Source organism: Mesorhizobium sp. M4B.F.Ca.ET.058.02.1.1 (assembly GCF_003952505.1).
Classification (GTDB): domain Bacteria; phylum Pseudomonadota; class Alphaproteobacteria; order Rhizobiales; family Rhizobiaceae; genus Mesorhizobium.
Map to the genome: position 1 here is coordinate 729,105 of NZ_CP034450.1, position 54,689 is coordinate 783,793.

Annotated in this window: 57 protein-coding genes, 1 tRNA gene and 1 pseudogene (2 of these 59 cut by a window edge); 25 read left to right on the plus strand and 34 right to left on the minus strand. The window is 63.3% G+C overall.

Annotated elements, in window-relative coordinates; genetic code table 11:
• The 4 genes from secG to EJ073_RS03640 form a co-directional block, all read left to right on the plus strand.
• A protein-coding gene (gene secG / locus EJ073_RS03625; protein ID WP_126054484.1) for a preprotein translocase subunit SecG crosses the window boundary here: on the plus strand, positions 1-129 show its end. The gene continues 375 nt to the left of window position 1, outside the view; 129 of the gene's 504 nt are visible here — the last part of the coding sequence; its start codon lies off the left edge, out of view; the stop codon is at positions 127-129.
• A 212-nt stretch (positions 130-341) separates the two neighbouring features.
• Positions 342-1,460 (plus strand): L,D-transpeptidase, encoded by a 1,119-nt coding sequence (locus EJ073_RS03630; protein WP_126054485.1) that lies wholly within the window; start codon positions 342-344, stop codon positions 1,458-1,460.
• Positions 1,461-1,611: 151 nt separating this feature from the next.
• On the plus strand, positions 1,612-3,249 hold the full coding sequence (locus EJ073_RS03635) for a CTP synthase (protein WP_126054486.1): 1,638 nt from the start codon (positions 1,612-1,614) through the stop codon (positions 3,247-3,249).
• Positions 3,250-3,260: 11 nt separating this feature from the next.
• Positions 3,261-3,806 carry a DUF1697 domain-containing protein gene (locus EJ073_RS03640; protein WP_126054487.1) on the plus strand — a complete coding sequence of 182 codons (546 nt, stop codon included), beginning with the start codon at positions 3,261-3,263 and terminating at the stop codon, positions 3,804-3,806.
• A 34-nt stretch (positions 3,807-3,840) separates the two neighbouring features.
• Here EJ073_RS03640 and EJ073_RS03645 read toward each other — a convergent pair whose 3' ends face one another.
• On the minus strand, positions 3,841-5,298 hold the full coding sequence (locus EJ073_RS03645) for an NCS1 family nucleobase:cation symporter-1 (RefSeq protein ID WP_126054488.1): 1,458 nt from the start codon (positions 5,296-5,298) through the stop codon (positions 3,841-3,843).
• Between the two features lie 345 nt (positions 5,299-5,643).
• Here EJ073_RS03645 and EJ073_RS03650 point away from each other — a divergent pair, with 345 nt between their 5' ends.
• The gene (locus EJ073_RS03650) at positions 5,644-5,946 is read left to right on the plus strand and encodes a DUF982 domain-containing protein (RefSeq protein WP_126054489.1); all 303 of its coding nucleotides are present in this window, start codon (positions 5,644-5,646) and stop codon (positions 5,944-5,946) included.
• A gap of 260 nt (positions 5,947-6,206) precedes the next feature.
• Here EJ073_RS03650 and EJ073_RS03655 read toward each other — a convergent pair whose 3' ends face one another.
• The 4 genes from EJ073_RS03655 to EJ073_RS03670 form a co-directional block, all read right to left on the minus strand.
• Positions 6,207-6,950, minus strand: a complete 744-nt coding sequence (locus tag EJ073_RS03655; protein WP_245455462.1) for a hypothetical protein — start codon at positions 6,948-6,950, stop codon at positions 6,207-6,209.
• A 192-nt stretch (positions 6,951-7,142) separates the two neighbouring features.
• A complete protein-coding gene (locus EJ073_RS03660) occupies positions 7,143-7,373 on the minus strand; it encodes a hypothetical protein (protein WP_245455463.1) in 231 nt (76 codons plus the stop codon).
• Between the two features lie 102 nt (positions 7,374-7,475).
• A complete protein-coding gene (locus tag EJ073_RS03665) occupies positions 7,476-7,685 on the minus strand; it encodes a hypothetical protein (RefSeq protein WP_126054490.1) in 210 nt (69 codons plus the stop codon).
• Positions 7,678-7,950 (minus strand): hypothetical protein, encoded by a 273-nt coding sequence (locus EJ073_RS03670; protein ID WP_190233821.1) that lies wholly within the window; start codon positions 7,948-7,950, stop codon positions 7,678-7,680. Before EJ073_RS03670 ends, EJ073_RS03665 begins: the two co-directional genes overlap by 8 nt.
• Positions 7,951-8,184: 234 nt before the next feature.
• Between EJ073_RS03670 and dusA the strand changes: the two genes are divergently transcribed.
• Complete coding sequence (gene dusA, locus EJ073_RS03675; RefSeq protein ID WP_126054492.1) at positions 8,185-9,180, plus strand: tRNA dihydrouridine(20/20a) synthase DusA; 996 nt, start codon at positions 8,185-8,187, stop codon at positions 9,178-9,180.
• A 6-nt stretch (positions 9,181-9,186) separates the two neighbouring features.
• Here dusA and EJ073_RS03680 read toward each other — a convergent pair whose 3' ends face one another.
• On the minus strand, positions 9,187-9,891 hold the full coding sequence (locus EJ073_RS03680) for a TIGR02281 family clan AA aspartic protease (protein WP_126054493.1): 705 nt from the start codon (positions 9,889-9,891) through the stop codon (positions 9,187-9,189).
• A 13-nt stretch (positions 9,892-9,904) separates the two neighbouring features.
• The gene (locus tag EJ073_RS03685) at positions 9,905-10,138 is read right to left on the minus strand and encodes a DUF1289 domain-containing protein (RefSeq protein ID WP_126054494.1); all 234 of its coding nucleotides are present in this window, start codon (positions 10,136-10,138) and stop codon (positions 9,905-9,907) included.
• 162 nt (positions 10,139-10,300) lie between these two features.
• Between EJ073_RS03685 and EJ073_RS03690 the strand changes: the two genes are divergently transcribed.
• Positions 10,301-11,299: a nicotinate-nucleotide--dimethylbenzimidazole phosphoribosyltransferase gene (locus EJ073_RS03690; protein WP_126054495.1), complete on the plus strand. Its 999-nt coding sequence runs from the start codon at positions 10,301-10,303 to the stop codon at positions 11,297-11,299.
• A 1-nt stretch (position 11,300) separates the two neighbouring features.
• Here the strand turns inward: EJ073_RS03690 and EJ073_RS03695 are convergent, their stop codons facing one another.
• Complete coding sequence (locus tag EJ073_RS03695; protein ID WP_126054496.1) at positions 11,301-12,821, minus strand: ATP-binding protein; 1,521 nt, start codon at positions 12,819-12,821, stop codon at positions 11,301-11,303.
• 75 nt (positions 12,822-12,896) lie between these two features.
• On the opposite strand from EJ073_RS03695, the gene EJ073_RS03700 reads away from it, so the two are divergent.
• From EJ073_RS03700 to EJ073_RS03715, 4 genes and pseudogenes are all read left to right on the plus strand, one after another.
• Positions 12,897-13,520, plus strand: a complete 624-nt coding sequence (locus tag EJ073_RS03700; RefSeq protein ID WP_126054497.1) for a thermonuclease family protein — start codon at positions 12,897-12,899, stop codon at positions 13,518-13,520.
• Between the two features lie 30 nt (positions 13,521-13,550).
• On the plus strand, positions 13,551-14,162 hold the full coding sequence (locus EJ073_RS03705; RefSeq protein WP_126054498.1) for a glutathione S-transferase: 612 nt from the start codon (positions 13,551-13,553) through the stop codon (positions 14,160-14,162).
• Positions 14,102-14,787 (plus strand): annotated as a pseudogene (locus EJ073_RS03710) (uracil-DNA glycosylase family protein). The gene EJ073_RS03705 and the pseudogene EJ073_RS03710 overlap by 61 nt, the downstream one beginning before the upstream one ends.
• Positions 14,788-14,932: 145 nt before the next feature.
• Complete coding sequence (locus EJ073_RS03715) at positions 14,933-15,424, plus strand: Lrp/AsnC family transcriptional regulator (RefSeq protein ID WP_126054500.1); 492 nt, start codon at positions 14,933-14,935, stop codon at positions 15,422-15,424.
• A gap of 52 nt (positions 15,425-15,476) precedes the next feature.
• Here the strand turns inward: EJ073_RS03715 and EJ073_RS03720 are convergent, their stop codons facing one another.
• From EJ073_RS03720 to moaA, 13 genes are all read right to left on the minus strand, one after another.
• A complete protein-coding gene (locus EJ073_RS03720) occupies positions 15,477-16,046 on the minus strand; it encodes a DUF3299 domain-containing protein (RefSeq protein WP_126054501.1) in 570 nt (189 codons plus the stop codon).
• A 46-nt stretch (positions 16,047-16,092) separates the two neighbouring features.
• Positions 16,093-16,671, minus strand: a complete 579-nt coding sequence (locus tag EJ073_RS03725) for a GNAT family N-acetyltransferase (RefSeq protein WP_126054502.1) — start codon at positions 16,669-16,671, stop codon at positions 16,093-16,095.
• Complete coding sequence (locus EJ073_RS03730) at positions 16,631-17,335, minus strand: DNA alkylation repair protein (protein WP_126054503.1); 705 nt, start codon at positions 17,333-17,335, stop codon at positions 16,631-16,633. The genes EJ073_RS03725 and EJ073_RS03730 overlap by 41 nt, the downstream gene beginning before the upstream one ends.
• 7 nt (positions 17,336-17,342) lie before the next feature.
• The gene (locus tag EJ073_RS03735; protein WP_126054504.1) at positions 17,343-18,212 is read right to left on the minus strand and encodes an NAD(P)-dependent oxidoreductase; all 870 of its coding nucleotides are present in this window, start codon (positions 18,210-18,212) and stop codon (positions 17,343-17,345) included.
• Between the two features lie 113 nt (positions 18,213-18,325).
• Positions 18,326-19,156 (minus strand): ABC transporter permease, encoded by an 831-nt coding sequence (locus tag EJ073_RS03740; RefSeq protein ID WP_126054505.1) that lies wholly within the window; start codon positions 19,154-19,156, stop codon positions 18,326-18,328.
• A complete protein-coding gene (locus EJ073_RS03745; RefSeq protein WP_126054506.1) occupies positions 19,153-19,866 on the minus strand; it encodes an ABC transporter permease in 714 nt (237 codons plus the stop codon). The genes EJ073_RS03740 and EJ073_RS03745 overlap by 4 nt, the downstream gene beginning before the upstream one ends.
• Positions 19,867-19,988: 122 nt before the next feature.
• Positions 19,989-20,771, minus strand: coding sequence for an ABC transporter substrate-binding protein (locus EJ073_RS03750; RefSeq protein ID WP_126054507.1), 783 nt, complete (start codon positions 20,769-20,771; stop codon positions 19,989-19,991).
• A gap of 211 nt (positions 20,772-20,982) precedes the next feature.
• Positions 20,983-21,492: a molybdopterin-guanine dinucleotide biosynthesis protein B gene (gene mobB, locus EJ073_RS03755; protein WP_126054508.1), complete on the minus strand. Its 510-nt coding sequence runs from the start codon at positions 21,490-21,492 to the stop codon at positions 20,983-20,985.
• On the minus strand, positions 21,489-22,115 hold the full coding sequence (mobA, locus tag EJ073_RS03760) for a molybdenum cofactor guanylyltransferase MobA (RefSeq protein ID WP_126054509.1): 627 nt from the start codon (positions 22,113-22,115) through the stop codon (positions 21,489-21,491). The genes mobB and mobA overlap by 4 nt, the downstream gene beginning before the upstream one ends.
• 56 nt (positions 22,116-22,171) lie before the next feature.
• Positions 22,172-23,092 (minus strand): DMT family transporter, encoded by a 921-nt coding sequence (locus tag EJ073_RS03765; protein WP_126054510.1) that lies wholly within the window; start codon positions 23,090-23,092, stop codon positions 22,172-22,174.
• A gap of 120 nt (positions 23,093-23,212) precedes the next feature.
• Entirely contained in the window at positions 23,213-23,569 is a 357-nt protein-coding gene (locus EJ073_RS03770; RefSeq protein ID WP_126054511.1) for a hypothetical protein, read from the minus strand.
• 121 nt (positions 23,570-23,690) lie between these two features.
• Positions 23,691-24,164, minus strand: coding sequence for a hypothetical protein (locus EJ073_RS03775; protein ID WP_126054512.1), 474 nt, complete (start codon positions 24,162-24,164; stop codon positions 23,691-23,693).
• A gap of 54 nt (positions 24,165-24,218) precedes the next feature.
• Complete coding sequence (moaA, locus tag EJ073_RS03780) at positions 24,219-25,214, minus strand: GTP 3',8-cyclase MoaA (RefSeq protein ID WP_126054513.1); 996 nt, start codon at positions 25,212-25,214, stop codon at positions 24,219-24,221.
• Between the two features lie 210 nt (positions 25,215-25,424).
• Between moaA and EJ073_RS03785 the strand changes: the two genes are divergently transcribed.
• The gene (locus EJ073_RS03785; RefSeq protein ID WP_126054514.1) at positions 25,425-25,778 is read left to right on the plus strand and encodes a DUF971 domain-containing protein; all 354 of its coding nucleotides are present in this window, start codon (positions 25,425-25,427) and stop codon (positions 25,776-25,778) included.
• A gap of 73 nt (positions 25,779-25,851) precedes the next feature.
• Positions 25,852-26,463: a pyridoxamine 5'-phosphate oxidase family protein gene (locus EJ073_RS03790; RefSeq protein ID WP_126054515.1), complete on the plus strand. Its 612-nt coding sequence runs from the start codon at positions 25,852-25,854 to the stop codon at positions 26,461-26,463.
• A gap of 134 nt (positions 26,464-26,597) precedes the next feature.
• Here the strand turns inward: EJ073_RS03790 and EJ073_RS03795 are convergent, their stop codons facing one another.
• Positions 26,598-27,050 (minus strand): MarR family transcriptional regulator, encoded by a 453-nt coding sequence (locus tag EJ073_RS03795; RefSeq protein WP_126054516.1) that lies wholly within the window; start codon positions 27,048-27,050, stop codon positions 26,598-26,600.
• 47 nt (positions 27,051-27,097) lie between these two features.
• On the opposite strand from EJ073_RS03795, the gene EJ073_RS03800 reads away from it, so the two are divergent.
• On the plus strand, positions 27,098-28,009 hold the full coding sequence (locus tag EJ073_RS03800) for an alpha/beta hydrolase (protein ID WP_126054517.1): 912 nt from the start codon (positions 27,098-27,100) through the stop codon (positions 28,007-28,009).
• Between the two features lie 7 nt (positions 28,010-28,016).
• On the opposite strand, the gene EJ073_RS03805 is transcribed toward EJ073_RS03800, so the two are convergent.
• Positions 28,017-28,418 (minus strand): rhodanese-like domain-containing protein, encoded by a 402-nt coding sequence (locus EJ073_RS03805; RefSeq protein ID WP_126054518.1) that lies wholly within the window; start codon positions 28,416-28,418, stop codon positions 28,017-28,019.
• 402 nt (positions 28,419-28,820) lie between these two features.
• Here EJ073_RS03805 and EJ073_RS03810 point away from each other — a divergent pair, with 402 nt between their 5' ends.
• Positions 28,821-30,692, plus strand: a complete 1,872-nt coding sequence (locus EJ073_RS03810) for a murein L,D-transpeptidase (RefSeq protein ID WP_126054519.1) — start codon at positions 28,821-28,823, stop codon at positions 30,690-30,692.
• A 1-nt stretch (position 30,693) separates the two neighbouring features.
• On the opposite strand, the gene EJ073_RS03815 is transcribed toward EJ073_RS03810, so the two are convergent.
• Together EJ073_RS03815 and EJ073_RS03820 are read right to left on the minus strand one after the other, a co-directional pair.
• Positions 30,694-31,131: a hypothetical protein gene (locus tag EJ073_RS03815; protein WP_189347859.1), complete on the minus strand. Its 438-nt coding sequence runs from the start codon at positions 31,129-31,131 to the stop codon at positions 30,694-30,696.
• 187 nt (positions 31,132-31,318) lie between these two features.
• A complete protein-coding gene (locus tag EJ073_RS03820) occupies positions 31,319-31,585 on the minus strand; it encodes a PepSY domain-containing protein (protein WP_126054521.1) in 267 nt (88 codons plus the stop codon).
• Between the two features lie 420 nt (positions 31,586-32,005).
• Between EJ073_RS03820 and EJ073_RS03825 the strand changes: the two genes are divergently transcribed.
• Positions 32,006-33,784 carry an adenylate/guanylate cyclase domain-containing protein gene (locus EJ073_RS03825; RefSeq protein ID WP_126054522.1) on the plus strand — a complete coding sequence of 593 codons (1,779 nt, stop codon included), beginning with the start codon at positions 32,006-32,008 and terminating at the stop codon, positions 33,782-33,784.
• 128 nt (positions 33,785-33,912) lie between these two features.
• Positions 33,913-38,166, plus strand: coding sequence for a cytochrome P450 (locus EJ073_RS03830; protein ID WP_126054523.1), 4,254 nt, complete (start codon positions 33,913-33,915; stop codon positions 38,164-38,166).
• A 29-nt stretch (positions 38,167-38,195) separates the two neighbouring features.
• Here EJ073_RS03830 and EJ073_RS03835 read toward each other — a convergent pair whose 3' ends face one another.
• The 3 genes from EJ073_RS03835 to EJ073_RS03845 all read right to left on the minus strand — a co-directional run bounded on the left by EJ073_RS03835 (position 38,196) and on the right by EJ073_RS03845 (position 39,931).
• Positions 38,196-38,882, minus strand: coding sequence for a Crp/Fnr family transcriptional regulator (locus EJ073_RS03835; protein WP_126054524.1), 687 nt, complete (start codon positions 38,880-38,882; stop codon positions 38,196-38,198).
• 163 nt (positions 38,883-39,045) lie between these two features.
• Positions 39,046-39,120, minus strand: a tRNA-Val gene (locus EJ073_RS03840).
• A 130-nt stretch (positions 39,121-39,250) separates the two neighbouring features.
• Positions 39,251-39,931 (minus strand): phosphoglycolate phosphatase, encoded by a 681-nt coding sequence (locus EJ073_RS03845; protein ID WP_126054525.1) that lies wholly within the window; start codon positions 39,929-39,931, stop codon positions 39,251-39,253.
• Positions 39,932-40,103: 172 nt separating this feature from the next.
• Between EJ073_RS03845 and rpiA the strand changes: the two genes are divergently transcribed.
• The 3 genes from rpiA to gor all read left to right on the plus strand — a co-directional run bounded on the left by rpiA (position 40,104) and on the right by gor (position 42,932).
• On the plus strand, positions 40,104-40,835 hold the full coding sequence (gene rpiA / locus EJ073_RS03850; RefSeq protein ID WP_126054526.1) for a ribose-5-phosphate isomerase RpiA: 732 nt from the start codon (positions 40,104-40,106) through the stop codon (positions 40,833-40,835).
• Complete coding sequence (locus EJ073_RS03855; RefSeq protein WP_126054527.1) at positions 40,822-41,424, plus strand: DUF2059 domain-containing protein; 603 nt, start codon at positions 40,822-40,824, stop codon at positions 41,422-41,424. The genes rpiA and EJ073_RS03855 overlap by 14 nt, the downstream gene beginning before the upstream one ends.
• A 119-nt stretch (positions 41,425-41,543) precedes the next feature.
• Complete coding sequence (gor, locus tag EJ073_RS03860; protein ID WP_126054528.1) at positions 41,544-42,932, plus strand: glutathione-disulfide reductase; 1,389 nt, start codon at positions 41,544-41,546, stop codon at positions 42,930-42,932.
• 43 nt (positions 42,933-42,975) lie between these two features.
• On the opposite strand, the gene mgtE is transcribed toward gor, so the two are convergent.
• A complete protein-coding gene (gene mgtE / locus EJ073_RS03865) occupies positions 42,976-44,340 on the minus strand; it encodes a magnesium transporter (RefSeq protein ID WP_126054529.1) in 1,365 nt (454 codons plus the stop codon).
• A gap of 294 nt (positions 44,341-44,634) precedes the next feature.
• Positions 44,635-46,521, minus strand: a complete 1,887-nt coding sequence (locus tag EJ073_RS03870; protein WP_190233822.1) for an ABC transporter ATP-binding protein/permease — start codon at positions 46,519-46,521, stop codon at positions 44,635-44,637.
• A gap of 588 nt (positions 46,522-47,109) precedes the next feature.
• Between EJ073_RS03870 and EJ073_RS03875 the strand changes: the two genes are divergently transcribed.
• Complete coding sequence (locus EJ073_RS03875) at positions 47,110-47,544, plus strand: hypothetical protein (RefSeq protein WP_126054531.1); 435 nt, start codon at positions 47,110-47,112, stop codon at positions 47,542-47,544.
• 127 nt (positions 47,545-47,671) lie between these two features.
• On the opposite strand, the gene EJ073_RS03880 is transcribed toward EJ073_RS03875, so the two are convergent.
• The gene (locus EJ073_RS03880) at positions 47,672-48,355 is read right to left on the minus strand and encodes a DsbA family protein (RefSeq protein ID WP_126054532.1); all 684 of its coding nucleotides are present in this window, start codon (positions 48,353-48,355) and stop codon (positions 47,672-47,674) included.
• 23 nt (positions 48,356-48,378) lie between these two features.
• Positions 48,379-50,199 (minus strand): extracellular solute-binding protein, encoded by a 1,821-nt coding sequence (locus EJ073_RS03885; RefSeq protein ID WP_126054533.1) that lies wholly within the window; start codon positions 50,197-50,199, stop codon positions 48,379-48,381.
• Between the two features lie 279 nt (positions 50,200-50,478).
• On the opposite strand from EJ073_RS03885, the gene EJ073_RS03890 reads away from it, so the two are divergent.
• Positions 50,479-51,105, plus strand: a complete 627-nt coding sequence (locus EJ073_RS03890; protein WP_126054534.1) for an invasion associated locus B family protein — start codon at positions 50,479-50,481, stop codon at positions 51,103-51,105.
• Between the two features lie 69 nt (positions 51,106-51,174).
• On the opposite strand, the gene hspQ is transcribed toward EJ073_RS03890, so the two are convergent.
• Entirely contained in the window at positions 51,175-51,498 is a 324-nt protein-coding gene (hspQ, locus tag EJ073_RS03895; protein ID WP_128346819.1) for a heat shock protein HspQ, read from the minus strand.
• Positions 51,499-51,720: 222 nt separating this feature from the next.
• Positions 51,721-52,932: a UbiH/UbiF family hydroxylase gene (locus tag EJ073_RS03900; RefSeq protein ID WP_126054536.1), complete on the minus strand. Its 1,212-nt coding sequence runs from the start codon at positions 52,930-52,932 to the stop codon at positions 51,721-51,723.
• 102 nt (positions 52,933-53,034) lie between these two features.
• Here EJ073_RS03900 and EJ073_RS03905 point away from each other — a divergent pair, with 102 nt between their 5' ends.
• The 3 genes in view from EJ073_RS03905 to pcsA are tightly spaced (at most 15 nt apart) and all read left to right on the plus strand, a layout consistent with a single transcriptional unit that may run on beyond the window.
• Positions 53,035-53,931, plus strand: coding sequence for a DUF2182 domain-containing protein (locus EJ073_RS03905; protein ID WP_126054537.1), 897 nt, complete (start codon positions 53,035-53,037; stop codon positions 53,929-53,931).
• A gap of 15 nt (positions 53,932-53,946) precedes the next feature.
• A complete protein-coding gene (locus EJ073_RS03910; protein ID WP_126054538.1) occupies positions 53,947-54,561 on the plus strand; it encodes a DUF1326 domain-containing protein in 615 nt (204 codons plus the stop codon).
• Positions 54,558-54,689: the start of a phosphatidylcholine synthase gene (pcsA, locus tag EJ073_RS03915; protein WP_126054539.1), read on the plus strand. It continues 699 nt past the right edge of the window; only the first 132 of its 831 coding nucleotides appear in the window; its start codon is at positions 54,558-54,560; the stop codon falls past the right edge of the window. Before EJ073_RS03910 ends, pcsA begins: the two co-directional genes overlap by 4 nt.

Below are 54,689 nucleotides of genomic sequence, written 5' to 3' on the forward strand. Positions count from 1 at the left end.
GCGACGCCGCCCTCATCGGGCAACGGCGCCGCGACGACAGCGCCTGCGCCGGCACCAGCGAATCCGGCCACCCCGCCGGCAGCCAACGGCGTCACCTTGCCGGTCACACCGCAGGTTCCGAACCAATAGCCCGGCAAGCTTATCGGGCCGCGATCTGTTGTCGTTTGATCACAGTCGCGGCAAATGCCGCACATTCACGAAGATTCAACCGGGCGTAGCCTGACGGCGCGCTTGAGGCGTCGTGGCCTGATCGATTATACATTGCGCGCGGCACTTTCGGCGTCCTTGGGGGCGCCGGGCGACGCCGTGGCAACAAAGCATTACACGATCGGATCTTCGCCATGCAGCTTCGCAGCTTCATTTTCATGGGATTCTTTGCCGTGCTCGGCATGAGTTCCGCAGCCTTCGCCGGCACGCCGGCAAACATGGCCGCATCGCCATCAGTCGAGATAACCGGCGCCATCAATGTCGCCGTCAAAAGCGACGCAACGCAGCTGAAGCTTCTCAAGAAGAAGAAAAACCCGACTCCGGCCGATCTCGCCCAGATCAGCAAGCTCGAGGACAAGATCGCGGCCGACAAGGAAGCCGCCAGGACCAAGGCGCTCGAAGCCCGCAAGCTGGCGATGCGCGACGCAGCCAAGGCCAAGGCCGACGCGGCCCGTCAGGAATGGCTTGCAAAGAAGGGCCAGTCCGCCGCCGAGACGAAGGTGGCCGACGCCAAGCCCGGCAAGAAAACTGTCAAGATCATCGAGCCGATCGCGCCGGTCGAACCGATCCAGTCGGCCGAGCCGATCCCGGCCGAGGCGATGAATGTCGCGCTGACCGGCAACAATGGCGAGCTGCGCAGCGAGGCGCCCGGCCAGAAGCAGAGCAGCCGTGGCCTGTTCGCAGGACTGTTCGGCGGCTCATCGTCGTCATCGATCAGCTATCTGCCCGAGACGCGTGCCCTCGATTCGGCTCTCGCCAAGAAGGACGCCAAGAAGCCGTTCAAGGTGAAGCCGGAATTCGTGCCGCAGGACGTCACTTTCACCGGCTATGAGCCGGGCACGATCGTCATCGACACCAGCGCCCGGCGTCTCTACCTCGTCGAATCAGCCTTCACGGCGCGCCGTTATGCGATTGCCGTCGGCCGCGAAGGCCTGCAGTTCAAGGGCACGGTCGCTGTCGGCGACAAGCAGGAATGGCCGCGCTGGATCCCGACGCTCGACATGCAGAAGCGTGAACCGAAGCACTACGGCCAGTACAAGGACGGCATGCCCGGTGGCGGCGAGAACCCGCTCGGCGCGCGCGCTATCTATCTCTATGACGGCAAGAAGGACACGCACCTGCGCATCCACGGCACCATCGCGCCGCAGTCGATCGGAACCAGCGCCTCCAACGGCTGCTTCCGCATGATCAACGAGCACGTCATGGACCTCTACAGCCGGGTCAAGGTCGGCACCAAGGTCGTTATCATCTGAGGCTTTTGCCATCATGCCGAAAGGGCCGGCTCAGCCGGCCCTTTTGTTTTGACTGAAACTATTCCTTGCCCTTCGGGGCTTCGCGCCTTCTTGGGAAAAAGCCTTCGCGGCGGTTTTTTCTCTGGCGGAATCAATCCGGCCGCGTTAAGCGATGACTCCCATGGCGCGATATGTATTCATCACTGGCGGCGTGGTTTCCTCACTCGGAAAAGGCATCGCCGCGGCAGCTCTTGGGGCTCTCCTGCAAGCGCGGGGTTATCGCGCGCGCATCAAAAAGCTCGATCCCTACCTCAATGTCGACCCCGGCACGATGTCGCCGTACCAGCATGGCGAGGTGTTCGTCACCGATGACGGCGCCGAAACCGACCTCGACCTTGGCCATTATGAGCGCTTCACCGGCCGCTCGGCAAACCAGCAGGACAACATCACCACCGGCCGCATCTACAAGAACATCATCGAGCGGGAGCGGCGCGGCGACTATCTCGGCGCCACGGTTCAGGTCATTCCGCATGTCACCGACGAGATCAAGCATTTCGTCCTCGACGGCAATGACGACTACGATTTCGTGCTGTGCGAGATCGGCGGCACGGTCGGCGACATCGAGGCCATGCCGTTCCTCGAGGCGATCCGCCAACTCGGCAACGACCTGCCGCGCAACAACGCGGTCTATGTGCATCTGACCCTGATGCCCTACATACCGACCGCCGGCGAATTGAAGACCAAGCCGACGCAGCACTCGGTCAAGGAGTTGCGCGGCATCGGCATCGCGCCCGACATTCTTTTGGTGCGCGCCGACCGGCCTATCCCCAAGGAAGAGCGCCGCAAGCTGTCGCTGTTCTGCAATGTGCGCGAAAGCGCCGTCATCCAGGCGCTCGACGTGCCGCACATCTACGACGTGCCGATGGCCTATCACAAGGAGGGGCTGGATTCGGAAGTGCTCGCCGCCTTCGGCATTGATCCGGCGCCGAAGCCGCGCATGGAGCCGTGGCAGGCGCTCTCCAATCGCATCCACAATCCGGAAGGCGAAGTGACCATCGCCATCGTTGGCAAGTACACCGGCCTCAAGGATGCCTATAAGTCATTGATCGAGGCGCTGTCGCATGGCGGCCTCGCCAACCGCGTCAAGGTCAAGCTCGACTGGATTGAGAGCGAGATCTTCGAGAAGGAAGACCCGATTCCGTGGCTGGAAAAGGTGCATGGCATTCTGGTTCCCGGCGGCTTCGGCGAGCGCGGCTCGGAAGGCAAGATCCTGGCGGCGAAATTCGCCCGCGAGCGCAAGGTGCCTTACTTCGGCATTTGCTTCGGGATGCAGATGGCCTGCATCGAGGCGGCACGCTCGCTGGCCGGCGTCGAGCATGCGTCGTCGACCGAGTTCGGTCCGAGCGACGAACCGGTGGTCGGCCTGATGACCGAATGGCTGAAGGGCAACATGCTGGAGAAGCGCAGGGCCAGCGGCGATCTCGGCGGCACCATGCGGCTCGGTGCCTATCAAGCCGAGTTGGCCAAGGGGTCGAAGATCGCCCAGATCTACGGCGACACCCAGATTTCAGAGCGCCACCGCCATCGTTACGAGGTCAATATCGACTACAAGGAACGGCTGGAGGAATGTGGCCTGGTCTTCGCCGGCATGTCGCCCGATGGCGTGCTGCCGGAGACGGTCGAATACCCCGACCATCCCTGGTTCATCGGCGTGCAGTACCACCCGGAGCTGAAAAGCCGGCCGCTCGACCCGCACCCGTTGTTTGCCAGCTTCATCGAGGCGGCGATGGAGCAGAGCCGCCTGGTCTAGGGCGCGCGGCCATGCAGACCTATGTCGCGCTGCTCTACAGCATCATCCTCGGCGAGGGGCGGCGTGTGGTCATGGCCGACCTCAAGGCGATGGCGGAAGGCCTGGGCCTGAAGAGCATCCGCACACTGGTAGCGACCGGCAATCTGGTGTTCGAAGCGCGGGCGACCAAGGTTCCCGATCTCGAGCAAAAGCTGGAGACAGCGTTCGAAAAGACCTTCGGCCGCCATGTCGACATCATCGTGCGCAGCGCCGACGACTGGTTGAAGCTTGCGATTGGCAATCCATTTCCGGCCGAATCGGCAGAAGCCGGCGACCAGGTCGCGGTGCGGGTGATGCGCAAGCCTGTCGCCGAGCACGCCATCTCTTCGCTTCAAGTCTACGCCGCCGAGGATGAGGCGGTGCTTTTGGTCGACGGCGACATCTGGCTCGTGTTCTCGCGCGAGCGGCCAAGCTCGCGGCTGCTTGCGGCCGCCAATCACAAGCGTCTCGGCATCGGCACCTCGCGCAACTGGAACACGGTCCGCAGGTTGGCCGAAATGGTAGGCAGTAGGCCGTAGGCAACAGAGGAACCCTGCTGCCTACTGCCTGATTTCAGGCCTTCGCCGTCTTGGCGCCGGCGCCGAGCGCCATGGTGCGCAGCACGTAGTAGACGGCGCCGGCGATGGCTACGCCGAAGAACCAGCCATAGACACCCCACCAGGACGGCAGCCAGTTGGTGAAGTTGGGCAGGATCGAGGAGAAGATCGCGCCGATGCCGGCGGCGATGAAGGCGTTGACGTGCCAACCGCCCTGGAAGCGGAACTCGCTGTCTTCGCGGTAGAGCGCCTCGACATCGACCTCACCCTTCCGGATCAGGTAATAGTCGACCATCATCACGCCGAAGATCGGTCCCATCGTCGCGCCGATGATGCCGACGAAGTGCGCGGCGCTGCCTTCCCAGGGCGCGAAGGGGTAGAGCACGAGCGCGATCAAGGCCGCGATGTAGCCGCCCTTCTTGAAGTTGATCTGGCGCGGGAAGACGTTGGAGAAGTCGAAGGCCGGCGAGACGAAATTCGCCACCACGTTGATGCCGAGCGTCGCCACCGCGAAGGTGAGCGCCGCGAGCGCCGCCAGGAACCAGCTGTCGAACTTGGCCGAGATCTGGTCGGGATGCAGCAGCACCTCATGGTAGACATCGTAGGCGGCAATCGTGGTGACGCCGGCGACCAGCGAGAACAGGATCAGGTTGACCGGCAGGCCCCATATATTGCCCTTGCGCAGCGCCGCGTTGTCAGGCGCGTAGCGGGCGAAGTCACAGAAGTTGAGATAGAGCGCCGAGAAGTAGGTGACCCAGATCGCCGCGACGCCGAAGAGCGCCGTCCAGGAGCCGGGATCGCCTGGAATGCCGGCATCGGCGGTCTTTTCGCGCAGGACATCCATCGGGATGTCGCTGGTGAAGGCAAAGCTCCCCGACTTGACGCAGAGATAGATCGCCAGGAGCAGCATCATCACCCACACCGCCGGACCGGCCCAGTCCTGAAACCGCCGCACTGTTTCCATGCCCTTCTGGATGATCAGCAACTGCAGCGCCCAGATAATGACGAAGCAGATCACTTCCAGGGTTGAATGGCCGAGAAGGTGCGAAGTCTTGTTGAACTCATCGAACCACTGCAGTCGCGTCAGCAGCGCCACGATGGCGCCCGAGGCGGCCGCCGTTTGCGCGCCGTACCAGAAGCAGGCGACGATGGCCCGGACCAGCGCCGGGACGTTGGCGCCCCAGATGCCGAAGGAAGCGCGTGCCAACACCGGGTAGGGCACGCCGGTCTTCACGCCGGCATAACCGACCATGTTCATCAGCACGTAGATGATGAGCGAACCGATGCCGATGGCTATGATGAAGTTGACGAAGCCGCCGCAGAAGAGAAACAGGCTCGCCGCCAGGTAGTAGCCCCAGAGGCTGTGGACGTCGGACGTCCACACGTTGAAGATCGAGAATGGTCCCCAGTTGCGGACCTTGGCCGGAGCCAGATCCTCATTATACAGGTCAGGCGATGCGCCTTGTATGGTCATTGCGATGTCCTCCCCTTGTGCGACGCGCCTCCACGCGTTGGTTGCGCAGGTTATGCCTGACGCAAGGGAACCGGCAAGCAACCCATTTGCCGGCTTTGGCCTTAAAGATATTCAATGAGAATCGTGCTTATCGCAGGCCGGTATTGCGGATTCCTCCTTTTTGTCGCGCGAGTCGGCGATCGGCTTTCAACCCTCCTTTGCCGGCGTTCGATCGTACCAATGGGATCGGCCGGCGTTGCTTCGAGGCATCATTTTTTTTCGCGCTCATTTGATTTTTGTGGAACCAAATGGTCCGGCGGGTGTTTAATGTGGTTCTGTGCACCGCGATCGGCCGGGAGGAAAACGATGGATCGCTTGCATTTCTTTACGCCCGTGCGGATTCTGCCTGGGCAAGGTCAGCCTGTAGAAGAAGTGGACAGTGTCGCCGAGGCGATGGTGTTCCTGCGGAAATGGCCAACGGGGCGCCGCGGACCGGTTTATCAATGCGCCCTGAATTGCTGTTCCGCCGCCATGGCCGGCAATATGTCGGCCGAGGAAGCGAGAAAGGCCTTTACCGGCTTTGCCCGCATCACCCGTCTGCTCGACGACGACATGGCCATGCCGATCGGCGGCGAGGCGATGGACAACGTTTACGCCTTACGTCGGTAGGCGCCGTATCTCGCCAGAACTGGCTGGTGTTCGTGCCCTTGCGGCGCGGACCGTGGCTCCTTGCTTATCCGTTGGCTTTCTCAGCTCCCATCACGAGGCACGGCCGTTTGAGGGCGCACAAGACGACGGGTTGCTCGGCCCCCGCGTGCCGTTCCGAGGCGGTGACGTCCCATCCCGTCTCCTCGCAACCGTTTGTGGTGATATTCAAGCTCTTTCCCCACATCTTCTGTACTTGGCGCCGCCACAGGAAATTCCATGGCTCAGGTCGCCGGCGCCGCATGGAGCATGGGTTGTTCTACGATGCTGTCGGACAGATCTGACGGAGATGCCTCGCTTCCGGCTGTGTCCCGCAGAACGAATGTCGCGATCAGGAAGGCCTGCACCACCACCAGGGCGTAGCTGGCCAGAATGACCGCGCAGGGCACGACGAAATTTAACTGCGGCGCGGCGCCAAGCACGACAGGGACGGTCCAGGATACGGCGGAAATGACGCCGCAACCGATCAACGCCGCCTTGGTGCGGCCCTTGACCCCGGACAGAAGCGGATGGCCGATCCGCTGGCGCAGGAATGGCAGCACAAGCCGATGAATGGCTAAGCCATTGATCGACAGGATGGCGACGATGGTCACTTTGGCCCAGATTTTCGGGTTCATCAGCTTTTGCGGTTCCGCCACCTGATAGAGCAGAAGAAAACCGATGCCGGAAATCCAGAGCATCAGGAGCCCCGTCGCCACAAAACGGCTGATCCATCCGACATTGCCGACGAGTTCGGCGGTGACGACCATCCGACGGTAGCGTGCCAAGAGCAGGTCGAGGAAGACAGCACCGCCGAACCCGAAAACCAGGCCAGCGAAATGGAGCAGCCGTAGAAGCGTGCGGATATAGGATACTAGGTCCGGCGCCAAACTCAGCGAGAAATCCATACCGCTCAACTTCCCCCCGAAAACGCGCAAAGATTCCTTCACGCCCGCGAAAGCGCGTCGCTGCGCACGAACGATCGACATTGTTTGATTTGCATTCAGGCATCCGACGGGACCGGAAAATCCGACGTCGGATGCGCTGCTGTCTATTTAATCATGAGCGTAAGTGTCAAGTATGAAATGTAAAGACGCCAGCGATTTCGGAGTGGCTTGAAAGCAGTCCACAGTGGTCGGGCACTGCTTTGAACGGAGGTCCGCCGCATGAGCAGTGGTTTCTCAGCCCCTTGCGTCAGGGGCAGTCGGCTGATGCGCGGCCTCAATCAAAACTGCCGCTGCCTGCTCAACCTGCTCGGCCGCATGGTCGACCTGTTTGATCTTCTTCGCCAACCGGTCGTGGAGCATCGCAAGCCGCGCAGCGTGGTAGTCGGCGCTTCGCTTTTGGCCGTCCGAGTTGAGGGGTTCAAACAACATGGTGACGGCTTCTCCCAAAACCACAAGTTCAACCATTATGATGCCGCATCCTCCCGATTGGCGATCACTTCAAAAGGAGAGCAGCGGCATATCCCTTTGGGGATGGAATGTCGCGCCTCCGCCTACCTACCCGATGCCTCAATAATGGGCGGTCGGGCGAATCTTCAGGAAGCGAGTCCGCGCGTCGATCACTCGCGACTGTGCGGATCGGATACTGCCGCACAACGCAAGGCTCAGACCGACACCGCAGTCCTCATCGAGCAATTCATTTGCACGATTGATCGAGCGCTCGGCTCGTCGCCCGCGCTGTCTGGCCAGGGCCGGTTTGAAGTTCAGGATTTCAGCCATCGGTCCGCTTCCGTTTGCTTTGCGGTCCCTTCATTTTGAAGACGGGCTGATGCGCGGCGTGCACAAATACCGCGACCTGCTCGACCTCGGCAGCCTTGCGGTTGGCAATCCGCCTCATGAGCCGACCGCGCAGCATCGCCAACTGCGCGGCACGATGGCGATCGATGCGCTTGTTGCCGCGCAGGTCACCAGGACGGAGAATCAACATGCCTTCCAACGGCGCCCCAGAGCGTTTTGTTCCGGCTTTGCCGGCGCGCCCCAGCATCAGCCGGGCGGGGGAGCAGCCGTCGGATGGCGTGATGCCCGGACCGCCGGGCAGCGCAACGTTAGTTTCCGCGAAACTCTCAAAAATGGGCCAAGGCGAAATCCGCAGCTTTGCCCGAGGCCGGCCTCAAGGCTGAGGCGATTGAAAAAAATCGAGAATAAACTAGATGGTGCGGCTCGCCGAGGTGACCACAGTGTTGCCGTCGGGCGAACGCGGCCCGCGGAAACGAATGAGATGAGCAAGGTGATGAACCGGCTGGCGATCGCGCCGATGATGGACTGGACGGATCGGCATTGCCGGTACTTCCACCGTCAGCTGACGCGCCGGGCGCTGCTCTATACCGAGATGGTGGTAGCCGACGCGGTCATCCAGGGCGCGCGCGAGCGGCTGCTCGGCTTCGACGAGGCGGAGCATCCGGTGGCGCTGCAGCTCGGTGGGTCCGATCCCGGCAAGCTTGCCGAGGCGGCGGCGGTCGGTGAGGCCTTCGGCTATGACGAGATCAACCTCAATGTCGGCTGCCCGTCGGACCGCGTCCAGTCGGGCACGTTCGGCGCCTGCCTGATGAAGACGCCCGTGCTTGTCGCCGACTGCGTCGCGGCAATGAAGGCCAGGGTGACAATCCCCGTGACCGTCAAATGCCGCATCGGCGTCGACGAGCAGGATCCGGATCCGGCGCTCGATGCCCTGGCCAACGGGGTTTTCGCGGCCGGCGCCGACGCGCTGTGGGTGCATGCGCGCAAGGCCTGGCTGGAGGGGCTCAGCCCGAAGGAAAACCGCGATATCCCGCCGCTCGACTATGGCCGGGTCTATCGGCTGAAGGTCAGAAAGCCTAATGAATTCATCGGCATCAATGGCGGCATTCAATCGCTGGAGGCGGCGCGCGAGCATCTCGGCCATGTCGATGGCGCCATGCTCGGCCGCGCCGCCTACCATACTCCCGGGATCCTGGCCGGTGCCGATGCCATGTTCTACGGCGAGCCGTACGCGGCGTTCGACTATGCCGCACTGATCGACGCCATGACGGCCTACGCGGCGCGCCATATCGAGAAGGGCGGGCGGCTCGGCCATGTGACGCGCCACATGGTCGGCCTGTTCCACGGGCTGGCGGGTGCGCGCCGCTACCGGCAGATCCTGTCGACGGACGCAACACGGCCGGGCGCCGGACCGGATGTGTTGAAGACTGCCTTTGCCGCTGTCGACCTCAACGGGACGGCGGCCGAAGCGGCCTGAGGGCATTCAGTCGCGCAGGACCATGCGGTCGCCGCGCACGTCGAACCCCGACAGCGAGCCGATGAAGTTCATGCCGAGCAGGCTCTGGCCAAGCATGCCGGGCGCGGCGATCATCACGGCCATGTCCTTGCGCACGATGCCGCCGATCGCCACTTCGTCGGTTTTCACGGCGGCGGCGCGCGCCATGCCGTTGGCGGTCGAGACCGATATGGTGAAGTTGAGCGCGGCTGGATTGAAGCCGGCGGCCTGCGCATCCTCCGCGGTCAGCACGATGCTGGTGGCGCCGGTGTCGACGACGGCGCGCACTGCTGCACCGTTGACCAGGATGCGCGCTTCGAAATGGCCGTTGTCGGCCTTGTCCAGCGTCACCGTGGCGTGGCCGTCCTCCACGCCCAGCGCCAGCGGACTGCCGGGGATCAGGCCCGCCGTCACCCGGCTGGCGACATCCTGCAGCTCGTAGCGGTATTGATAGCCGGCGATCAGCGCCAGCACGATGGCCGCCCAGGTGCCGAGATTGCGTGCGATGTCGCCGAGCGGCCTGCCGGAGCGCAGCAGACCGGCGCCGATCAGCGTGCCGAACGCGCCGAGCCAGATCAGCCGGCTGAAATCGTAGTTGTCGACGCCAAACGTGCTGCCGGCCGAATCGTTGAGCATCAGCAGCAGCGCGCCGGCGCCGATCACCACCATCAGGATCCAGAACAGGCGGTTCATCGGCGTTGTCCGCTCACGACAGCACGTCTCGCTCGCGCGCCATGCGGGCGCGGCGCGTTTCCCGCCGTGGCCTGCGTTCCACCGTTTCCAGCCGAGCCGGCAGCTCGGCCATGACAGCACGGCGGACCTCCGGGGCCATCCCGATCCAGGCAGCAATCTCGTCGCGCGTGCGGCCGCAGCCGAAACAGTAGCCGGTTTTCATGTCGATCGAACAGACCAGGATGCACGGAGATTCTATGGCCGTCATGATGTTCTCTTGCGCTACTTCCACATGGTGCAACGCCAAGGCCAATGCAAGCCCTGGGGAATACGGCGCGCGCTGGTGTTTTCGCGTCAGTGACCGAAAGGATTGTGCCGGCGGATCAAGACGTCTATGCCGCTCACAACTTTCAGCAACGATGTAGTCCGCATGACCAGCGCATCGCCTTTCGACGATTTCCGCAACCTCTTGGCCAATCTGCCGCCGGCCGATCTGGCGGCCGAAGCGCACATCCGCGCGCTGTTTGCCAAGGCCGAAAAGCCTACGGCCTCGCTTGGCCGCCTCGAGGATATCGCGGCCTGGCTCGCCGCTTGGAGCGGGCAGGCGCCGCCGGCGGTCAGGCGGCCCCAGGTGGCGATCTTCGCCGGTAACCATGGCGTTACCCGTCATGCCGTCTCGCCGCGGCCGGTGGCGGCGACCGCCGATGCGGTGGAACTGTGCGCGGCCGGGGGAGCGGCGATCAACCAGGTCTGCATCGCCAACGACCTCGGCCTCAAGGTCTTCGACCTGGCGCTGGATGTTCCGACCGGAGACATCACCGAGGAAGCCGCGCTCGACGAACGCGGCTGCGCCGCCACCATAGCCTTCGGCATGGAAGCGGTCGCCGGCGGCGCCGACCTCATCTGCCTCGGCGATCTCGGCGTCGGCAATTCCACCATCGCTGCCGCCCTGTGTGCGGCGCTGTTCGGCGGCGCTGGCGTGGACTGGGTCGGACCCGGATCGGGCGCTGACGCGGCGATGACGGCGCGCAAGGCGGAGGTGGTCGATCGGGCGCTCGCCTTTCACGGCGACAGCCTCAGCGATCCGCTCGAGGCCTTACGGCGTGTCGGCGGCCGCGAGTTCGCCGCCATCGCTGGCGCCATCCTTGCCGCCCGCATGCAGAAGATCCCGGTGCTGCTCGACGGGTATGCGGCGACCGCGACGGCCGCTGTCCTGCAGGCGGTGAGCCCCGCCGCGCTCGACCATTGCCTGCTTGCCAGCCTGTCGCCGGAACCAGGGCAGGCGAAGGTGGCGGCTCGGCTTGGCCTGCGGCCGCTGCTCGATCTCGGCGTCGGTCATGGCGAAGGGGTGGGGGCTGCACTCGTCGCCGGCCTGGTCAAGGCGGCGGCACTCACCAGTTCCGGCATGGCGGCTGCGGTCAAAACCTGACCTATCTCTTGCGGGATGCCACCGCCTTGGTCGGCAGCGCCGGCAGTTCCTCCATCACCCGGCTGAGCGGGAAGATGGCGATCGCCTCGGTGCCCTCGCGCAGCCTGGAGTGAAGCTCGAATTCGCCGCCATGCATGGCAAGCAGGCCCTGCACGATCGGCAGGCCGAGACCGGTGCCTTGCTCGGCGCTCTTGATGGCGATCGAACCCTGGCCGAAAGCCGAAAGCACCACAGGGATCTCTTCCTCCGGAATGCCCGGGCCATTGTCCTTGACTGATATGTACTGCCCGCCACCGGCGGTCCAGCCGACGCGCACGCGAACCTCGCCGCCAGACGGCGTGAACTTGATGGCGTTGGACAGAAGGTTGAGCGCGATCTGCCGCACCGCGCGTTCGTCGGCGAACAGCCTCGGCAAGGTGGTTTCGAAATCCTGGATGACGCGGATATCCTTGTTGCGCGCCCGCAGCTCCATCATGTGGCAGCAGTCCTCGGCGATGTTGAGCAGCATCACCGGCTCCTCGTTGAGCTGGTAGCGGCCCGCCTCGATGCGCGACAGGTCGAGGATTTCGTTGATCAGGTCGAGCAGGTGCTGGCCGGACTCGTGCACGTCATGGGCATAGTCGCGATAGGTGGGATTGTTCATCGGCCCGAGCACTTCATTGGCCATCACTTCGGAAAAGCCGAGGATGGCGTTGAGCGGGGTCCTGAGCTCGTGGCTCATCGACGCGAGGAAGCGCGACTTGGCCAGATTGGCATCCTCGGCCCGACGCCGCGCCTCGTCCGACATCGATTTCGCCGTTTCCACCTCCGCGATCAGCGCATCCTTCTCTGAACGGAATGACATCAGCATCAGCGAGGCCTGGTTGAGATGGCGCGCGACGTAGGCGAAGAAGGGCAGGGCGGCGACCAGCAGCGCGGCCATGATAACCTCGATCGGCAGCCACAGCCGCGATCCGGCATAGGCATAGACAGCGACGGGAATGGCGAAGGTCGCCAGCAGCGCGCCGCCCAGCGAGGATGCCATCACCGCGGTCGCCGCCATGGCGACCAGAAGCACCATCGCCTTGATCACCTGGAACTGATCGATCTGGCAGGTGTCGCAGCCGAACCAGGCGAACCAGGCCCAGCCAAGGCCGCACAGGAAATGCCCGATGAGGAAATCGCGCCGCGCCTGCGACGGATCGATCTGGGACGCTTCGGTCCGCTCGACGCGCCGCGCCATGAAGGCAACAATCGTGTAGCAAAGCAGGGTGAACAGCGCCCAGATGCCGATCTTCTTGTCGAGGCCGGCCAGCAGGCCGGTCGCGGCGATCGCCAGCACCAGGATCGGTATGGCGGTCGCGCCGACCACCATGGTGCGGGCATGCAGCTTCAGGAGCTCGCGGTCGAAGTCGAGGCTGCCGGCCTGCTGCGAAAGACGGTCACGGGTTCTGCGCACCGCGCGCGCCACATCGCTGTTGCGATGCGGTTTCCTGCGGTCCACAATGAATTTGTCCGCTGTGTTCGAGCGTAGCAAAGGCATGCAAACTTCAATTTCTGCGCGCAGCGATTTCAATTCGTTAAGCTACGTTCGAATGATTAAGAGACTGTTTGCCATATGAGCCGTTCCTGGTCGCCGAGGCCGCGCCGGCGATACGCCCCGCAGCCGCCTCGCAGCCTGTGGCGGCGGCTTTTCGACTATTGCCTGACCATCGTTCTGCTCGGTCTGCTGATCCTGCTCGCGGCCCGCCTCGACCGCTTCGAGACGCGCAAGGCCGAGGGCGCGGCCATCGTCAATGACGGCGATTCGATCACGCTTGGCGCCGAGCGCATCCGCATGCGCGGCATCGACGCGCCGGAATATCAGCAGACCTGCCGCAAGGATGGCGCCGACTATCCCTGCGGCAGGCTCGCGAGGCAATCGCTGGTCAGGCTGATCGCCGGCCGTCCCGTCTCCTGCAGTGGCTGGCAGCACGACCGCTACGGCCGGCTGCTTGGATACTGCAAGGCAAGCGGCATCGACCTCAATCGCGCCCAGGTCGAGGCTGGCTGGGCCGTCGCCTATGGCGATTTCGAGACCGAAGAGGCCGGCGCCCGCGTCGGCAAGGCCGGCATCTGGGCTGGCACGTTCGACGAACCGCAGGACTGGCGCGATACCCACGGCCACGGGCTGGTCGAAAGGAAGCATGGCACGCTGGCGTCGATCGGCGATGCCTTGCGCGCGTTTTTCAGTTTCCGGTAAAGGGAGCGAGCAGGATTTGGGAGGATGAGAATGAAGCTGTTCGACGGTGGCCGTGCGCCCAATCCGCGCAGGGTGCGGGTTTTCCTCGCCGAAAAAGGGATCGAGGTGCCGCTAGTGCCTATCGACATGGGCGCGCTGGAGCATAAGAAGCAGGCCGTCAGCTCGCGCAACCTGCTGCAGCGCCTGCCGGTGCTCGAACTCGACGACGGCACCATCATCACCGAATCCGTCGCCATCTGCCGCTATTTCGAGGAGCTGTATCCGGAGCCGCCTCTGTTCGGGCAAGACGCGCTCGGCAAGGCGAGGGTCGAGATGTGGCAAAGACGCATGGAACTGAACCTCCTCAGCTGCGTCGCGCAGGCTTTTCGTCACATCCATCCCGCGATGAAAGAATGGGAAATCCCCCAAATACCCGAATGGGGCGAGGCCAACAAACCCAAGGCGGTCGAATTTCTGAAGCTGCTCGACGACGAATTGGCGGGCCGAGAGTTCGCCGCCGGTGATGCCTATTCGATCGCCGACATCACCGGGTTGATCGCCATCGATTTCATGAAGCCGGCACGCATCAGGGTGCCGGAGGAATGCACCAATGTGCTGCGCTGGCATGCGGCGATCTCCAGCCGACCGAGTGCGGCCGCCTGAGCCCGGGATGAGCGAAGCGCTGGAGAGACTGACGGCCAGGGTTCGCGCCTGCCGCATCTGTGTGGAGAAGCCGCTCGGCCGGCCTTTGCCGCATGAGCCGCGCCCGGTGCTACGCCCGTCGTCGACGGCGCGTATCCTGCTTGCAAGCCAGGCGCCGGGCAGCAAGGTCCACCTCTCGGGCATGCCGTTCACCGATGCCTCCGGCGATCGGCTGCGTAGCTGGCTGGATGTAACCAGCGAGGAATTCTACGACACCGAAAAATTCGCCATCGTGCCGATGGGTTTTTGCTTCCCCGGCCAAGATGCGAAGGGCGCCGACCTGCCGCCGCGTCGCGAATGCGCGCCTGCCTGGCGCGCCGAACTGATGGCGCTGATGCCGCAGATCGATCTGGTGCTGACGATCGGCATGTACGCGCAGTCCTGGCACATGGGTGCCGCGCGTCAGTCATCGTTGACGGAAACCGTCAGGAACTGGCGCGCGATATGGGAGGCGCCCGCCCGCCCGAGAGTGCTGCCGCTGCCGCATCCGTCGTGGCGCAACACCGGCTGGCTGAAGAAGAATCCATGGTTTGAAATGGATTTGCTGCCCTTTCTGAGGTCGGAAATCCGCTATCGCCTTGGTTAGGCATGAAGCAAGAAATCACCCGCTTTTCTCACGCTTGGCAGAATTTCTTTCTTGTGAAAGGCCGGGATAAAAGGGATCATAGCCAAATCATTCCTCAAAGGCGCACGCCACACAAATTGGGCGACATGCACACTGGGAGTATCCGATGGACCGGCTTGACCGAAAAATTCTACGCCTCCTGCAGGAGGACGCGACATTAGCGGTCGCCGATGTCGCCAAGAAAGTCGGCCTGTCGACCACGCCGTGCTGGCGGCGCATCCAGAAGCTCGAGGAGGAGGGCGTCATCAAGCGGCGCGTCGCCATCCTCGACCATGAGAAGGTCAATGTGCGCGTCACCGTCTTCGTGTCGATCCGCACCAATTCGCACAGCCATGAATGGCTGCGGCGCTTCTCCGAAGTCATCCAGGAATTTCCGGAAGTGGTCGAGTTCTACCGCATGAGCGGCGACGTCGACTATCTGCTGCGCGTCGTGGTGCCCGACATTGCCGCCTACGACGCCTTCTACAAGCGGCTGATCGCCAAGATCGAGATCCGCGATGTCTCGTCGTCCTTCGCCATGGAGCAGATCAAGTACACGACCGAGATCCCGCTGGATTACATGGTGCTGGACAAGGAAGCCGGCGCCAACGCGGCTTGAGCTGCTCACGCGTGGCCTTCCTCCGGAAAGGTCATACGCACGCTGCCTCTACCTAGTTCTTCTTTTTGTTGAGAAAACTCCAGGGCGAGTTGATCGGCAAGGTGACTGCGTCCGGTACATTGTCGACACTTGCCACGTCGGCCTTGGGCACCGTGTAGCCCGACTGGATGATCGAGACGCCGTCGAGGATGAAGAGCTGGCTTTTCTCCATTCCAGGTTTCAGCACGCCGGTGACGGAGACTGGCTCATAGGCCTCAGACATCCTGTAGGGATGGGCCGGCGTGACCAAAACGATCTGGTTGGGCGGCGGCGTCGGCATATGGCTGCAGGCGCCCGTCCACGGCACCAGCAGGAACTGGTAGACGAGGTCGCCCTCGCGATCGACAGGCAATGCATAGCCGGCTAATCGAATCGTCTTGTCCTGGAGATTGATGGACAGCGTCTCGCCGTGGTCCGGCAGTTTTGCCGCGATCATCGGCATGTTGGCGTCTTCGGCGATCGCCTGCGTCGCCGGCCGCAGGTCCTTCCAGAAGATATGCGCGGTCTCGGCCGATGCATCGGCGGCAATGGATACAAGCAAAGCAGCGGAGAGCGCGATGGTTGATTTGAGATGCTTGCTCATTGGCTGCTTCCTTTGCACCTGAGTAAAGACGCCGCCGTCCACGGCGTCAACGCTCGAGCCGCATCACATGCCGGCGCGAGCCCGCGGTGCCGATCTCGTGGAAGCCTCGCACCAGGAACATGTCGCGAAAACCCATGAAGCGGTAGCTTGGCGCTGCCTGGTCGACCGGATAGGCCTCGATCACGCGCGCGCCCCTGTCAAAGGCATGGTCAATCGCCGCGTCGAGCAGCGCCGCCGCGAGCCCGCCGCCGCGCAGGGCCCTCGGCACGTAGAAGCAGACGATCGACCAGACGCCCGTCTCGCTGTCTTCCTGCAGTTTTGAAAGCCTGCGATAGGTCTCGCGCGGCGCGACCGAGCACCAGCCGACCGGCTTGCCGTCGACTTCAGCGACGATGCCAACGGGCGTCCCGGCCTCGATCAGCCCCATCATCATGCGCTTCTTCTCGGCGTTCCGGACGTGCTCGCGGCTGGAATGGCGCCAGGCCATGCACCAGCAATATTTCGGCGCGCCCGGCTGTTCGAAAAGTTCCTCGAAATCCGCGCGGGTCGAGCGCGTCACCTCCGCGAAGCGGATTTCGGCGCCGTCAGCCTTTCCTGGCGGCGATCCGCTCGATCGTCTTGGCATTGGTCAGTTCCTTCACTGCGTCCTTGCCAATCCAGCGCGCCGTCTTGTCGGTCGACTGCGCCAGGCGTTCGGCCACGGCAAGGGCAGCGCCGTGCATTTCCACCGAACGCTTGCCGATCGAACGAAGCGCCCAGTTCACAGCCTTCCTCACGAAATTGCGGCTGTCGGCGGCATGCGCCTCGATGATTGGCAGGAAGCCGAGGAAGGTCGCGACCGGCTCTTGCTTCCGGTGGACGACAGACCAGGCCATCATGGCAAAGGCCGTGCGTCGAACGAACTCCCGCTCGTCGGCCGCGAACTCTTCGATCAGTTCCTTCCAGGCGTCCGTGTCGACGAACAGGTCGGAGACGCCGTCGACGATATCCCAGGAATCGAAGGACGCCGCCCATTGCCTTGCATCCGCAGCGGAAAACCGCTTCGGGTCGGCGGTGACGGAAGCGATGAACTGCGCTTCCATGATACCGGTCTGCCAGAGTTCGAAGGCACGTTCATGGTTGCGCTTGATCTTCTTGGCGATCTGCCGCTGCACGCCGTGCGGAATACCCAGCGCGCGCTCGATCTTGATGCCGTAGCGCAACATGCCGCGGCGATTTTCCTCCGAGCCGATCGAGCGCAGATAAGCGACGATTTCGTCGGCGCTCGATTGGGGCGAAAGCTCGGCCATGGCGCCCCTATTTCTCCAGACGAGCCAGCAGGGAAGAGGTGTCCCAGCGCCGACCGCCCATCGCCTGCACATCCTTGTAGAATTGGTCGACGAGCGCCGTCACCGGCAGCTTGGCGCCGTTGCGGTCGGCCTCCGCCAGGCAAATGCCGAGATCCTTGCGCATCCAGTCGACAGCGAAACCGAAATCATATTTACCGGCATTCATCGTCTTGTGGCGGTTTTCCATCTGCCAGGAGCCGGCCGCACCCTTGGAGATCACCTCGATCACCTTCTCGATGTCGAGCCCGGCCTTCTTGCCAAAATGGATGCCTTCGGCCAATCCCTGGACGAGCCCTGCAATGCAGATCTGGTTGATCATCTTGGTGAGCTGGCCGGCACCCGACGGCCCCATCAGCCCGACCATGCGGGCAAAAGCATCGATCACCGGTTTGGCCCGGTCGAAAGCTGCTTGCTCGCCGCCCACCATCACAGTGAGCACGCCGTTCTCAGCGCCGGCCTGGCCGCCGGAAACCGGCGCATCGAGGAAGGAGAACCCGAGCGCCTGCGCCTTCTCCGAAAGCTCGCGGGCGACTTCGGCGGAGGCAGTGGTGTTGTCGATATAGACCGCGCCCTTCTTCATCGATTGGAAAGCGCCGTCGGCGCCAATCGTCACCGAGCGTAGATCGTCGTCATTGCCGACGCAGGAGAAGACGAAGTCCTTGCCTTCGGCGGCTTCCGCCGGCGTCGCCGCGAAGTGGCCGCCATGCTGGCCGACCCATTGCACGGCCTTGGCAACAGTGCGGTTGTAGACGGTGACGTCGTGGCCGCCCTTGCTCCTGAGGTGCCCGGCCATCGGATAACCCATGACGCCAAGACCGAGAAATGCCACCAATGCCATGGGCTTGCCTTCCAAACGGGAACCAGATTTTGCTGGCGCAAGCTCTAGGCCATGCGGCGAATACGTCAAGACGCGGGGACGCTCCAACGACTGGTGCAGAAAGGCGGTTTCGGTCAGCGCTTAAGGTGAATGGTGATCCGGCGTTCGATCCATTCGATCGCGTGACGCAGCACCTCGACCATCACCAGATACACGACGGCGACCCAGATATAGGCCTGAATATCGAAGGTGCGGGAGTAGGTCAGTTTTGCCATGCCCATCAGGTCGTACACGGTGATGATGGCGACGATCGCGGACGCTTTGATCATCAGGATAAGCTCGTTGCCATACGGCCGCAGCGCGACCACCATTGCCTGCGGCAGGATGATCTTCCACAACGTCTGCAATTTGTGCAGGCCGAGTGAAGCAGCACCCTCCCATTGGCCTTTCGGCACGCTTTCGATGGCGCCGCGCAGGATTTCGGCCTGATAGGCGGCCGTGTTGAGGGCAAATGCAAAGACGCCACAGTTGAACGCCTCACGGAAAAAGCCCCACAGCCCAACCATTTCGAGTTGTGGTTTGAACGAGCCGACCCCGTAATAGACCAGAAAGGTCTGCACGAGCAGCGGCGTTCCGCGAAAGAAATAGACGTAACAATAGGCAAGACCGGACAGGATGCGGTTCTTCGACATGCGCGCATAGGCGACCGGAAGTGACAGTATGGCGCCAAGGACAATCGAAATGCCAACCAGCGAAAGCGTCACACCCAGCCCTTGTAGGTAGCTAGGGCCGTACTTGGCAAAGAGTTCGCTGTTCCAGGCGAGAGCCAGATAGGCGACAATGCCGCCGCCAGCGGCAATCCAGAGGCCTATCAGCACGTAGCCGACAATTCGGGAGCGCGGCCAGCCACGTGCTCGCGGGGGAGGCCGTTCCACAACGCTTTTGGCGTCGGCCGCAACGCTCATCGCCGTACCTCCCGCTGGGCAAGCGAGCGCTGTATGGCGCCGGTGGCGAGGGATGAAATGACCGCCAAGATAAGAAATACCACGGCGGCCACACTGAAGAACAGGAATGTGTGTTTGGTGACGCGTGCGGCCACGCCAGCTTGACGGAGCGTTTCTGCCAAACCGACCACTGACACCAGCGACGTGTCCTTGAGCAGGCTCAGCCAGCAATTCTCCAGGCCCGGAAAGGCGATGCGAACCAGTTGCGGCAAAATCACTTTGCGCATCGTTTGCCCGTATGAAAGGCCAACTGCGTAGCCACCCTCATATTGGCCCTTTGGGATGGCCCGGAACGCTGAAAGGAAAACCTCGCTGGCGTAAGCCGAAAAGATGATGGCAAGCACGATCATGCCAGCGACGAAGGCGTTAACATCGATTGTCGCCTCGGGCCTTACCAGTCTGATGAGATATTGCAGGATCAGCGGGCCGCCGAAAAAAAACAGAAACAGCGTCACCAGTTCGGGCAATCCACGGAAGATCGTCGTGTAGATGTTGGCGGCAATGCGCAGCGAGGGTTCCTCGGATTGTTTTCCCAGCGCTACAAAAAAGCCGATCGTCAATCCGATTGGAAGCGTTGCGAGGGCCAGAAGAACCGTGACAGCAGCACCAGAGACGATGTCGTCAAGCCAGCCATCGGGTCCCCAACTGAGAAGCGTCCATACGCTCAGCATCCGCTCGCCTATTCTCCCACATTCGCTCTTTTGAGAGCCATGCCGCAGCACCCCTCGCGCCCGACCTGCATTTGCAGGAACGGCGGGAAAATCCCGCCGTTCCTGTCGTCAACCCTGGCGGATCAGGAATCGCCGCCGTAGACGTCGAACTTGAAGTACTTGTCGTTGATTTCCTTGTATTTTCCGTTGGCCCGAATGGCGTCGATCGCGGCATTGAACTTGTTGACCAGGTCGGTCTCGCCCTTGCGCACGGCAATGCCGGCGCCCGGACCATGGATCTCGACCACCGGCTTGATCGCCCCGACCAGCTTGCAGCAGGCGCCGTCAGGCGAATCCAGCCACTGCTGCAGCACGACGATGTCGTCATTAGCGGCATCGAGGCGGCCATTGGCGAGATCGAGCTGGTATTCCTGCGCGGTCGGATAGGGCTTGACCGTGCTGTCGGTGTAAGTCTTGCTCGCGTAGTTGAAATGCGTGGTCGCGGCCTGCACGCCGATCGTCTTGCCGGCCAGGTCTTCCTTGTTCACGCCCTTGATGTCGCTGTCTTTCGGCGCGACGATCGCCGGCGGTGTGTTGTAGTATTTGTGGGTGAAATCGACCTTTTCGGCGCGCTCGGGCGTGATCGACATCGAGGCGATGATGGCGTCGAACTTGCCGGCCTGCAGCGCCGGGATGATGCCGTCCCAGTCCTGGGCGACGAAGGTGCACTTGACCTTCATCTCGTCGCAGAGCGCCTTGGCGATATCGACGTCGAAACCAACGAGCTGGCCGTCGGCGGTCAGATTGTTGAAGGGCGGATAGGCGCCTTCAGTGCCGATTCGCAGGGTCTTTTCCTGAGCCTGGGCAACGCCAAGCGTCAGCAGCGCGGCCGAAGCGGCGAGCGCAATACGCAGTGCAATACGCATGATAATCCTCTCATGTATCCGGCCGCTGTTCCATGCGGCTCTGTGAGCGGTGCTTTTGACCGCCCGCTGGTGGCGATACTCCCACTCTTTCCCCGAAAAAAGCAACTGCAAAACAATGGCTCTGGGGATTTGCATTCCCGGCCAAAGATGACGCAAGGTTAGAGGTCGGGAACAAGTTTAGCGGCGGCTGAAAGCTGTTTCGCCGGCGCGCTCAGCGCCCCAAGCCCGAGACGCTTTCGACGAAGTCGGCTATCGATTTGACGTCGTCGAGATCGAAGACCGGCAGGCTCCCGCCTTCGGCAGCGAAGTCCGCGGCGATGGCGACGATGTTTGGATCATTGACTGACAGCGGCGTCCTGTCCTTGGCCTCAAGGCGGCGCGTCTCGATCTTCTTGTGCGCCTCGCGCTTGTAGCCTTCGACCAGCACGATGTCGGATAGCGCCAGCCGCGCCAGGATCGCCTCCAGCGTCGGCTCATCCTCATCGCGCAATTCGTGCATCAGCGCCCAGCGTCGGCCCGATACGACCGCGACCTCGGTGGCGCCGGCCTCGCGGTGGCGAAAGGAGTCCGCGCCAGGCTTGTCGATGTCGAAATCATGATGGGCGTGCTTGACCGTCGAGACCGTCCAGCCGCGCCGCACCAATTCGGCGACCAGCTTCTCGGTCAGTGTCGTCTTGCCGGAGTTCTTCCAGCCGGTGATGCCAAAAACGCGCCTGTTCATTCCTCGATGCTCTGCAGCAGTCGCTCGGCGATCGCAAGATCGTCCGGCATGTTGATGTTGAAGAACGGGTCGATCTGCTGCCCGCCCGACGCCATCATTGGAAACTCCACGTCGACGACGTCGTGCCGGTCGATGAAGGCGGAGACCCGCCGGTTGTCCTCGTCGACCAGGAACCGGCGCAAGGCGTCATGCAGGCCAAGCGGCCAGAGCGCAAATGTCGGATGCCGCCTGCCGCCGGAGCTGGCGACAGTGATCGCTCCGGGCTTTGTGGCGGCGGCCGTAGCCAGCCGCTCGATCAGATCTTTCGGGAAAAAAGGCGTGTCGCCGGCGACAGTGACGACGGCATCGCAGGCGATCGACGCCCACTCGATGCCGGTCAGTATCCCGGCAAGCGGCCCGGCGTGGCCTTCCACCGTATCGGCAAGCACCGGCAGCCCGAACCGGGCGAAGCGCGCCGGATCGCCGTTGGCGCTCAGCGCCAGCGGCCCGACCTGTGGAACGAGGCGCGCCACGACGTGGTCGAGCAGGCTGCGGCCGCCGAGCACAAGCAGGGTCTTGTCGCCGCCGCCCATGCGCCGTGACTGGCCGCCGGCCAGGATGATGCCCGCTATGTTCTGGTCCATCGTGCGCTGTCTTCTAGCTGCCGGATCGCAAAGTCTCGGCGATCCTTGGGGCTGGCCTATATGCCGTCCGGCGCCATGTCAGGTCCAGCGCTTTCGGCGGCGGTCTGCCGTCGGCCGACGATGCGCTCGCGGTAGAGCGCGTAGAGGCCGGAGCCGACGATGATGGCGGCGCCGACGATCATCGGCAGGTCGGGGACATCGCCGAAGATGACGAGGCCGAGCAGGATCGACCAGAGCAGGGCGGTGTAGCGGAACGGCGCAATGAAGGAGATGTCGCCGGAGCGCATCGCCATGATGATAAATTGGTAGCCGATCAGCACCAGCACTGCGGCCAGCGCCAGCAGCGCCGTGGCCTTGCCGCTCATCGGCGTCCAGCCGCCCATCGGCGCAAGCAGCGCAGCGCCCAGCACCGTCATGGCCAGCGCCGTGGCGGTCGATACCAGAAGCGTCGGGATCGCTTGCGGGATGCGCCTGGTGGAGAGATCGCGCACCGCGCAGCAGGCGACACTCGCCAGCGCCAGCAGCGAATAGATGCTGAAGCCTTCGAAGCCCGGCCGCACGATAACCAGCACGCCGGCAAAGCCGACGGCGATCGCCAGCCAGCGCCGCCAGCCGACACCCTCGTTGAAGAACAGCGCCGCGGCCATCGTAACCGCCAGCGGCAGCGCCTGCAGCACCGCCGAGACATTGGCGATCGGCAGATGCGCCAGCGCGACCAGGAACGAGACCGTTGCGCCGGCTTCGCCGGCCACGCGCATAGCCACCATCGGCTGCAGCATCGAGCGTGGTGCGGCCAGCGCGCCGCGCTGCCAGGCAAGCAGGCCGACGAACAGCGAGGCGAAGGCCCCCCGGATCAGCATGACCTGCGCCATGTTCATCGATTCGGAGGAGAATTTGGTGATCGCGTCGTTGAGGGTGAAGCCGACCATGGCCACCATCATGAACAGCGCGCCGCGCAGGTTTGGCGAAAGGGGCAAGGGCGTCACCGGTTGTGCTTTGGATCAGCCTCTATCAGCGAGCCGCAAAACAGCAACGTCAAAGCACTGGGCCACAGCCTTTCGCCGTGGCCCGCAAAGATCCGCGCGAAGGCGAAGGACTTACTTCGGCGTCAGCACTTCGGTGCCGCTGCCTTCCTTGCCGGCGATGGTCCAGAGGCCGTGCAGCGAGCCGTCTTCCTCGACCTTATAGACGACGAGGCCGATCTCCTTGCCCATCACATAGCCGGCGGAGAAAGCATTGTCGTTGCGCATGCAGATGCCGTCGGACGACGAACCGCCGGTTTCCCAATGGATGGTGCAGGTCGTCTCGCTGGTCAGCGTGATAGTCGCTTCGCCGCCATAGGCGGAGCCGTCGAAATTGGTGCCTGCGACTGTATATTTGCCGCCGATCGACTGCGCCGCCGCCGGTGCCGCGGCAAAGCCGAGCATTGCAAGGGCAACAATGAATTTGCGCATGTTGTATTCCCCCTGTGAGTGACAAAATCACGTCCACGCGAAGGCTAGGCTGGAACATCGAGTCGGTAAATCCGCTGCCCTTTAGCGGACAAGGATTATTCCGTGGTGTGGCGCAAAATGCTCACGGCCCTTCAAGGCTGCCCGCGATGGCGCCAACAAGCGGATCGTATTTCGATTTCACTGCTTGCGGATACTCAATCCAGACCGTGCGGATGACGCCGTCCTTTCCGAACAGGCGACGCTCATAGAAGATCTTGCCGTCCTTGATGCCGGACAGCACGGCCCAGTCCTTGCCGGCCTTGCTGTAGGTGATCTTGTAGCCTGGCTCGGTGCTGGCCTTCTCGGCGGCGACAAAGCCTTTCGGCGTATCGTCATCGATGTTGAGGATGCCGGAGCAGATCAGGCTGGCTCCGTCGGGCGCGCTCCATTGCTGCCCGTCGCCATTCTCCGGCTCGGGCTGACGGATGCTGAAGATCTCGCCCGGGAAGGTGCAGACAGTGCCGAAGCGCTGATTGGTGTAGGTGAACGGCGCGGCGCCGGCGGCGGCTGCCAGGCTCAACGCCGCGACGGCCAGGATCGGGAAAACACGTTTCATGCCAGCCTCCAGTCGATCGTCGGAGGCGATCCTTGCACGAAACTGGCGAGAAAATCAGCCGCCGGTCACACTCATATGGCGGGAGACCGATGGGCGGCTGGTGCGGCGGTCGATGATGAAGTCGTGCCCCTTGGGCTTGCGCCCGATCGCCTCGTCGATTGCCGCCGAGACCAGTTCGTTGCCTTCGGACGCACGCAACGGCGCCCGGAGGTCGGCTGCGTCTTCCTGGCCCAGGCACATATAGAGCGTGCCGGTGCAGGTCAGCCTGACGCGGTTGCAGCTTTCGCAGAAATTATGCGTCATCGGGGTGATGAAGCCGAGCCTGCCGCCGGTCTCGGCGACATGGACATAGCGGGCCGGCCCGCCGGTCTTGTAGGGGATGTCGTTCAGCGTGAACTGACGCTCGAGTGAGGCCCTGAGCAGGGACAACGGCAGATACTGGTCGGTGCGGTCGGCGTCGATCTCGCCCATCGGCATGGTTTCGATGACGGTGAGGTCCATGCCGCGGCCATGCGCCCAGCGCAGCATCTCAGGCAGCTCCAGGTCATTGAAATCCTTCAGCGCCACGGCGTTGAGCTTGACCTTCAGCCCCGCCGCCTGCGCGGCGTCGATGCCTTCCATGACCTTGCCGAGATGGCCCCAGCGGGTGATCTGGTGGAACTTGTCGGCGTCGAGCGTGTCCAGCGAGACATTGATGCGCCTGACCCCGCAATCGGCGAGTTCCGCGGCAAAGCGCGACAGCTGCGAGCCGTTGGTGGTCAGCGTCAGTTCTTCCAGCGCGCCGCTCTTCAGATGGCGCGACAACTGGCGCACCAGATGCATGATGTTCTTGCGCACCAGCGGTTCGCCGCCGGTGAGACGCAGTTTCCGCACACCCTTCTCGATGAAGACGGTGCAGAGCCGGTCGAGCTCTTCCAGCGACAGCAGATCCTTCTTGGGCAGGAAGGTCATATCCTCGGCCATGCAATAGGTGCAGCGGAAATCGCAGCGGTCGGTGACCGACACCCTGAGATAGCTGATCGTTCGACCGAAGGGATCGATCATATCCATGTTGCAAGCATTTCCCGTGACCTCGAGCAGCGGCGCTGCAAGCGTTATATATGGCTATGTGATACGATCCGCTGCTTCATTCAAGATAGCCGCTCTCGATCTTTGGTAACATTCCCCGGCCGACATTGCATGTCGGCTGCGCTCCAATGGCCTTTTCGCCTGCGGCGAAGCAGCGTAGGGAAGGGTTGAAACGACGCAGGAACGATCCGCATGACCGCGCCGAAGGAACTCCGGGTCTCGAAGGACCGCAAGCTGCTTACCGTCACCTTTGCGGACCACCAGCCGTTCGAATTGCCGGCCGAGCTGCTGCGCGTGCTGTCGCCCTCGGCGGAAGTGCAGGGCCATTCGCCGGAGCAGCGCGTGACCGTGCCCGGCAAGCGCAATGTCGCCATCCTCAAGATAGAGCCGGTCGGCAACTATGCGGTGCGCATCACCTTCGACGATTTCCACGACACTGGGATATTCACGTGGAACTACCTGCACACGCTGGGTCACGAGAAGGAGGCGCGCTGGAGCGCCTATCTCGCCGAGCTGGCGGAGAAGGGGCTCGGCCGCGACCGTTAGGCCGTGTCATCCGCACTGTCGTCAGGGCGTCATGGATGTGGAGTAGCGCCGGCAAAGGTTTGGAGACAAAAAGATGTCGGTCATCACAACGGTCGAACAGCTCGAAGCGCTCTATGGGGCTCCAGGCGAAGCCTCGATCGTCAAGGAACTCGACCACATCATCCCCGAATACGCCGCCTTCATCGAGGCCTCGCCCTTCGCGGCACTGGCGACCGCCGGGCCGGAGGGGCTCGACTGCTCGCCGCGCGGCGATCTCGGCGGCTTCGTGCGCATCCACGACCAACAGACGCTGATGATGCCTGACCGCCGCGGCAACAACCGCGCCGATTCGCTGAAGAACATCATCCGCGACCCTCGCGTCGGCCTCTTGTTCCTGGTGCCCGGATCGGGCACCACGCTGCGCGTCAATGGCAGGGCTCACATCACCACCGACGCCGGGCTCTGCGCCTCCTTCAGCGTCGACGGCAAACCTGCACGTTCGGTCACCGTGATTGCCGTCGATTCGGTCTATTTCCAATGCGCCCGCGCCATCGTCCGGTCGGAGCTGTGGAACCCGGCGAAGCATGTCGATCCGAAAGCGCTGCCGACGCCCGGCCAAATACTGGAAATCACCAGCCGGAAAAACATCGACGGCGAAACCTACGACAGGGAATGGCCCGAGCGGGCAAAGAAGACGATGTGGTAGATTCAGGTGAGGCTGGCGTGCAAATGGCGGCCTCCTGCGCTTCCTGTGCTCACGCACGTTAAGTACGCTTCGCTCCGGTTATCGGAGGCCATCATCTTCGGCGCATCCTGACCTGCATCTCGGTGCGCCGGCGCTTATGCTTCCTTCAGCACATCGGCGATCTTGCGCATCTGCTCACCGATCATGTCGCACTGCTCCGCAGTCGACTGGCTCATCGCCTTCTCGATCAGCGCCATGTGAACCTTCAGCGCCTGCATCAGCAGGGCTTCGCCTTCCACGGTCAGGCTTAGCCTGAGCACGCGCTTGTCCTTCTCGTCGCCCTCGCGGCGCAGCAGGCCGCGGGTCTCCAGCTGCGGCAAGAGCATGGTGATGTTGGAGCGCCCGACCAAGAGCTTGCGGGCAAGGTCATGCTGCGACATGCCGGGATGGCGGTAGAGGTTCATCAGAACGTCGAGCTGTGCCGGCTTGAGATCCAACGGTGCCAGTTTCACCGCCAGCGTGCGCTCCACCACATGGCAGGCGCGCGCCACCGCGACCCAGTTGCGAAAGCGCGGGTTGTCCCAGGGCAGGTCTTGCTTAATGTTCATGTTTGAACTATTATGTTCATGCTTGAACGAATGGATGGATCGACACTATGGCATCATTTGGTCTGAAGGTCATCCGGGGCGTGTTCGGCGCGGCCGAGCATGTGGCACCTCGCCTCAGCGGTCGCGCCGCGTTCGAACTGTTCTGCCGCACGCCGAACGTCAAGGCGCTGAGCGACGGCGAGCGCCGCGCTGTCGAGCGGGCCGCGGCCTTCATGGCCGAGGCGCGGCATCATCGGCTGAAGACGAAGAAGGGCTGTGTCATGGTGCATGAATTCCGGCCCGAGCCGGGCAGGGCGCCGGCCGGCACCGTGCTCGTCATCCATGGCTGGCGTTCGCGCACCGAATATATGCGCGCGCTGATCGAAGGATATCGCGGCGCCGGCTACAAGGTTGTCTCGCTCGACCTTCCGGGCCACGGCCAATCGCAGGGCCGCCGTCTGAACATGGTCAACGCGGTCGAGGCGGCAAGGGTCGCCGGCGAATGGTTCGGTCCGTTCAAGGTTATCGTCGGCCATTCCTTCGGCGGCGCCGTCGCCGCCAACGCCGTCGCCGGTTCGGTCAGGGGCATCCAGCCTATCGCGGCCGAAGGCTTGGTGCTGATCGCGGCGCCGAGCTCACTGCCGGCGATCTTCGCCGACTTCAGCAGCATGCTCAATGTCGGCCCGCGCTCGCAGGTCGCCATGGCCGATCGCGTCGAAAAACTCTCCGGCCGACCGCTCGGCGAATTCACCGGCGACCGCCAGCTCGCGGAAGCGCTGGTGCCGACGCTGGTCATCCATGCGCCCGACGACCGCGAAGTCTCTGCCGACCATGCCACGCGCTATGCCGGCGCCGGCGATCATGTCAGCCTGCATTGGGTCGACGGGCTCGGCCACCGCCGCATCCTCGCCGACAAGGGCGTGGTCGAACGCGCCGTCCGCTTCGCGGCCGAGCACCGCGACTCGACGTTGATGCATTGAAGCGCTGTCAGTCGGCCTTCTTCTTCTGCCCCGGCTCGACCGGCAGTCCGGCCGCCTTCCAGGCGGTGTAGCCGCCAAGGATGTGCTTGACCGGCGAAAGGCCCATGTCCTGCGCCGTTTTGGTGGCCAGCGCCGAGCGCCAGCCGCCGGCGCAGAAGAAGACAAAGCTCTTGCCCGAGGCGAAGAACGGCTTGTGATAGGGGCTTTCCGGATCGATCCAGAATTCCAGCATGCCGCGCGTGACATGCCTGGCGCCGGGGATCTTGCCGTCGCGCTCGACCTCGCGCGGATCGCGCAGGTCGACGAAGATCGTGTCCTCGTCCTCGATTAGCCCCGCCGCTTCCTCCGGCGACACCACCTCGATCTCGGCGTTCGCCTCGTCGAGCAACTCGCGATAGCCTTTTTTCACCGGCGCATTCCTCCCGACCGTGGCTTGCCCACCAGATTTCCAGCACAAGGGCTGGCATTTGTCACGCGGCGTTGGTGCCGGCCATGGCTAGCCACGCCACCCTGGCGCGCCAGCCAACGTGGCCATCCGGCGGGCAGGGCACGAAGTGCCGATTCGTCGCAAGCACCATGTGGACCACCAACGCCGGCGCCGACGCCTGATGCAACCGCCATGGGCCGAAGCCGCTTCGCCCAAGACTGTCACCAACTTGTGAAACTGTTCTGCAACAGCGGCGCCGAAATTTATGGAAGCTTAACGAAATCAGTATGAATCGGTATAATCGCGCCTTACATCCGCCATGCGGTGGGCGTGACCGTCTAGCGGCGCGGAACGGGAGCCGGTTCACAACCGGAGCGGGTGATCATGAAAATTTTCGGAAACACGGCCTGCGTGATGCCGCTTGCGGTTGCCGCGACGCTGGCTCTCGGCGCCCCGCAGGCGAACGCGCAAGGCCTGTTCGACATGCTGTTCGGTGGCGGCGTCCGGCATAACCCGCAAGGCGAATTCCCGCCGCCGCCCAAGCCGAGACCCAGCAAGGTGCCAGCCGGCGGTGGCTCCAGGATCAGCAGCCCGTCCTACTACACCTACAAGGCCGACCGTCTCGTGCGCGTCAACTTTTCAGCGTTGGTGCCGGCGCCGGCGACTGTGGCGGCGCAGGACGCCGCCTTCGTGCCATCTGTCGCCAGCGATGCCTTCCGCGAAGCGATCGCCGGACTGGGTGACTACGAACTTTATGCTGAGCCCGACATCGCCAAGGCGCTGATCGCCTACTACTCGGCCAATCCGGATTTCATCTGGGTGACCGGAACCACCCCCAACAGCCGTGCGCAGGACGCGGTGCGGGTGCTAGGCGAGGCGGCGAGCTATGGCCTGACGCCAGCCGACTACTCGGTCGACGTTCCGGCCGCATCATTCTCGGCCAGCGCGGACGAGCGCCTGAAGGAACTCGTCCGCTTCGAGATGGCGCTGTCGGCGCGCGTGCTGCGCTATGCCCATGATGCCCAGAGCGGCCGCGTCGATCCCAACCGGATGACCGGCTACTATGATTTCCCGGCCAAGCCACTGGATATGGACGGCGTGCTGAAGACGCTTGCGCACACGCAGGAGGTTCGCACCTATCTGGAATCGCGCCATCCGCAGAACGCGGAGTATCAGGCGCTGCGCGTCGAGCTGGAAGCGCTGCAGGCCAGCGAGGAAAACGAGATCGTCGTCGACCCCAAGCTGTTGCTGAAGCCAGGCGAGAGCAGTCCCGAACTGCCCAAGCTCCTGACGCTGATCGCGCGCAACCTAGATGACGAGATGGGCGGCGACTATGGCGAGGTCCTTGCCAGGCTGGGCAAGAGCGAGCTCTACGATCCCGAGCTGGTGCCTGTCATCAAGGCGGTGCAGAAGCGGGCCGGCATGAAGGGTGACGGCGTGATCGGTCCGCGCACGGTGGCGTCGCTCGCCGGAACTTCCAAGGCCGACAAGATCACCAAGGTCGAGGTCGCGCTGGAAGAGTTGCGCTGGCTGCCGTCCGATCTCGGCAGCCCGCGTGTCTTCATCAACCAGCCGGCCTTCACCGCCGCCTATATCGACAATGGCGAGGAGAAGCTGAAAACCCGCGCGGTCGTCGGCAAGGTTACCAACCAGACGGCTTTCTTCTACGACCAGATCGAACAGGTCGATTTCCATCCCTATTGGGGGGTGCCGCAATCGATCATCGTCAACGAGATGCTGCCCAGGCTGCGCAACGATCCGGGCTATCTCGACCGTGCCGGCTATGAAGTGACGGATTCGAGCGGGCGGCGCGTGCCGTCATCGGCGGTCAATTGGGGCGCCTACGGCGCCAACATCCCCTACAGCGTGCGCCAGCAGCCGAGCGAGGCCAATGCGTTGGGTGAGCTGAAGATCCTGTTCCCCAACAAGCACGCCATCTACATGCATGACACGCCGCAGAAATCCTTCTTCGAGCGCGACATGCGCGCGCTCAGCCATGGCTGCGTGCGCTTGCAGGATCCGCGCGGCATGGCGGCGGCGGTGCTCGGCACCTCGGTCGACTACATCGCCGAGAAGTTGAAGCACGGTCATTCGACCGAAAAGGTGACCCGCACCATCCCTGTCTATGTCGCCTATTTCACCGCCTGGCCCGACATGTCCGGCAATGTCGAGTATTTCAACGACGTCTACGACCGTGACACGAGGCTGATGCAGGCGCTGGACGCGACCGAGGCGGTGCGCTCTCCGGCGAGCTAGCTCAGGCGCGCTCGAAGAGCGGGCGTCTGAAGCCGGCGTCGCGCCCGGCGATCAGCCAATAGATCAGGCCGGCGACCAGGCCGGCGGCGGCGATGATCCCAGTGTCGGCCCAGCGCTCGGGACTCTCAGGCGCGTCCGGCCAGATCAGCGTGAAACCCGCGGCCGCCGCAATGGCGCCGAAGACCATGTGCAGCAGGAAGCTGCGCAACGAGAAAAACTCCGCGATCAAGGCGAAGGCGAGGGTCTGCATCCACGTCAGGATGATCGTCAGGAAGTAGACGAACATGCCGAGCGGCGGCACCAGCAGCACGGCGATCGGGCTGATGCCCATGAGGTCGAAATAGGCCGGCGCGTTGGGCAGCGAACTGAGTATCCCATAGATCGCCGCTACTGCGATCAGCCCGACGAGAACGGCCACCAGATAGCCGGCAAGCATCATCAGGACGCGCTTCAATACGTGTTTTACCACTGCCCTGCACCCCCGTGCCCGCATCCGTGGAGCAGCAGTCAGCCATCAAAGCCGGTTTTGTGCAAGGGGAGGCGAGGCGACGACAGGCATCGCCGGTCCGCCGCGATCCGCAGAGAGTGCGCGGTGCGGAATGGTCGAATGGTGGCGGCGCAGCGTCCTATCTGGTCTCGCTCGGTTCTGCGGTCACCGGGTCGTAGGAGATTTCGACCTTCGCCTTGTCGGTCGTATAGTAGGTAACGGTGTAGACACCGCTGTCCCAGCCAACCTCCTTCACATAGCGGAAGTCAGGACGTTGCTCGACCTTGGCGATGATCTCCGACAGCTTCTTGGCGTTCGATGGCGGCAGCGGCCTTTCATCGGCCGCGAAGGCGGGTCCGCCGAGGAGAAGAACCGCAAGGCCGGTCGTCAAAACAACAGTGCGCATGATTGCCCCTCATCTCGTGCTGGCATGGATGCCGTAAAGAACTCGCCCGCGTCCCTGTTGGTTCCGCCAGTGGAGTACAACGCCTGTTCCAGGGGCGGCCTGGCGACTGCGGGTGACGACGGAGCCATGTGCATTCGGCCCAGCTGAAATAGAGAAAATTCAGTAATTCCAATACGAAAGGGCGAGCTAACAATGCACAACCTGAGTAACAAACGGCTAACCATGCAAGCGGCCGCGCGCTGCGTTCAATTAGCGGATCGTAGTAGAGCTTTTGCGAAGACCCTGTTAGACTTGCTAACATAACAGGGTGGCAACGGCGCGCCGAGCCTGCCGACGATCTTTCGTCGGCAAACGGTGAAGTGTTCAACAAAGCGGAAGTCGCCTGTGCTGGACCGCAAGCAGGGACCGGGGGCTTCGACCATGGCTGAACGGAACTACACCCGTCAGCTGGCGACCATCATTTCTATCGATGCCGTCGGATTCTCGCGGTTGATGGGCATCGACGACGAGTTGGCCGTCGCCGCTTTCGAGGAACGACGCGACATTATCGCCGATAGCTGCGTGGCGTTTGGCGGCCGGACTTTCGGCGACGCCGGCGACAGCATCATGGCCGAATTCGGCAATCCGATCGAAGCCTTGCGCGCCGCCTTCGATTTCCAGGGTAGGATCGTAGCGCTTAACGCCGCCGTCGCCGAGGACATGCGCATGCCTTTTCGCGCCGGCATCAACACCGGCGACGTCATCGTGCGCGAGGGCCGCCTCTATGGCGACGACGTCAACATCGCCGCCAGGCTGCAGGAGTTCGCGCCGCATGACGGCCTCGCCATTTCGGAGACGACATGGCACCACGTGAAGGACAAGACCGCGGCCGAATTCACCGACCTTGGCGAATTCATGCTGAAGAACATCGCGCTGCCGGTGCGGGTGATGATAGCGGGCCGCGGTGGCAATGCGTCGCCAGCGGCGCCGCTCGCCGCCATTTCGCCAGCCGTCAGCCAGCAAAAGTCGCCGCCCAAAGGCCCGCCGGCGATTGCCGTGCTGCCTTTCGCCGGCGATGGTGGCGAGCGCGACGTCGGCTACATGGCCGATGGCATCGCCGAGGACATTATCTACGGCCTCTCGAACACGAGATGGCTTTCAGTGATCGCCAAGAGCTCCAGCTTCCAATTTCGCGACGATAGCCTGGGCACGCGGGTAATCGGCAACGCGCTTGGCGCGCGCTACATCGTCAGCGGCACTCTGACGCGCAATGGCAGCCAGATCCGCCTCAACACCTCGCTTGCCGACACCTCGAACGGACGGCTGGTCTGGTCGCAGCGCTTCGACCGCGACCTCGTCGACATCTTCAAGCTGCGCGACCAGATCGGCAGCGAGATCGTCTCGATGCTCGACAAGGAAGTGGACCGGGCCGAACAGGCGCGCACCTTCCAGGTGCCGTGGGAAAGCCTGGAGACCTGGCAATTGGTTCGACGCGGTCGCTGGCACATGAACCGGCGCACGCGCGGCGATACCGAAATCGCCCTGGATTTCTTCGAAAAGGCCTATCGGGAGGACGCCAATTCCAGCGCCGTGCTGAACGAGCTGGCATGGTGGTATTTCTGGCGGGCGTGGCTGCGTTTTGGCGACAGCGATGACCTGGACAAGGTCGAGCAGTACGCGCGCAAGGCCTTGCTGATGGACAGCCTGGACGCGCGCCCGCACGCCCATCTTGGCGTCATCGATATCATGCGGGGTCAGCCGCGGGCCGCGATCGAGCATCTCGAGGAAGCGCTGCACATCAACCCGAGCTTTGCCTTTGCGCGCTCGGCCATGGGCAGCGCCAAGCTTCTGCTCGGAGATGCCGCCGACGCCATACCGTTCTTCCTCGATACCGAGCGGCTGAGTCCTTTCGATCTCTACCGGTTCCACAATCTGGGGGAACTGGGGGTCGCCTACAGTTTCGTCGAGAACTGGCCGGCCGTGATCGCCACGGCCGATCGTTCGCTCAACCTGTCGCCTGGCTATTTCTACGCCCGATACCTGAAGATCGGCGCCTTGATGCGCAGCGGCCGTGTCGATGAGGCCAAACGCGAACTGGCGATTTTCACGACCAGGCATCCGGACTTCTCGGAGCAGCGGGTGCGCTGGATACCTTTCGCCAACAAGGCCGCGAATGAATTCCTCATCGCCAATTTCGAACTGGCAAGATCGGCGATGTGATTTCGCGGAGGCGATGGGCTGGACACAGATGATTGTGAAAAGAATCACATACTCCGAGCCGATGCGACCATAGGCCAAGAGACGGCCGGCATCGCAATGAGGTGGACAGCCGGGGGGCTTGAACGTGCATGATCAAGTTAAAGTACTTCGATAAAGTCCGCGCGGCCCAGAAAAGCCAGCGACCGCTGTCGGAAATGCCGCCTTTCGACATTGAACGGCTCCGCGCCAAGGGCTTGGCGTCCCGCATCGCGAACTTTTTCTTCGGCGATCCCCGCTGGGCCCTCGCGCTGCTGCGCCGCTTCAAGCCGAGTCTTGGCTTCGGCAATTTCCTGCTCGTCACCAGGAACGCCGACGTTCGCGACATATTGGAGCGCGGCGAGGAGTTCGAGACGCCCTACGGGCCGGAAATGGCCGAGCTGGCGCGCGGCTCGAACTTCATCCTCGGCATGCAGGACGGCGCCGCCTACCGGCAGATGAAATCGTCGGTGCTGAGCGCCTTTCCGCCGGCCGAGGTCGAGGCCAAGGTCAGGCCGATCGCGGCGCGCCATTCCAAGGACATCATGGCGGCCGCCAGCCCCGGCTTCGACGCCATCGGCGGGCTGATGAAGATCGTTCCGGTGCACATCTGCCGCGACTATTTCGGTTTGGAGATCGACGACGAATCCGAATTCGCCGACTGGGCGATCGCCTTGAGCGCGCTGTTCTTTTCCGATCCGACGGCAAAACCGGCCACGCGCGAGCTCGCGGTCGTCGGGGGCGACCGGCTGATCAAGCTCATCGACCGTTCCATCGACGCGATCAGGGAAAAGGGCGCCAAGAACGAGCAGCCGCTGGCGCGGCTCGTTGCCCTGCTCGATCAGGGCCGCATGTCGCGGCCGGACATTCATTCCATCATGCTTGGCATGATCGCCGGCTTCGTGCCGACCAACGTGCTGGCCGGCGGCAATTGCCTGGACGTCATCCTGTCCAGGCCAGACGCGCGGCAGGCAATCGACGCGGCGCTCGCCGAAAACGACACGGCGAAGCTCGACCGGGCCATCATGGAAGCCATGCGCTTCAAGCCGATCTGGGTCGGCCCCTGGCGCTACACCTCACGCGACACGGTTATCGCCAAAGGCACGCCCCGCGAGCGGCTGGTGAAGGCGGGAACGGTGGTGATGCCGGCCACGCTGTCGGCGATGTTCGACCCGGAGGCCGTGCAAAATCCCAACGATTTCGACACCACGCGTCCGTACCGCGATTACCTGGTCTTCGGCCACGGCATCCATCTGTGCATCGGCGCCGAGATCGCCAGGATCCAGATCGGCGAAAGCCTGCGCGCGCTGTTCGGCAAGGAGAAATTGCGCCGCGCGCCGGGCAAGGCCGGGCGACTAGTCAACATCGGCGCCTATCCGGAGAGCCTCAAGGTCGACTTCGAGCAGCCGGCGCTCTGCCGCACCGTCGACCAGTCGATGGTGACTGTGGTCTGCCCGGTCGTCCGGACCGTGCCGCTGGATGCCATCCGCGACAAGGTCGCCACGCTCGGCAATCCGGCCAACGAGGAGATCAGCGCCGCGCTCGACATCTCCGCCACCATCCATTTCACCAGCCTCGCCGTCGCCGGCACCGGCGAAATCGATGACGCTTCCGGTCTTGAGAAGGGTGCGCTTGTGCTCGAAATCTCCGGCGACGGCAGCGCCGGCGAGGTCATCGACGCCGTCTCCCAAGCCATCGGTCACCGGCTGCGGCCGATCTTCAAGGACGTCTGCGGCCTGCCCGAGGGCGGCTCGCTCAGCGACTTCCTGCGCAGGCACAATATCGAGATATCGCCGTCCTTTGGCAGCAACGCCGGGCTGGTGTTTTCCGGCACGCCGGGGCATTCGGTCCGCCGCATCCTGGCTGAAGCCGAGCTTGCCGACACCGTGCGCGGCATCGCCGAGCAGCCGCGCGCCGGCAACGGCGATGCCGCCATGGTGCTTGCCGAGGCCCGCCGGCATGTCCATTCGCTGGGTCGGTTCGACTGGGCTTTCCAGCCCGCCGAAAGCCAACTCGAAAATCCGCCCGGCAAATGGTGGCGGGCCATCACCACGACGTTGCTCGCGCCGCCGATGCTGGTCGCCGTCGCGGTCGTGGTGCTCGTCTGCTGGAAGCTGACCTACAAGCTGGTGTTCGGCGATCCGAGCGGCCTCAGCTTCACCACCATCGCAATTGCCGGCACGGCGCTTCTGCTGGCCGTGCTCGGGCTCATCGCGATGATAGTTGTGGCGCTTGGCGTCTGCTTCATCGCGTTACGGCGCCTCGAAGACATTGACCGTCCGCACAACACGCCCGTCGACCTTGATGCGCTGGACAAGATCATCGTGCATGAGGATCGCGCAGCGCAGAACCATATGACGGCGATCTCGACGATGAAGGTCGGAACCTTGCGACGTTTGGCGCTCCGGCTGTCTTTCTATCTGATCTCGATCACGGCGCGGAAAGTGTTTCGACCGGGCTTCCTCGGCACCATCAACACCATCCATTTCGCCCGCTGGGTGCTTTTGCCCGGAACCAACAGGCTGATGTTCTTCTCCAACTATGGCGGCAGCTGGGAAAGCTACCTGGAGGATTTCATCGCCAAGGCTGCTTCCGGGCTCACCGGCGTGTGGAGCAACACCGAAGGCTATCCCCGCACGCGATGGCTCTTCCTCGATGGCGCGCGCGACGGCGACCGGTTCAAACGCTGGGCACGGCGACAGCAGGTGCCGACTCTGTTCTGGTATTCGGCCTACCGCGAGCTCAACACCGCGGCCATCCGGATCAATTCCCGGATCAGGCGCGGCATTGCTTCGGCCACCGACAACGAGGCGCGCGACTGGCTGAGCCTGTTCGGTTCTCTGCCGCGGCTGGCGACCGAAAGAACCACCGTTCAAAAAACCACCTCGCTGCTGGCCAATATCAGTTCGGCCTTTCCGCCGCCTCTCGAGCAACAGCTGGAAACCGGCGAGATCCAGTCCATCTTCTTCGGTCCGTTCGGGTCGCTGGCGCACGCGCATATGATGGCGATTGCCATACCCCAGACCCTGTCCAGGGCGAGCCGCAGGGCCTGGCTCGAATTCGTCGTTGCCCGCGCGAGTTTTGGCGATGGCGTGCCGCGCGAGCGCGCCATGACGCTGGCATTCGGTCCTGACGGCCTTCGCCGCCTCGGACTGGACGGCGGCGTCGAGGGCGATCCGCTCGGCACGTTTCCTGTCGCCTTTCGCCACGGCATGGGCAATCCCGAACGCAGCCGCATCCTGGACGATCTCGGCGACAGCGTTCCCGACAAATGGCAATGGGGTTCACTGCAGAAGCCGGTGGACGCCGTCGTCGTCTGCTATGCCGAAAGCCCCGAGATCCTGAAGGCCGAGCTTGCCGCGCTGAAGAAAAAGACATCGAGCGCGGGGATGGTGCTGGTTTCGGAACTGCCGCTCGCGGTCAAGCGGGAAGGCAAGCGCGCCGTCGAGCATTTCGGCTTCGTCGACGGCGTGTCGCAGCCGATCGTGCGCGGCACGGCGCGCGCAAATGCGGGTGCTGCACCCATGCATCTGGTCGCGCCAGGCGAATTCCTGTTCGGCTATCGCGACGAGCACGGTTTCTACCCGGCTTCGCCGTCCGTCCCGGCCGCGCAGGACCGCTCCGGTATCCTGTCAGCGGTGCGCCGCAACCGGCAGATCGCCGGATTGCCACCCCCGCCGCACGATTTCGGCCGCAATGGCTCCTTTCTGGTCGTGCGCCAGTTCGAGCAGCACGTCGAGCGCTTCGACGATTATTGCAAGGCGGCAGCCGCGCAAGTGGCGGGCGAGACCGGCAATCCGGCGATCACGCCGCGCTGGGTGGCCGCCAAGATGCTCGGCCGCTGGCCGGACGGCAGTTCGCTGGTGCGCAACCCAGACGGCCGCCCCGGACGCGGCGTCGACAATGATTTCACCCTCGGCGTCGAGGACCCGCAGGGGCATCGTTGCCCGCTTGGCGCTCACATACGCCGCTCCAATCCGCGCGACTCGCTTGGCGAAGACCGCGAGACGCAGATCCAGATCGGCAAGCGCCACCGCATCATCCGCGTCGGCCGTTCCTACCAGAAGCAGGACCGGAAGGGCGCGAAGGTCGAGAAGGGCCTGCTCTTCATGTGCCTCAACGCCGACATCGAGCGCCAGTACGAATTCATGCAGCAGACCTGGGTCTCATCGACCTCGTTCCAGGGGCTGGTCGGTGAAAAGGATCCGACGATCGGTTCGCGCACCGACGATGGCAGGTTCACCATCCCGTCCTGGGAAGGCGTCACGGTCCTGAAGGGAATACCGCAATTCGTCACCACGCGGGGAGGTGGCTATTTCTTCATGCCGAGCAAATCCGCGCTGCGCTATCTGATCTCGCGGCTCTGATTCGGGTGACGCATCGCCGAATGACGCCCTCAGTCGTCGTCCTGCGATTCGGCAATGGTAGCGAGCGCCCTGGCGTCGGTTATGCGCAGGCCACCTCGCTTGATCTCGATGATCCGGCGGCTGCGCCAGTCGTTCAGCGTCTTGTTGACCGACTCGCGCGTCGCGCCGAGGAACTCGCCCAGCTCCGATTGCGATATCGGTATCCAGCCGGCCCCATCAGCCATGACCCCGCCCAGGAACACCAGACGTTTCGCCAGCCGGGCCTCGATGCCGAAGAAGGCCTGGTCGCCAAGCTCGCCGCTGACCCAGCGCAGCCGTGCGCACAGCAAGTCGATCATGGCGCGCGCCAGCGACGGGTTTTTCTCAATACGGTCAAAGAGTTGCGTGCGGCTGAGCGAGACCAGCTCGCAAGCCGTGAGGCAGATGGCGGTTGCCGTGCGCGGGCGCCCGTCGAGCGCGCCGATCTCGCCGACCAGGCTACGCGACAGCTCGATATTGGCCACCAGCTTCTGGCCGCCCGGCGAGTAGATCGAGATTTCCACCGAGCCGCTCATCACGCCGTAGATGCGATCGGCGGAATCCTCCTGGACGAACAGATGCTGGCCGGCCGCATAGCGCTCGACCTTGCAACCGCTGAACAGAAGATCGAACTGACCTGGATCGATCCGCGCAAGGCGCGGCAGGTCGTTCCTGTCGTTCGCGCTGGCGAAAGCCATGTTGATGTCCCGATTGCCACCCTCGCTGAAGTTTACGGCAACAGAGGACGGCGTCAAAGCCCCAGCATTCAACCGTGCCACGATGAGTATGAGGCTTCACCAATTTGAGAGAGAAAAGATCCTGCCTGGATCATGCGGATCGCAATTTGAGGCGGCAGGGGAATGGTGGGCGATGCAGGGATTGAACCTGCGACCCCACCCGTGTGAAGGGTGTGCTCTCCCGCTGAGCTAATCGCCCGCTCGTTGCCCGAAGGCCAAGCGAGCCGCGATATAAGGGAGGCAGGCTGCCGAAGTCAAGGCGATGTGACGCTCATGCTGCAAGGATCGTATTTGCGGGATCGGCGGGCTGGTACGGCCCCCCTTTTTGCTCAGCGCGCGGCGTCGATCAGCCGCTCGGCCAGGCCGAGGGTGAGCGCATCGAAATGCGAGATCACGGCCGACGGCTCGAATTCCCTGACATGGCGATCGGTATAGCCGAAATCGACCGCCACCACCGGAATGCCGGCGGCCTTGGCGGTGTCGATATCGGTCTGCGAATCGCCAACCATCAGCGCGCGCTGCGGATCGCCGCCGGCCAGCCTGATGGTTTCAGTGAGATGGCGCGGGTCGGGTTTGCGGAAGGCAAACGTATCTTGGCCGGCGATCGCGGCGAAATACCGCGCCAGACCGAGCGCGTCGATCAGCGCCACCGAGTTCGCCTCGTATTTGTTGGTGCAGACCGCGAGCAGGAAGTCGGCGTCCTTGAAGCGGTCGAGCGCTTCGACGACGCCGGGGTAGGGGCGCGACTTGCCGGGAATGTTGAGCGTGTAGTGGTCGAGGAACAGTCTTAGCAGCCGATCGTGCTCCTCCGCCGCCAGCGCCCGCTGCTGCGCGGCATGCGCCCGCTCGATCATCACCCGCCCGCCATGGCCGACGAAGCGCCTGAAACCTGCCTCGTCGACCGCCGCGAGTTCGCTGGCGGCGAGGCTGTGGTTCAGGCTGTCGAGCAGATCCGGCGCCGTGTCGACGAGCGTCCCGTCGAGGTCGAACACGATGATCGGTCTGGTCATGGGCGGTCCTGTGCGGTTGCGTCGCCCGTGGCGATAACCCCTGTGCCCCGATCAGGCAAGCCAGCTTGGCCAATCCACCGGCTTTGAGCACAAGCAGAGCGCGGCCTTTGACCGGGCGGGCAAAAATGCTAGGAGCGCCCAGATCAGCCTTTCCCGGGGACGACGTGCAATCATGGATGCGAGGCAACTGAAGGTCGAAGCCGCGCGGGCCGCCCTTGGCCATGTCACCGACGGCATGCGGCTTGGCATCGGCACCGGCTCGACGGCCGAGGAGTTCGTGCGCCTGCTCGCCGAGAAGGTCGCCACCGGGCTATGCGTCATCGGCGTGCCGACCTCGGAGCGCACCGCAGCACTTTGCCGCGAGCTCGGCGTGCCGCTGTCGACGCTCGAAGAGACGCCGGAGCTCGACCTCACTGTCGATGGCGCCGACGAGGTCGACCCGGCCCTCACGCTGATCAAGGGTGGCGGTGGCGCGCTGCTGCGCGAAAAGATCGTCGCGGCGGCGTCCGGGCGCATGATCGTGATCGCCGACCAGTCAAAGATGGTCGAGACGCTCGGCCGCTTTCCGCTGCCGATCGAAGTCAACAAATTCGGCCTGCGCGCGACCGAGATCGCGATCGGCGCGGCCGCCGCGGTCCTCGGCCTTTCCGGCCCGGTTACATTGAGGATGACGGGGAGCCAGCCATTTGTTACAGACGGCGGCCATTTTATCCTCGATGCATCTTTTGGCCGCATTCCGGATACAAGAGCGCTTTCGAATGCTCTCCACGCCATTCCAGGCGTTGTCGAGCATGGTCTTTTCATCGGGCTGGCGTCAGCGGCCATCATCGCCGGCGGCGACGGCATCCAAACCGTCCATGCCGCCCGAAAACCAGGGAGTTCTATCGACCATGATGTTGCATAACCGGGTTCGCCGCTTCTCGGCCGCTCTGGCGGCTTCGGCTGTCCTTGCGTTGTCCTCGCCGGCGTTTGCGCAGGACGTCTCCGAATCGCACCTGAAGGCTGCGCGCGCCGCCGTCGCTGCCATCCATGCCACCGACCCGTTCGACAACATCCTGCCGCAGGCAGCGGCGGCGCTTGAGAACCAGCTTATCCAGAAGAACCCCGACATGCAGGAACTGATCGGCAAGACCGTCAGCGAGAAGGCGATGGCGCTGGCGGCGCGCCGCGCCGACCTTGAGAAGGAAGCAGCCCTTGCCTATGCCAAGGTGTTCTCCGAGAAGGAGCTCAACGACATCGCGACCTTCTACAGCTCCGATTCGGGCAAGAAGCTGCTGGACAGCGGTCCGGCAGTGACGCGCGATCTCGTCAAGGCAGCCGACATCTGGCAGAACGGCGTCGCCCGAGACCTCGCCCAGCAGGTGGGCGAAACGCTGGCTGCCGCGTCGAAGGCCGCCGCTCCGGCCGCGCCCGCTCCCGCGGATGGTGCCGCGCCGGCCGATGGCTCGGCTCCGGCTGACGGCGATGCGCCGGCCGACAACACGCAGAACTGATTTGCCTTGCTGCGCGGCCTGACGGCCGCTGGACCAGAAAGCCCGGCTTTGTCCGGGCTTTTCTTTTGGTGATGAGCAGCCTACCTGTCTCAGGCATTTTTGAAGGCAAGGAGCCACGCATGGCCGGTTACGACTACGATCTCTTCGTCATCGGCGGCGGCTCCGGAGGGGTGAGGGCGGCCCGTGTCGCGGCGGCGCTCGGCAAGCGCGTCGGCATCGCCGAGGAATACCGCTATGGCGGCACCTGCGTCATTCGCGGCTGCGTGCCGAAGAAGCTCTACGTCTATGCCTCGCAATTTCCCGAGCATTTTGCTGACGCCGCCGGCTACGGCTGGAGCGTGCCCGAGGCCAGTTTCGACTGGCCGACGTTGGTCGCCAACAAGGACAAGGAGATTGCCCGGCTGGAAGCCATCTACGAGAAGAACGTGAAAGGTGCCGGCGGCGAGACGTTCCATTCGCGCGCCATGCTGGTTGATCCGCATGTGGTGCATCTTCTCGGGGAGGATCGGACCGTCACCGCTGACCAGATCCTTATCGCAACCGGGGGCCGGCCGGCGCCGCATCCGGCCCTCGTCGGCCATGAGCACTGCATCTTTTCCAACGAAGCTTTCGACCTCAAGAAATTGCCGAAGGCAATCATGATCGAGGGCGGCGGCTACATCGCCGTCGAATTCGCCAACATCTTCCATGGGCTCGGCGTCGACACCACTCTGGTCTATCGCGGCAGGGAGATCCTGTCCCGCTTCGACATGGACCTCAGGCGCACACTGCACGAGACCATGGAAAAGAAGGGCATCAAGATCCTTTGCCATGCGGTGTCGGAATGGGTGCGCAAGCGGCCGGACGGGCGTCTGGACGCGCTCGTCACCGGCGGCAAGGTGCTGACCGTCGATCAGGTGATGCTTGCCATCGGCCGCATCCCCAACACCGAGAACATGGGCCTGGAAGGGGTCGGCATCGAACTCACCAGGACCGGCGCCATCAATGTCGACAAGGACTCGCGCACCAACATCGACAACATCTGGGCGATCGGCGACGTCACCAACCGCGTGCAGTTGACGCCGGTGGCGATCCATGAGGCGATGTGCTTCATCGAGTCCGCCTTCAAGGGCAACCCGACCGCGCCCGACCACGACACCATCCCGACGGCGGTGTTTTCGCAGCCGGAGATCGGCACCGTCGGCCTGTCGGAGGACGAGGCGGTCAAGCGCTTTGCCGACATCGAGGTTTATCGCGCCAGCTTCCGCCCGATGCGCCACACCCTGTCCGGTCGCGACGAGAAGATGCTGATGAAGCTGGTGGTCGACGGTGCCTCGGGGAAGGTGCTCGGCGCCCATATCCTCGGGCCGGATGCGGGCGAGATGGCGCAGCTTCTGGGGATTCCGCTGAAAGCAGGACTGACCAAGGAAGATTTCGACCGCACCATGGCCGTGCACCCGACGGCGGCGGAAGAACTGGTCACCATGTACAAGCCGACCTACCGGGTGAAGAACGGCGAGCGCGTCTGACGATACCCACCGCCGGCGACAGCCGGCGGTGGGATGTTCAAGCCTACAGCAGCGTACCGCGCAGGATCACCAGCGCCACCGAGAAGTAGATCACCAGGCCGGTGACATCGACCAGCGTGGCGACGAACGGCGCCGAGGCGCTTGCCGGATCGAAGCCGATGCGCTTCAGCGCGAACGGCAGCATCGACCCGGAGAGCGAGCCGAAGGTGACGATGCCGATCAGCGCGGCACCCACTGTCGCCGCGATCAGTTCCCAGTGCGGGCCATAGTTGTAGAAGCCGAGATACTGCCACAGCGTGATGCGGCAGACGCCGACGACGCCGAGGATCGCCCCGAGCACAAGGCCGGTCGGCAGTTCGCGCAGGGCCACCCGCCACCAGTCGCCAAGGCCGATCTCGCGCAGCGCCAGCGCCCGGATGACCAGCGAGGTCGCCTGCGAGCCGGAATTGCCGCCCGAGCTCATGATCAGCGGGATGAACAGCGTCAGCACGATCGCCTTCTCCAGCTCGCCTTCATAGCTTTGCATGGCATTGGCGGTCAGCATCTCGCTGATGAACAGGGCGCAGAGCCAGCCAGCTCGCTTCTGGATCATGGCGAGGAAGCCCATCTTCATATAGGGCTCGTCGAGCGCCTCCATGCCGCCGAAGCGATGCACGTCCTCGGTCGTCTCCTCGACCATCGTGTCGATGATGTCGTCGATGGTGACGATGCCGAGGAGCTTGCCGTGGTCGACGACCGGTACAGCGAGCAGGTCGTATTTGGAGATCGTCTGCGCCAGCGTCTCACGATCGGTCAGCGGCGTGACCGTCACCGGCACGCGGTCCGGCGCCACCGACAGGATCGGATCGTCAGGCTCGCCGGTGATCAGACGCCGCAGGCCGGTCGAGCGCACAAGGAGGTGCGTTTGCGGATCGACGATATAGATCGCATAGACGGTCTCGCGGGTGCGCTCGACCTTGCGGATGTGGTCGAGCGTGCGGCCGACGGTCCAGTCCGACGGCACGCTGACGAACTCCGTCGTCATGATCGAGGCAGCGCTGCCTTCGGGATAACCGAGGATGGAAAGCAGCGTCGCGCGCAGCGGCGGCGCGAGCGTGCCGAGCAGTTCGGAACGCGCCGGCTCGTCGATCTCGCGCAGGATGTCGGCCGCGCGGTCGATGGACATAGCGGTCAGGAGCTTGCTTGCCTTGACGCGCGGCAAGGCTTCGACGAGCTCCGGCGCGCTTTCGAGCTCGGGCTGGTCGAAGATCTCGACCAGCCGCTCGAAAGGCACGGCGCAAAGCAGCTCTATGGCTGTCTCGCGCGGTTCGTGGTTGAGCGCCTCGACGACGTCGGCGACATGGTCGTTGGCGAGGACACGGGCGATGGCGACGGCGCCGTCGTCCAATACGGGTGCGAATTCATTCATGGCTCACTCCTTGCCGTCCGGCAGGAGGTGAGCCGATCAGGTCACGTCAAGGCGGACGGCGGTTGCGTTCGACTGTGACTATCGCCAGGCATGGCGCGTTGACCTTTCTGCTCGCCGGTTCAGTTGGAATTCTGCGAGCCGCCGCAACATAGGAGCGCTTATGCCCGAGTCAATCGCGGCGGCACGGGAAAGCAGCGGCAGATGCACCAGATCGCGAGACTGTGATCGGTCGCTGTTCAGCGGCTCAGTGCGCCGGTCTGACGCCGGCGACGGATCGGAGAGAGAAAAGCGCTGCTATTTCTGCTTCAGGCGCCGAGGGAAGCGCAACCACTTGTCCTCGACCGGCCTCGGTTGCACGAGGATGGTGGTGAGCTCGCGCGGCAGGCTCGGCGAGAGCGGCTTCTTGGTGGCGACGCCGTCAGCGATCGCGACCACACTGTGGTAGAACTCGGCGCCCGTGAGCGAGCGCGGCGGCACCGCCTCATGCATGACGCTGATCACCGAGACATCGGGACAATTGTCCTTGATCGCCTGGTGGAAAGCGATCTTGCCTTCGGGATCGAGCGCCCCGGTCGCCTCGTCGAGGAACAAGAGACCCGGCTGCTGCAGCACGATGCGGGCAACCACCAGCTTCTGCTTCTGGCCGCCCGAAAGCACCTGGTCCCAGTTCTTCCCGTCACGGCTTTCGTCGGTCAAATGTTCGATGAAGTCGCCAAGGCCGGCCTTGTGCAGCGCCGATGCAACCTGTGCATCGGTATGGTCGCGCTCGGAGCCTGGCAGGCAGACCAACTGCTTCAGCGACACCTGCTGCAGCTTGACCTCCTGCGCAGCATAGAAGTTCTTGACCCCTTCAGGGAAGACGATGGTGCCGCGGCCATAGGGCCACAGGCCGTTGATCGCCTTGATCAGCGAGGTCTTGCCGCAGCCGGACTCGCCCTTGAGGAAGGTCCACTCGCCGCGCCGGAAGCGCAGGTTCGCGGCGCTCAGGAAGGGGGTCGCGTCCTCACCCTGATGCGCCAGCTCGAGCTTCTGGATGGTCAGGCCGAAGACCGGATTCTGGCTGGCATAGCTGAAGTCGGAGCGGCCTGTCTGGCGGTAGAATTCCTGCGGCTGCTGGACCTTCTCGATGGCGTTGGCGAGTTCGGTGACGCGCTGGCTGTTGGCCCGCAGCGTGGCGATCGCCGGCATGACGTGAATGAACCAAGAGCACTGGCTGATCAGCGCGTTGACCATTTCGGAGCCGGTTATGTAGCCCTTGAGATCGAAGCCGTTATGGATGAAGGGCACGAGGCCGGGCCCATAGGCGACGATGCGGGCACCGATGAAATTGTAGATCAGCTCGAAGGAGTTGTAGCCGGTGTTGACTATGTTCAGCCGCGCCCAATTGCGGTCGATGTCGGCATAGAGCCGGGTGTGCATCGTCTTCTGCACATTCTCGCCTTGCGAAGCGGCGACATGGAAACTGCGGCGCAGGAAGGTGGTCAGCTCGCCGCGATAGCTGCCTTCGGACTGCTGCATCCTGACATTGAGACGCTCCAGCAGCCTGCCCAGCTTGACCGCGATCCAGGTATTCAGCGGCACATAGATGGCGACGGCCAGGAAGGCCAGGACCGCGCTGCCGTAGCTGCCGAGGAACTCCAGCCCTCTCACCTCAACCGAAGTCTCCAGCAGCTTCTGACCGACAAAGTAGAGCGATGTGGCGACGGCGAGCACGCCCATGGCGAGGCCGATGGCACCGCCGGTCATGTCCTTGATCGATTCCTGGACGCGCTGGTCGATGTTGTCGGGAGCGACAGAGTCGGACGAGCCGTGCTGGGCGTGGAAATGCGTGTGATTGGTGTCGAGGAGCGCTTCGTTGAAGCGGCTGTCCAGCCAGCCGCGCCATTTGCGGTGCAGCGTTGCCGAAACGAGGCTGCGTATGCCGGTGAAGCCCGCATCCTTGAGCACGACGATCAGGATGAGGATGCCGGCGTTGGTCAGCAGTGTCTGGAGAGGGGTGGTGTTTGCGGCGTCGTGGAAGAAGGCGATCGAATTGACCAGCTCACCCGACGCTTCGGCGAACCAGACGCCGGACTTGCTGGACAGCGCCGTAAGCAGCGCGATGACAAGGGTGAGGGTCCAGGCTTCCTTCCAGCGATCCGAGAACCAGTAGGCTCGCATCAGTCCCCAGAAGGTTCGCATCGATGACACTGGGGTCAGGGGCGGCTGCCTTCTGGCGTCGCTAGGACTTTTCTCCGATATTGAACGTCTCGGTCTGCCGACCCGAATCACGATCCCGCCCAAACCTTTTCTAGTTTTGTTACGGATAGTAACACCAATTGATCATTTTCCATTAATTTTCTCCCGGGGAATGTGAACCCGCGCACAAGCCGTTGCCCATGCGCAACAGATCGGACGGCGATGCGGTCGCCTCCACTGCGTGGAATGCCTTTTTATTTCAATTGATTAGAGCAGTCGCGGAGGCGGCCGAACGACCTTCCCTAAGGGAAGCTTAAAACACAGTTTTGTGAACCGCTTCGCCCTCCGATTCAGCCGAATTTCCTGATGCGAACGAACCGGGGAGACCGAAAAGCTGCCTCCGCGTGTCTTTCAGGATTGGCTTTCGTGATGTCCAAGGGCGGCCGGGGCATTGAGAAGGCGACGGCCGGGGGTGCCCGGCATCGTCTCGATACATCCGTCGGCCAATGCTTTTCAGGCGCGCACCAATTTGTGTTTGATGGGCCGGCCGTTCGGTCTCGAATGTGCATCGGCCGAAGCGGAGGGAATTTCATGCTTGTACGGACACTGTCGGCCGCGATGGTCGCGACACTCGTCTGGCTGCCTCAGGCATATGCCGGCAGCCAGACCATTCCAGGGAATGGTGAAGGGCAGGTGGAGTTCAACACGCCGTCAGGCAATATCGGCTGTATCTACACGCCGAAGGGTGGCACAAGCATCTACCAGCCGCAGGATGGCGGTCCGGAACTGAGCTGCTCGCGCGTCGAGCCGAGCTACATCACCGTCATTCTGGGGCCGAATGGGCCGGCAACGCAGATCAAGAATCCCGGCGAGCAAGGCTGCTGCGGCGATGTCGCGAAGCTTGCCTATGGCAACAGCTGGAGTAAGGGGCCGTTTTCCTGCCGATCGTCGAAGAAAGGGCTGACCTGCGCGGCAGGCAACGGCCACGGCTTCTTCGTCAGCAAGGCCAAGGTGACGGTGAAGTAGGGGAGCGGGCAAGTTCCATCGTTTCATGAAACGCTGAACCGCCCTATCTCTTTGGTTCGCGCAATTCCGGACGGACGGCTACGGCGAAGTCGCCGAGCCTAACCATTTCACTTTGCCTGGAATTGCTTCAGCCCGCCGCCATTTCCAGCTCGCCTCGCGCCTTGGCCGCAGCGACCTGGCGGATGGCGTCGGCGAGCGTGTCGGCGTCCTGCGCGCCCATGACCGCGTATTTGCCTTCGAGCAGGAAGCAGGGGACGCCGGTGATGCCCATGCGCGAGGCCGTGGCGATTTCGGTGCGCACCTGATCGACATCGGCATCGGTCGGCAGCAGCGTCTCGACCACGGAGGCGTCCATGCCGGCTTCGCGGGCGGCTGCGGTCAGCACGGCGTGATCGCCAAGATTGGCGCCTTCCTCGAAGTTGAGCTGGAACAGCCGGCGCACCAGCCGGTTCTGCACCGCCTCGCCGGCGGTTCCCGCCCAGCGGATGACTCGGTGCGCGTCCAGCGTGTTGGCCGCCACCTTGATGGCGCCGAAGGCAAAATGGATGCCTTCAGCCTCGCCCAGCGGTTCGATCCGGGCATGGATCTGGCGGATGCGCTCCTCGCTGCCGAACTTGGCGATCATGTATTGGCGGCGATCCATGCCTCCGGGCGGGATGGTCGGATCGAGCTGGAACGGCCGCCAGCGCACATGCACCTCGATGTCGCCGGCCATGGCGATCGCCTTGTCGAGCCGTTTCTGACCGATGAAGCACCACGGACAGACGACATCGGACACGACATCGACGGTGATCGAGTTCTCGGCGGTCATTGTCGTCTCCTGTTTCGGGAGGGTCAGTTGGGCTTTCGCCACCAGACCGGCAGCTGATAACCGAATATGGGGGTCTTTTGCGGATGTTCCAGGTAGTTCCAGTAGGCGAGCCACTGCTGCGTGTTGTATTGCATCGGCACCATGTAGTTGCCTGAGATCAGCAACCGGTCGAGGACGCGAACGGCGGCGACATAGTCTTCCTTGGTTCGCGCCTTCAGCATCGCATCCATTGCTGCGTCTATCGCGGGATCGGCAACGCCGGCCAGATTGAAGGAGCCTTCCCTTTTGGCTTCCGAAGAGCCCCAGCGAAAGGTCTGCTCGATGCCGGGGGACAGCGAGTTGCTGAACCCGCTCGAACCGATCAGCACCTCGAAATCGAAGCGCTGTTTGCGCGACTGGATTTGGTCGGCCTCGAGGCTGCGGATGGTCACAGCGATGCCGATCTTCTGCAGCGTGCGCTGATAGATAGTGGCAAAACGCTCCTCGTCCTGCGAGGCGGTTAGGATTTCGAAGCCGAAGGGATTTCCCTTGGGGTCCAGCAGAACCCCGTCCTTGACGGCATAGCCTTCGCTCTTCAGTAAATCGAATGCCGCCTTCAGCACCTTGCGATCCTGGCCCGTGCCATCATTCACCGGCGGCCTCCAGGTGCCTTCCATGACATCGGCCGGCACGCGGCCGGGGTAGGGCGCGAGCAGCGCCTTCTCTCTGTCTCCGGCCGGATGACCGAGCGCGGATAGCTCGGAATTCTGCCAGTAGCTCATGGTGCGCGTGTACTTGCCGCCGAACAGGTTCTTGTTCGCCCATTCGAAGTCGTAGAGCATCCCTAGCGCGCGCCGCACGACTGGGTTGGAAAACTTCTCCAGCCTTGTGTTGAACAGGAATCCGGTCACGACAGGCGGTATGCCGGTGTCGAAGGTTTCGGCGATCACTTCGCCACGATGGAAAGCGGGAAAATCGAGATCGCGCTCACGCTTGACCGGATCGCTTTGGTCGTCGACGGCGCAGATGCCTTTCTTGAAAGCTTCCGTCTTGGCATTGTCATTCAGGAAATACTCGATGGTGATCTGGTCGTAATTGTCGAAGCCGCGTTTCGAAGGGAGGTCCTTGCCCCAGTAGTCGGGATTGCGCTTGAAGACGATGCGTTGGCCAGGTTGCACCTTGTCCACCGTGTAGGGTCCGCTGCCGATCAAAGGCTTCAGTGTCGTCTTGTCGAAGGTATCCCTGTCAAAAGCGTGCCTGGGGATGATCGGTGTCAACGCGATGATCAGCGGGGTCTCGCGATTAGCCTTGTCGTTGAAGGTGAATTTCACGCTGTGCTCGCCGGTCTTTTCCAGCTTGGCGATCATGCTCATGCGAACGCTGTAGGGCGGGCGGCCCTTGTCGGTGAAGACATCGTAAGTGAACAGCACGTCCTCCGGCGTCACCGGCTGGCCGTCCGACCATTTTGCGTTCGGGTTGAGATGGAATTCGATCGACTTGCGCTCCGGATCCATGTCTGCGCTGTCGGCAAGCAGGCCATAGAGGCTGAAAGCCTCGTCGTAATTGCGCTGCATCAGCGGTTCGAAGACGAGGTTGCCGTAGGTGAGATCCAGCATGCCGCGCGCCGTGGTGCGCAGGCTTTTCAGGATGAACGGGTTGAGATTGTCGAAGCTGCCGACCACACAATAGGTGATGCTGCCGCCCTTCGGCGCATCGGGATTGGCGTAGTTGAAATGCGTATAGCCGGCCGGCAGCGCCGGCTCGCCCTGCATGGCGATGGCGTGCTTCGGCTCCGACTGCACCGGTCCAGGCGAAAGGGTCAGAAACGAGGTCGCGGCTATCAGCCAAACGAGAACGCGGCCCATGACCGACTCCTTGCCAGGCGGCTTGATGATTCGGAATGCACCCTAGAGCATTTCACGCGGCGATTGAATCGCCGCTGCGTCGGGAATTCGAACGAGGTTTCCTAAGGCTTCGACGCCGGCGGGCTGCGCCAAGAATTGCAGCCTACGGGCTGGATTCGCCGGAGCTGGCAGTGTAACACGCGCTCCGAAGTCATGCTGTTGCCTCATTTCGGCAACAGGTAGCTGGACCACGCGGCGCGAATAAGCCGGTCCCGGGATCATTGAGAGGAAGTACACCATATGACGAGCCTGAACAGCAACGCGTACCGCCTTTCGGTCCTGGCCGCAGGCGTGATCGGCTTTCTGGGCGCTGAACTTCCGGCTGCCTCCGCGCAGCAGCAGCAGATTCCGCAGGGCTGGTTCAAGGCCTGCACCAAGCAGGAAGATGTCGACATCTGCAATGTCCAGAACATCGTCACCGCCGGCAATGGCCAACTCGTCACCGGCATCAGCCTGATCGAGCTGAAGGGCAAGGTGAACCGCAAGGTGTTCCAGGTCACGGTCCCGACCGGCCGTCTGGTCCCTCCCGGCATCGGCCTGCAGATCGACACCGGCAAGGCGCAGAAGCTTGACTATGTGATCTGCTTCCCCGACCGCTGCGTGGCCGAAGTGCCGCTGACCGATCAGCTCGTCGCTTCCTTCAAGAAGGGCCAGGCAATCACGCTTACCTCGGTCAATTTCCAGAACCAGCCGAACCCGATCAAGGTCGCGCTGACCGGTTTCAGCGGCGCCTACGACGGCCCGCCGCTGCAGCAGTCGGATATCGAGGACCGGCAGAAGAAGCTGAAGGACTTCGTGGCCAAGAACAACCAGGACTTCGCCAAGAAGCTCAAGGAAGAGCAGGACAAGGCGAAGACCGCCAACTGATCGCCCAGGACTCCTGCGGGAGTCTTCTGGTTTCGAAAAAAAGCGGGGCTTTGGCCCCGCTTTTTTGTGTCAATGCCGCGACTGGCGTTTCGGCTCGTAGCGGCCGTCCGGCCGCTTGTCGAACATCTCGCCAATCTGCGGGTGTCGAACCGGTTCGCCCGACTTGTCCTCGAGCAGGTTCTGCTCGGAGACGTAGGCGATGTATTCCGTTTCCGAATTCTCGGCGAGAAGATGGTAGAAGGGCTGGTCCTTGCGCGGCCTCACGTCTGCCGGGATCGCCTCGTACCATTCCTCGGTGTTGGCGAATTGCGGGTCGACGTCGAAGATGACGCCGCGGAACGGAAACAGCCGATGGCGAACCACTTGTCCGATCGAGAATTTGGCCGTTTTCATCGCACTCACCACTCAGGTTCCAGGGCGCCGTCCGTGACCGCGCAAAGGCGCCTAAGATCTTGAATTTACGCGCTGCGCCGCCAAAAATCGACCCCGACTTTCGGTTGGTGCCTATTTGGCGCAGACGCCGCGTCAATTCAATGCCAAAGCACCGCTCCAGTAGCAGCCAACGAACTGGCGGAGCCGAGGGTTTCGGGCTCGCTGCGGAAAGGTCTGGGGAAGCTACCGCGGGGACTGCTTCCGCAAACCGCCGGCAAGAGCCTGGAAGCCGCTGCCGGGCCTGAGCCCCTCTCGCATGAAAAAGGCGCGCAGCGGCGCGAAGCTGCCGAGCACGCCAAGGCCGGCGCTGCGCGCCAGCTGCGCCGGCAGCATGTCGGAGAGCAAGGACCTGTTCAGCAAATTGACCGCGCTGCTGCGGGCCAAGATGTCGGGCCGCCGCCTGGTATCGTAGGTCGCAAGGCACTTCTCCGATCCCGGGTCGGAGCTATTTTCGCTGGCGATTCCAATCAGATCGTCGATATCCCTGATGCCGAGATTGAGGCCTTGCGCGCCGATCGGCGGGAATACGTGCGCGGCCTCGCCGACCAGCGCAACGCGATTTTGCGCAAAGCGGCCCGGCGAGGCGGCCGATAGCGGATAGACCTGCCTGCCGGGTTCGACGGTGACGCGCCCCAGCATCGACTGCATCTGCTCTTCGACGCGTTGCGAAAGCGTCGCGTCGTCGAGCGCCGCCAGTTCCGTCGCCGTCTCCGGCTTCACCACCCAGACAAGACTGGAACGGTTGCCGGGCAGGGGAACCTGCGTGAACGGGCCTGTCTCGGTGTGGAATTCGGTCGAGGTGAAAGCGTGGTCGCTGCGGTGGCTGAAATTGAGAACCAGCGCCGCCTGTGGATAGGACCGCACCGATGCGGCAATGCCCGCCGCTTCGCGCGCCGGCGACAGGCGCCCGTCGGCGGCGACCGCCAGCGAGGCGGAAATCTCGCTGCCATCGGCGAGCACGGCATGGGCATGGGCGGCGTCGAGGCGCCAGCTCTCGACCATCGATTTCCGCCATTCTATGCCCGCATGCGCGGCAACCGCCCTGGCAAGGGCGGGAACAAGCACATTGTTCGGCAGGTTCAAGCCGAACTGCTCTTCGCCGATTTCCGTGGCGCGGAAAGTGACCGTCGGGCTGCGGACCAGCCGCCTTGTCGCGTCGACGATGCGCATCACCTTCAGTGGTGCGGCCTTTGGCTTGAGTTCCGCGAGAACGCCCAGCCGCTCGAGAACTTTCAAGGCGGGGTTCATGAGCGCGGTGGTGCGGCCATCCTGGCCATTGGCTGCCGGGCCCGCCAGCGTCACCGCAAAGCCGGCCTCGGCAAACCCAAGCGCCGCGATCAGCCCGGCCGGACCGCTGCCGGCGACCAATATCCGCGCTGTCTTCTGATGATCCAAATCCGGTATCCAGATCGCAATGCAGGCCCAATTGGCCGCCAATGCGGTATAGGCCGGAGTGTACGGCTTGATCAACGCGGCGATTCAGCCCATTTCGGGTCCATGACCGGCCAGGACAACGACTTCCGCCATCTCGACCGGGCCGGCCGCGCCACCGCGGACGTCGCGCGCAACCCCCGGCTGGTGGTGGCCATGATGGTTGGTGCGGCGGTCATCCTGGCGTGGCTAACGCTTGGCGTCATGGCGATCCGCGGTGCCGAAGGCCGGGTTGCGGGCGCATCGGCCCCGGGCGATTTCATGTTGAAATACCTGCCGCCGCCGCCGCTGCCGGATTTCGTCGATCGCTTTTTCGCGCTTTGCCTGGCGCCGGCGCCGCTTGCCGGCGCAATCGGCGCGCAGGCGCCGGCGCTTATCCTGATGTGGTTCCTGATGGCCGTGGCGACGATGCTGCCGTCCGCCGCGCCGATGATCCGCATCTATTGCGAGATCGCGGACACCGCTCGCATCAGGGGCGAGCCGGTCGTTCACCCGCTGGTCCTGGTCGCGGGCTATCTCTGCATGTGGCTGGCTGGCTCGGCGCTGTTTGCGGCGCTGACGCTCGGCGTCCACGCCTTCGCCTCGTCCGGGCAATTGCTCGATCCGGTCGTTGGCATCGCCGGAGCAGCGGCCTTGCTGGTCGCGGGCCTCTACCAGTTCAGCGGCCTGAAAGAAGCCTGCCTGACGAAATGCCGGAACCCGTTCTCGACCTTGTTCGCAAACTGGAGCGCGAAACCTGGCCGCATCTTCCATCTCGGCATGGAACAGGGCCTGTGGTGCCTGGGCTGCTGCTGGGCGCTGATGCTGGTGATGTTCGCCGTGGGCGCGATGAACATCTTCTGGATGGCGTTGATCGGCCTGTTCACCCTGATCGAAAAACAGACCAGCGGCAGGATGGCAAGCCGGAGTGTCGGTGCGATACTGCTTGTCTGGGGTGCCGCCCTGCTATTAGTTTCGGCGTGAGGGGGAGAGAATTCGATGAAAGACCAAGGCTGGGCAATGAAGGGAGAGCTCGTACTCTCCTGCAATTGCACGGTTTTTTGCCCTTGCGTACTGTCGCTCGGAAGCCATCCGCCGACCGAGGGCTATTGCCAGACCTGGGCCGGATTCCGCATCGACGCCGGCCATTCCGGTGACGTCGACCTCTCCGGCCTCAATCTTGGCCTTGTGATGGAGATCCCTGGCTATATGAGCCGCGGCAACTGGACAGCCGGGCTGTTCATCGATAAGCGCGCCTCCATCCACGCGGTCAAGGCGCTCACCAGGATCTTCACCGGCAAGGCGGGCGGCACCACCGCGTTGCTTGCCATCCTGGTTGGAAAATTCCTCGGCGTCGAGCAGGTGCCGATCACCTATGAGACGCGTGACAAGACGCGTATCTTCCAGATACCGAAGATCATCGACGGGGCGGTGACGCCGATCCCCGGCAAGGACCGCGAAAAGGATACGGTGATCAGCAACTCCGAATACTGGATCGCGCCGGAAATCATCGTGGCGAAGTCCGACAAGAGCAAGATGCGCGCCTTCGGCCGCAACTGGAACTTTGCCGGCCGTTCGGCCGAGATCTGCAAGCTGGACTGGCGGGGCCCGTGAGCAAGAACACTGCGGCGAGGAAAGCCGCCAAGAAAATCGCCGACCGGATTCCGCGACCGAAGAAGAAGGTGACGTGGCCGCAGGCGCGTGCGTTCTCGGTTCACCTTCTGACTGCTTCCGGCTCGTTC

What these genes read in the sequence shown, in the direction of transcription:
- EJ073_RS03835 (WP_126054524.1), bottom strand. Translation starts at nt 38,882, where the DNA reads ATGGCTTTCGCCAGCGCGAACGACAGGAACGACCTGCCGCGCCTTGCG.
- mobA (WP_126054509.1), bottom strand. Translation starts at nt 22,115, where the DNA reads ATGGACCAGAACATAGCGGGCATCATCCTGGCCGGCGGCCAGTCACGG.
- EJ073_RS03730 (WP_126054503.1), bottom strand. Translation starts at nt 17,335, where the DNA reads ATGGCCGAGCTTTCGCCCCAATCGAGCGCCGACGAAATCGTCGCTTAT.
- hspQ (WP_128346819.1), bottom strand. Translation starts at nt 51,498, where the DNA reads ATGAAAACGGCCAAATTCTCGATCGGACAAGTGGTTCGCCATCGGCTG.
- EJ073_RS03720 (WP_126054501.1), bottom strand. Translation starts at nt 16,046, where the DNA reads ATGAGCAAGCATCTCAAATCAACCATCGCGCTCTCCGCTGCTTTGCTT.
- EJ073_RS03635 (WP_126054486.1), top strand. Translation starts at nt 1,612, where the DNA reads ATGACTCCCATGGCGCGATATGTATTCATCACTGGCGGCGTGGTTTCC.
- EJ073_RS03715 (WP_126054500.1), top strand. Translation starts at nt 14,933, where the DNA reads ATGGACCGGCTTGACCGAAAAATTCTACGCCTCCTGCAGGAGGACGCG.
- EJ073_RS03650 (WP_126054489.1), top strand. Translation starts at nt 5,644, where the DNA reads ATGGATCGCTTGCATTTCTTTACGCCCGTGCGGATTCTGCCTGGGCAA.
- EJ073_RS03655 (WP_245455462.1), bottom strand. Translation starts at nt 6,950, where the DNA reads ATGTCGATCGTTCGTGCGCAGCGACGCGCTTTCGCGGGCGTGAAGGAA.
- EJ073_RS03785 (WP_126054514.1), top strand. Translation starts at nt 25,425, where the DNA reads ATGACCGCGCCGAAGGAACTCCGGGTCTCGAAGGACCGCAAGCTGCTT.
- EJ073_RS03845 (WP_126054525.1), bottom strand. Translation starts at nt 39,931, where the DNA reads ATGACCAGACCGATCATCGTGTTCGACCTCGACGGGACGCTCGTCGAC.
- EJ073_RS03775 (WP_126054512.1), bottom strand. Translation starts at nt 24,164, where the DNA reads ATGAAACGTGTTTTCCCGATCCTGGCCGTCGCGGCGTTGAGCCTGGCA.
- EJ073_RS03795 (WP_126054516.1), bottom strand. Translation starts at nt 27,050, where the DNA reads ATGAACATTAAGCAAGACCTGCCCTGGGACAACCCGCGCTTTCGCAAC.
- EJ073_RS03640 (WP_126054487.1), top strand. Translation starts at nt 3,261, where the DNA reads ATGCAGACCTATGTCGCGCTGCTCTACAGCATCATCCTCGGCGAGGGG.
- dusA (WP_126054492.1), top strand. Translation starts at nt 8,185, where the DNA reads ATGAGCAAGGTGATGAACCGGCTGGCGATCGCGCCGATGATGGACTGG.
- EJ073_RS03660 (WP_245455463.1), bottom strand. Translation starts at nt 7,373, where the DNA reads ATGGTTGAACTTGTGGTTTTGGGAGAAGCCGTCACCATGTTGTTTGAA.
- gor (WP_126054528.1), top strand. Translation starts at nt 41,544, where the DNA reads ATGGCCGGTTACGACTACGATCTCTTCGTCATCGGCGGCGGCTCCGGA.
- mobB (WP_126054508.1), bottom strand. Translation starts at nt 21,492, where the DNA reads ATGAACAGGCGCGTTTTTGGCATCACCGGCTGGAAGAACTCCGGCAAG.
- EJ073_RS03695 (WP_126054496.1), bottom strand. Translation starts at nt 12,821, where the DNA reads ATGCCTTTGCTACGCTCGAACACAGCGGACAAATTCATTGTGGACCGC.
- EJ073_RS03645 (WP_126054488.1), bottom strand. Translation starts at nt 5,298, where the DNA reads ATGACCATACAAGGCGCATCGCCTGACCTGTATAATGAGGATCTGGCT.
- EJ073_RS03770 (WP_126054511.1), bottom strand. Translation starts at nt 23,569, where the DNA reads ATGCGCAAATTCATTGTTGCCCTTGCAATGCTCGGCTTTGCCGCGGCA.
- EJ073_RS03825 (WP_126054522.1), top strand. Translation starts at nt 32,006, where the DNA reads ATGGCTGAACGGAACTACACCCGTCAGCTGGCGACCATCATTTCTATC.
- EJ073_RS03630 (WP_126054485.1), top strand. Translation starts at nt 342, where the DNA reads ATGCAGCTTCGCAGCTTCATTTTCATGGGATTCTTTGCCGTGCTCGGC.
- EJ073_RS03910 (WP_126054538.1), top strand. Translation starts at nt 53,947, where the DNA reads ATGAAAGACCAAGGCTGGGCAATGAAGGGAGAGCTCGTACTCTCCTGC.
- moaA (WP_126054513.1), bottom strand. Translation starts at nt 25,214, where the DNA reads ATGGATATGATCGATCCCTTCGGTCGAACGATCAGCTATCTCAGGGTG.
- EJ073_RS03905 (WP_126054537.1), top strand. Translation starts at nt 53,035, where the DNA reads ATGACCGGCCAGGACAACGACTTCCGCCATCTCGACCGGGCCGGCCGC.
- EJ073_RS03725 (WP_126054502.1), bottom strand. Translation starts at nt 16,671, where the DNA reads ATGCCAAGACGATCGAGCGGATCGCCGCCAGGAAAGGCTGACGGCGCC.
- EJ073_RS03745 (WP_126054506.1), bottom strand. Translation starts at nt 19,866, where the DNA reads ATGCTGAGCGTATGGACGCTTCTCAGTTGGGGACCCGATGGCTGGCTT.
- EJ073_RS03810 (WP_126054519.1), top strand. Translation starts at nt 28,821, where the DNA reads ATGAAAATTTTCGGAAACACGGCCTGCGTGATGCCGCTTGCGGTTGCC.
- EJ073_RS03740 (WP_126054505.1), bottom strand. Translation starts at nt 19,156, where the DNA reads ATGAGCGTTGCGGCCGACGCCAAAAGCGTTGTGGAACGGCCTCCCCCG.
- EJ073_RS03890 (WP_126054534.1), top strand. Translation starts at nt 50,479, where the DNA reads ATGACGAGCCTGAACAGCAACGCGTACCGCCTTTCGGTCCTGGCCGCA.
- EJ073_RS03885 (WP_126054533.1), bottom strand. Translation starts at nt 50,199, where the DNA reads ATGGGCCGCGTTCTCGTTTGGCTGATAGCCGCGACCTCGTTTCTGACC.
- EJ073_RS03875 (WP_126054531.1), top strand. Translation starts at nt 47,110, where the DNA reads ATGCTTGTACGGACACTGTCGGCCGCGATGGTCGCGACACTCGTCTGG.
- rpiA (WP_126054526.1), top strand. Translation starts at nt 40,104, where the DNA reads ATGGATGCGAGGCAACTGAAGGTCGAAGCCGCGCGGGCCGCCCTTGGC.
- EJ073_RS03735 (WP_126054504.1), bottom strand. Translation starts at nt 18,212, where the DNA reads ATGGCATTGGTGGCATTTCTCGGTCTTGGCGTCATGGGTTATCCGATG.
- EJ073_RS03680 (WP_126054493.1), bottom strand. Translation starts at nt 9,891, where the DNA reads ATGAACCGCCTGTTCTGGATCCTGATGGTGGTGATCGGCGCCGGCGCG.
- EJ073_RS03705 (WP_126054498.1), top strand. Translation starts at nt 13,551, where the DNA reads ATGAAGCTGTTCGACGGTGGCCGTGCGCCCAATCCGCGCAGGGTGCGG.
- EJ073_RS03665 (WP_126054490.1), bottom strand. Translation starts at nt 7,685, where the DNA reads ATGGCTGAAATCCTGAACTTCAAACCGGCCCTGGCCAGACAGCGCGGG.
- EJ073_RS03700 (WP_126054497.1), top strand. Translation starts at nt 12,897, where the DNA reads ATGAGCCGTTCCTGGTCGCCGAGGCCGCGCCGGCGATACGCCCCGCAG.
- EJ073_RS03880 (WP_126054532.1), bottom strand. Translation starts at nt 48,355, where the DNA reads ATGACCGCCGAGAACTCGATCACCGTCGATGTCGTGTCCGATGTCGTC.
- EJ073_RS03670 (WP_190233821.1), bottom strand. Translation starts at nt 7,950, where the DNA reads ATGCTGGGGCGCGCCGGCAAAGCCGGAACAAAACGCTCTGGGGCGCCG.
- EJ073_RS03815 (WP_189347859.1), bottom strand. Translation starts at nt 31,131, where the DNA reads ATGATGCTTGCCGGCTATCTGGTGGCCGTTCTCGTCGGGCTGATCGCA.
- EJ073_RS03750 (WP_126054507.1), bottom strand. Translation starts at nt 20,771, where the DNA reads ATGCGTATTGCACTGCGTATTGCGCTCGCCGCTTCGGCCGCGCTGCTG.
- EJ073_RS03830 (WP_126054523.1), top strand. Translation starts at nt 33,913, where the DNA reads ATGATCAAGTTAAAGTACTTCGATAAAGTCCGCGCGGCCCAGAAAAGC.
- EJ073_RS03870 (WP_190233822.1), bottom strand. Translation starts at nt 46,521, where the DNA reads ATGCGAACCTTCTGGGGACTGATGCGAGCCTACTGGTTCTCGGATCGC.
- EJ073_RS03690 (WP_126054495.1), top strand. Translation starts at nt 10,301, where the DNA reads ATGACCAGCGCATCGCCTTTCGACGATTTCCGCAACCTCTTGGCCAAT.
- mgtE (WP_126054529.1), bottom strand. Translation starts at nt 44,340, where the DNA reads ATGAATGAATTCGCACCCGTATTGGACGACGGCGCCGTCGCCATCGCC.
- EJ073_RS03855 (WP_126054527.1), top strand. Translation starts at nt 40,822, where the DNA reads ATGATGTTGCATAACCGGGTTCGCCGCTTCTCGGCCGCTCTGGCGGCT.
- EJ073_RS03790 (WP_126054515.1), top strand. Translation starts at nt 25,852, where the DNA reads ATGTCGGTCATCACAACGGTCGAACAGCTCGAAGCGCTCTATGGGGCT.
- EJ073_RS03820 (WP_126054521.1), bottom strand. Translation starts at nt 31,585, where the DNA reads ATGCGCACTGTTGTTTTGACGACCGGCCTTGCGGTTCTTCTCCTCGGC.
- EJ073_RS03800 (WP_126054517.1), top strand. Translation starts at nt 27,098, where the DNA reads ATGGCATCATTTGGTCTGAAGGTCATCCGGGGCGTGTTCGGCGCGGCC.
- EJ073_RS03685 (WP_126054494.1), bottom strand. Translation starts at nt 10,138, where the DNA reads ATGACGGCCATAGAATCTCCGTGCATCCTGGTCTGTTCGATCGACATG.